Annotated in this window: 50 protein-coding genes and 4 pseudogenes (1 of these 54 running past the window's edge); 30 read left to right on the top strand and 24 right to left on the bottom strand. The window is 64.3% G+C overall.

Annotation, left to right across the window (positions count from 1 at the left end):
- The 4 genes in view from VJV41_RS14755 to VJV41_RS14740 are tightly spaced (each overlapping or abutting the next) and all read left to right on the top strand, a layout consistent with a single transcriptional unit that may run on beyond the window.
- Positions 1–741 carry the 3' portion of an acetyl-CoA C-acetyltransferase gene (locus VJV41_RS14755; protein WP_325334902.1) on the top strand. 480 nt of this gene lie to the left of the window's left edge, so the window shows 741 of its 1,221 coding nt (coding positions 481–1,221); the start codon falls outside the window, past its left edge; its stop codon occupies positions 739–741.
- Positions 741–1,511 (top strand): 3-oxoadipate enol-lactonase, encoded by a 771-nt coding sequence (pcaD, locus tag VJV41_RS14750; RefSeq protein ID WP_325334900.1) that lies wholly within the window; start codon positions 741–743, stop codon positions 1,509–1,511. The genes VJV41_RS14755 and pcaD overlap by 1 nt, the downstream gene beginning before the upstream one ends.
- Positions 1,508–2,290 (top strand): CoA transferase subunit A, encoded by a 783-nt coding sequence (locus tag VJV41_RS14745; RefSeq protein ID WP_325334898.1) that lies wholly within the window; start codon positions 1,508–1,510, stop codon positions 2,288–2,290. Before pcaD ends, VJV41_RS14745 begins: the two co-directional genes overlap by 4 nt.
- A complete protein-coding gene (locus VJV41_RS14740) occupies positions 2,287–2,964 on the top strand; it encodes a CoA transferase subunit B (RefSeq protein ID WP_325334896.1) in 678 nt (225 codons plus the stop codon). Before VJV41_RS14745 ends, VJV41_RS14740 begins: the two co-directional genes overlap by 4 nt.
- Here the strand turns inward: VJV41_RS14740 and VJV41_RS14735 are convergent.
- Genes VJV41_RS14735 through benA form a run of 4 tightly spaced genes read right to left on the bottom strand, consistent with a single transcriptional unit; the run spans position 2,910 to position 10,157 of the window.
- Entirely contained in the window at positions 2,910–5,540 is a 2,631-nt protein-coding gene (locus VJV41_RS14735; RefSeq protein ID WP_414684961.1) for a helix-turn-helix transcriptional regulator, read from the bottom strand. The two genes, VJV41_RS14740 and VJV41_RS14735, sit on opposite strands and share 55 nt — an antisense overlap.
- 27 nt (positions 5,541–5,567) lie before the next feature.
- Positions 5,568–8,243, bottom strand: coding sequence for a benzoate 1,2-dioxygenase electron transfer component BenC (gene benC / locus VJV41_RS14730; RefSeq protein WP_325334895.1), 2,676 nt, complete (start codon positions 8,241–8,243; stop codon positions 5,568–5,570).
- 8 nt (positions 8,244–8,251) lie between these two features.
- The gene (gene benB / locus VJV41_RS14725; protein WP_325334894.1) at positions 8,252–8,770 is read right to left on the bottom strand and encodes a benzoate 1,2-dioxygenase small subunit; all 519 of its coding nucleotides are present in this window, start codon (positions 8,768–8,770) and stop codon (positions 8,252–8,254) included.
- Position 8,771: 1 nt separating this feature from the next.
- The gene (gene benA / locus VJV41_RS14720; protein ID WP_325334892.1) at positions 8,772–10,157 is read right to left on the bottom strand and encodes a benzoate 1,2-dioxygenase large subunit; all 1,386 of its coding nucleotides are present in this window, start codon (positions 10,155–10,157) and stop codon (positions 8,772–8,774) included.
- Positions 10,158–10,380: 223 nt separating this feature from the next.
- Between benA and VJV41_RS14715 the strand changes: the two genes are divergently transcribed.
- The 4 genes from VJV41_RS14715 to catC are packed head-to-tail and all read left to right on the top strand — an operon-like array spanning position 10,381 to position 13,585.
- Positions 10,381–11,301, top strand: a complete 921-nt coding sequence (locus VJV41_RS14715; protein ID WP_325334994.1) for a LysR substrate-binding domain-containing protein — start codon at positions 10,381–10,383, stop codon at positions 11,299–11,301.
- Positions 11,298–12,401 (top strand): mandelate racemase/muconate lactonizing enzyme family protein, encoded by a 1,104-nt coding sequence (locus VJV41_RS14710; protein WP_325334890.1) that lies wholly within the window; start codon positions 11,298–11,300, stop codon positions 12,399–12,401. Before VJV41_RS14715 ends, VJV41_RS14710 begins: the two co-directional genes overlap by 4 nt.
- 30 nt (positions 12,402–12,431) lie before the next feature.
- On the top strand, positions 12,432–13,298 hold the full coding sequence (gene catA, locus VJV41_RS14705; protein WP_325334888.1) for a catechol 1,2-dioxygenase: 867 nt from the start codon (positions 12,432–12,434) through the stop codon (positions 13,296–13,298).
- Positions 13,299–13,303: 5 nt separating this feature from the next.
- A complete protein-coding gene (gene catC, locus VJV41_RS14700) occupies positions 13,304–13,585 on the top strand; it encodes a muconolactone Delta-isomerase (RefSeq protein ID WP_325334886.1) in 282 nt (93 codons plus the stop codon).
- A 399-nt stretch (positions 13,586–13,984) separates the two neighbouring features.
- Here catC and VJV41_RS14695 read toward each other — a convergent pair whose 3' ends face one another.
- From VJV41_RS14695 to VJV41_RS14685, 3 genes are all read right to left on the bottom strand, one after another.
- Positions 13,985–14,920: an alpha/beta hydrolase gene (locus tag VJV41_RS14695; RefSeq protein WP_325334885.1), complete on the bottom strand. Its 936-nt coding sequence runs from the start codon at positions 14,918–14,920 to the stop codon at positions 13,985–13,987.
- Between the two features lie 181 nt (positions 14,921–15,101).
- Entirely contained in the window at positions 15,102–15,542 is a 441-nt protein-coding gene (locus VJV41_RS14690) for a hypothetical protein (protein ID WP_325334884.1), read from the bottom strand.
- A 162-nt stretch (positions 15,543–15,704) separates the two neighbouring features.
- Positions 15,705–16,295 carry a TetR/AcrR family transcriptional regulator gene (locus tag VJV41_RS14685; protein ID WP_325334883.1) on the bottom strand — a complete coding sequence of 197 codons (591 nt, stop codon included), beginning with the start codon at positions 16,293–16,295 and terminating at the stop codon, positions 15,705–15,707.
- Between the two features lie 139 nt (positions 16,296–16,434).
- Between VJV41_RS14685 and VJV41_RS14680 the strand changes: the two genes are divergently transcribed.
- The 3 genes from VJV41_RS14680 to VJV41_RS14670 all read left to right on the top strand — a co-directional run bounded on the left by VJV41_RS14680 (position 16,435) and on the right by VJV41_RS14670 (position 20,477).
- Positions 16,435–17,439: a helix-turn-helix domain-containing protein gene (locus VJV41_RS14680; protein ID WP_325334882.1), complete on the top strand. Its 1,005-nt coding sequence runs from the start codon at positions 16,435–16,437 to the stop codon at positions 17,437–17,439.
- Positions 17,440–17,545: 106 nt separating this feature from the next.
- Complete coding sequence (locus VJV41_RS14675; protein ID WP_325334880.1) at positions 17,546–18,832, top strand: NAD(P)/FAD-dependent oxidoreductase; 1,287 nt, start codon at positions 17,546–17,548, stop codon at positions 18,830–18,832.
- 37 nt (positions 18,833–18,869) lie between these two features.
- Positions 18,870–20,477, top strand: a complete 1,608-nt coding sequence (locus tag VJV41_RS14670; RefSeq protein ID WP_325334878.1) for an amidohydrolase — start codon at positions 18,870–18,872, stop codon at positions 20,475–20,477.
- Between the two features lie 262 nt (positions 20,478–20,739).
- Here the strand turns inward: VJV41_RS14670 and VJV41_RS28980 are convergent.
- Both VJV41_RS28980 and VJV41_RS14665 read right to left on the bottom strand, forming a co-directional pair.
- Positions 20,740–20,957, bottom strand: a pseudogene (locus VJV41_RS28980) (phenylacetic acid degradation bifunctional protein PaaZ); the annotation flags it as partial.
- Between the two features lie 155 nt (positions 20,958–21,112).
- On the bottom strand, positions 21,113–21,775 hold the full coding sequence (locus VJV41_RS14665; protein ID WP_325334876.1) for a TetR/AcrR family transcriptional regulator: 663 nt from the start codon (positions 21,773–21,775) through the stop codon (positions 21,113–21,115).
- 109 nt (positions 21,776–21,884) lie between these two features.
- Between VJV41_RS14665 and VJV41_RS14660 the strand changes: the two genes are divergently transcribed.
- The gene (locus VJV41_RS14660) at positions 21,885–23,042 is read left to right on the top strand and encodes an FAD-dependent monooxygenase (protein ID WP_325334875.1); all 1,158 of its coding nucleotides are present in this window, start codon (positions 21,885–21,887) and stop codon (positions 23,040–23,042) included.
- Between the two features lie 171 nt (positions 23,043–23,213).
- On the top strand, positions 23,214–23,705 hold the full coding sequence (locus tag VJV41_RS14655; RefSeq protein WP_325334873.1) for a VOC family protein: 492 nt from the start codon (positions 23,214–23,216) through the stop codon (positions 23,703–23,705).
- A gap of 13 nt (positions 23,706–23,718) precedes the next feature.
- Here VJV41_RS14655 and VJV41_RS28975 read toward each other — a convergent pair whose 3' ends face one another.
- Positions 23,719–24,003 carry a hypothetical protein gene (locus tag VJV41_RS28975; RefSeq protein WP_414684959.1) on the bottom strand — a complete coding sequence of 95 codons (285 nt, stop codon included), beginning with the start codon at positions 24,001–24,003 and terminating at the stop codon, positions 23,719–23,721.
- A gap of 489 nt (positions 24,004–24,492) precedes the next feature.
- Between VJV41_RS28975 and VJV41_RS14645 the strand changes: the two genes are divergently transcribed.
- Together VJV41_RS14645 and VJV41_RS14640 are read left to right on the top strand one after the other, a co-directional pair.
- A complete protein-coding gene (locus tag VJV41_RS14645) occupies positions 24,493–24,873 on the top strand; it encodes a nuclear transport factor 2 family protein (RefSeq protein ID WP_325334871.1) in 381 nt (126 codons plus the stop codon).
- Positions 24,874–25,149: 276 nt separating this feature from the next.
- A complete protein-coding gene (locus VJV41_RS14640) occupies positions 25,150–25,572 on the top strand; it encodes an enoyl-CoA hydratase-related protein (RefSeq protein ID WP_325334870.1) in 423 nt (140 codons plus the stop codon).
- Here the strand turns inward: VJV41_RS14640 and VJV41_RS14635 are convergent.
- Positions 25,541–25,666, bottom strand: coding sequence for a hypothetical protein (locus VJV41_RS14635; protein ID WP_325335006.1), 126 nt, complete (start codon positions 25,664–25,666; stop codon positions 25,541–25,543). The two genes, VJV41_RS14640 and VJV41_RS14635, sit on opposite strands and share 32 nt — an antisense overlap.
- Before the next feature lie 330 nt (positions 25,667–25,996).
- Here VJV41_RS14635 and VJV41_RS14630 point away from each other — a divergent pair, with 330 nt between their 5' ends.
- From VJV41_RS14630 to VJV41_RS14585, 10 genes and pseudogenes are all read left to right on the top strand, one after another.
- The gene (locus tag VJV41_RS14630) at positions 25,997–26,707 is read left to right on the top strand and encodes an ABC transporter permease (protein ID WP_325334992.1); all 711 of its coding nucleotides are present in this window, start codon (positions 25,997–25,999) and stop codon (positions 26,705–26,707) included.
- Positions 26,704–27,558 carry an ABC transporter permease gene (locus VJV41_RS14625; protein WP_325334868.1) on the top strand — a complete coding sequence of 285 codons (855 nt, stop codon included), beginning with the start codon at positions 26,704–26,706 and terminating at the stop codon, positions 27,556–27,558. Before VJV41_RS14630 ends, VJV41_RS14625 begins: the two co-directional genes overlap by 4 nt.
- Before the next feature lie 4 nt (positions 27,559–27,562).
- Complete coding sequence (locus VJV41_RS14620; protein WP_325334867.1) at positions 27,563–28,927, top strand: MCE family protein; 1,365 nt, start codon at positions 27,563–27,565, stop codon at positions 28,925–28,927.
- A 27-nt stretch (positions 28,928–28,954) separates the two neighbouring features.
- Entirely contained in the window at positions 28,955–29,983 is a 1,029-nt protein-coding gene (locus tag VJV41_RS14615; protein WP_325334865.1) for an MCE family protein, read from the top strand.
- Positions 29,980–31,239, top strand: a complete 1,260-nt coding sequence (locus tag VJV41_RS14610) for an MCE family protein (protein WP_325334863.1) — start codon at positions 29,980–29,982, stop codon at positions 31,237–31,239. Before VJV41_RS14615 ends, VJV41_RS14610 begins: the two co-directional genes overlap by 4 nt.
- Complete coding sequence (locus tag VJV41_RS14605) at positions 31,236–32,552, top strand: MCE family protein (protein ID WP_325334861.1); 1,317 nt, start codon at positions 31,236–31,238, stop codon at positions 32,550–32,552. Before VJV41_RS14610 ends, VJV41_RS14605 begins: the two co-directional genes overlap by 4 nt.
- Before the next feature lie 41 nt (positions 32,553–32,593).
- Positions 32,594–33,679, top strand: a complete 1,086-nt coding sequence (locus VJV41_RS14600; protein WP_325334990.1) for an MCE family protein — start codon at positions 32,594–32,596, stop codon at positions 33,677–33,679.
- A gap of 1 nt (position 33,680) precedes the next feature.
- A complete protein-coding gene (locus VJV41_RS14595; protein WP_325334859.1) occupies positions 33,681–35,180 on the top strand; it encodes an MlaD family protein in 1,500 nt (499 codons plus the stop codon).
- 94 nt (positions 35,181–35,274) lie between these two features.
- Positions 35,275–35,514: pseudogene (locus VJV41_RS14590) on the top strand (DUF732 domain-containing protein); the annotation flags it as partial.
- Between the two features lie 60 nt (positions 35,515–35,574).
- Positions 35,575–35,769, top strand: a pseudogene (locus VJV41_RS14585) (hypothetical protein); the annotation flags it as partial.
- Between the two features lie 43 nt (positions 35,770–35,812).
- Here the strand turns inward: VJV41_RS14585 and VJV41_RS14580 are convergent.
- Together VJV41_RS14580 and VJV41_RS14575 are read right to left on the bottom strand one after the other, a co-directional pair.
- A complete protein-coding gene (locus VJV41_RS14580; protein WP_325334857.1) occupies positions 35,813–37,309 on the bottom strand; it encodes an amidase in 1,497 nt (498 codons plus the stop codon).
- 361 nt (positions 37,310–37,670) lie between these two features.
- Positions 37,671–37,934, bottom strand: coding sequence for a hypothetical protein (locus tag VJV41_RS14575; RefSeq protein WP_325334855.1), 264 nt, complete (start codon positions 37,932–37,934; stop codon positions 37,671–37,673).
- Positions 37,935–38,406: 472 nt separating this feature from the next.
- Between VJV41_RS14575 and VJV41_RS14570 the strand changes: the two genes are divergently transcribed.
- The 3 genes from VJV41_RS14570 (at position 38,407) to VJV41_RS14560 (ending at position 41,947) form a co-directional block, all read left to right on the top strand.
- Positions 38,407–39,051 (top strand): helix-turn-helix domain-containing protein, encoded by a 645-nt coding sequence (locus tag VJV41_RS14570; protein ID WP_325334853.1) that lies wholly within the window; start codon positions 38,407–38,409, stop codon positions 39,049–39,051.
- A 234-nt stretch (positions 39,052–39,285) separates the two neighbouring features.
- The gene (locus tag VJV41_RS14565; protein WP_325334851.1) at positions 39,286–40,056 is read left to right on the top strand and encodes an SDR family oxidoreductase; all 771 of its coding nucleotides are present in this window, start codon (positions 39,286–39,288) and stop codon (positions 40,054–40,056) included.
- 148 nt (positions 40,057–40,204) lie between these two features.
- Positions 40,205–41,947, top strand: coding sequence for an amidohydrolase (locus tag VJV41_RS14560; RefSeq protein ID WP_325334849.1), 1,743 nt, complete (start codon positions 40,205–40,207; stop codon positions 41,945–41,947).
- A 394-nt stretch (positions 41,948–42,341) separates the two neighbouring features.
- On the opposite strand, the gene VJV41_RS14555 is transcribed toward VJV41_RS14560, so the two are convergent.
- Both VJV41_RS14555 and VJV41_RS14550 read right to left on the bottom strand, forming a co-directional pair.
- Positions 42,342–43,640, bottom strand: a complete 1,299-nt coding sequence (locus VJV41_RS14555) for an aspartate aminotransferase family protein (protein ID WP_325334847.1) — start codon at positions 43,638–43,640, stop codon at positions 42,342–42,344.
- A gap of 159 nt (positions 43,641–43,799) precedes the next feature.
- Positions 43,800–45,281 carry an APC family permease gene (locus VJV41_RS14550; protein ID WP_325334846.1) on the bottom strand — a complete coding sequence of 494 codons (1,482 nt, stop codon included), beginning with the start codon at positions 45,279–45,281 and terminating at the stop codon, positions 43,800–43,802.
- 435 nt (positions 45,282–45,716) lie between these two features.
- Here VJV41_RS14550 and VJV41_RS14545 point away from each other — a divergent pair, with 435 nt between their 5' ends.
- Entirely contained in the window at positions 45,717–46,331 is a 615-nt protein-coding gene (locus tag VJV41_RS14545; RefSeq protein WP_325334844.1) for a TetR/AcrR family transcriptional regulator, read from the top strand.
- 19 nt (positions 46,332–46,350) lie between these two features.
- Here VJV41_RS14545 and VJV41_RS14540 read toward each other — a convergent pair whose 3' ends face one another.
- The 3 genes and pseudogenes from VJV41_RS14540 to VJV41_RS14530 form a co-directional block, all read right to left on the bottom strand.
- Entirely contained in the window at positions 46,351–46,521 is a 171-nt protein-coding gene (locus VJV41_RS14540) for a hypothetical protein (protein WP_325334842.1), read from the bottom strand.
- Between the two features lie 160 nt (positions 46,522–46,681).
- The gene (locus VJV41_RS14535; protein ID WP_325334840.1) at positions 46,682–48,181 is read right to left on the bottom strand and encodes an amidohydrolase family protein; all 1,500 of its coding nucleotides are present in this window, start codon (positions 48,179–48,181) and stop codon (positions 46,682–46,684) included.
- 54 nt (positions 48,182–48,235) lie between these two features.
- Positions 48,236–49,753 (bottom strand): annotated as a pseudogene (locus VJV41_RS14530) (CocE/NonD family hydrolase).
- Positions 49,754–50,176: 423 nt separating this feature from the next.
- Here VJV41_RS14530 and VJV41_RS14525 point away from each other — a divergent pair.
- Positions 50,177–51,220 (top strand): phosphotransferase enzyme family protein, encoded by a 1,044-nt coding sequence (locus tag VJV41_RS14525; protein ID WP_325334838.1) that lies wholly within the window; start codon positions 50,177–50,179, stop codon positions 51,218–51,220.
- Here VJV41_RS14525 and VJV41_RS14520 read toward each other — a convergent pair.
- The 6 genes from VJV41_RS14520 to VJV41_RS14495 all read right to left on the bottom strand — a co-directional run.
- Positions 51,210–54,200: a protein kinase domain-containing protein gene (locus tag VJV41_RS14520; RefSeq protein WP_325334836.1), complete on the bottom strand. Its 2,991-nt coding sequence runs from the start codon at positions 54,198–54,200 to the stop codon at positions 51,210–51,212. The two genes, VJV41_RS14525 and VJV41_RS14520, sit on opposite strands and share 11 nt — an antisense overlap.
- Positions 54,201–54,497: 297 nt before the next feature.
- Entirely contained in the window at positions 54,498–54,659 is a 162-nt protein-coding gene (locus tag VJV41_RS14515; RefSeq protein ID WP_325334834.1) for a hypothetical protein, read from the bottom strand.
- Between the two features lie 81 nt (positions 54,660–54,740).
- Positions 54,741–55,589, bottom strand: a complete 849-nt coding sequence (gene folD, locus VJV41_RS14510) for a bifunctional methylenetetrahydrofolate dehydrogenase/methenyltetrahydrofolate cyclohydrolase FolD (protein WP_325334832.1) — start codon at positions 55,587–55,589, stop codon at positions 54,741–54,743.
- Entirely contained in the window at positions 55,586–56,590 is a 1,005-nt protein-coding gene (locus tag VJV41_RS14505; RefSeq protein ID WP_325334830.1) for a carbohydrate kinase family protein, read from the bottom strand. Before VJV41_RS14505 ends, folD begins: the two co-directional genes overlap by 4 nt.
- Before the next feature lie 14 nt (positions 56,591–56,604).
- Complete coding sequence (purU, locus tag VJV41_RS14500; protein ID WP_325334828.1) at positions 56,605–57,513, bottom strand: formyltetrahydrofolate deformylase; 909 nt, start codon at positions 57,511–57,513, stop codon at positions 56,605–56,607.
- A 10-nt stretch (positions 57,514–57,523) separates the two neighbouring features.
- Positions 57,524–57,671 (bottom strand): adenosylhomocysteinase (locus tag VJV41_RS14495; protein WP_325334988.1); only part of this gene is annotated, 148 nt, incomplete at its 5' end.

Raw genomic sequence — 57,671 nt, 5'->3', positions numbered from 1 at the left:
GCCGGCGGCATGATCGAAACCGCCGAAAACCTGCGCAAGGCCTATGACATCTCCCGCGAGGAGCAGGACCGCCTTGCCGAACGCTCACATCATCGCGCCGCGGCGGCTCACGACTCCGGAAAGTTCAGCACCGAACTGGTCCCGATCACGGTGCCCGGCAAGCGCGGCAAGCCCAACACTGTCGTCGACCGAGACGAGCATCCGCGAGCCGACGTCACCGTCGAGGACCTCGCTGCGCTTCGTCCGATCCGCACCAACGCTGATCCCGCGGCCACTGTCACGGCCGGAAACGCGTCCGGGCAGAACGACGGCGCCGCGATGTGCGTCGTCACCACCCGGGACGAGGCCGAAAACCGGGGATTGACACCATTTTTGGCGCTGCGCTCATGGGCGATCACGGGATGCCCGCCGGACCGTATGGGTATTGGCCCGGTAAGCGCCACCGCGGCCGCCCTCGACCGTGCCGGGCTGACGCTGGGCGACATCGATCTCATCGAGCTCAATGAGGCCTTCGCCGCGCAGGTCCTCGCCGTGCTATCCGAGTGGAAGGTCGATCCGCTCGACGAGCGGCTCAATCCCAACGGCTCGGGTATTTCGCTGGGGCATCCGATAGGTGCAACTGGCGCGCGGATCCTTGCCACCGCCGCGTACGAGGCCAAGCGTCGTCAGGCGCGGTTTGTTCTCGAAACCATGTGCATCGGCGGCGGCCAGGGCCTGGCCGCGGTTTTCGAGGCCGTCTGATGAGCGCGGTGCCGGTGCACGCCGTGGTTACCGGGCGCGGCGATCGCCCGGTGGTGGTGTTATCCAACTCGCTCGGCTCCACCCACCGGATGTGGGATGCGCAGCTGGCCGCGTTCGAGGAGCGGTTCCGGGTGGTGCGCTACGACACCCGCGGCCACGGTTCGTCTCCGGTTCCGTTGGGACCCTATGGAATTGACGATCTGGCTGACGACGTCATCGCGTTGTTGGATCGGCTCGACGTCGGACGGGCCCACCTTGTCGGGCTGTCGCTCGGTGGCATGACGGGTATGCGGGTCGCGGCCCGTAACCCCGACCGCGTGGACCGGCTGGCTCTGCTGTGCACCGGCGCGCTGCTGCCTCCCGCATCCAACTGGACCCAACGCGCCGCGACAGTGCGAGCCCACGGCTGCAGCGCGGTGGCCGCCGCGGTCGTCGAGCGCTGGTTCACTCCGGACTTCCTGGCGGCCCACCCCGATATCCGGGACGTCCACCAGGCGATGGTGGGCGCCACTCCGGCCGAGGGCTACGCCGGCTGCTGCGAGGCGATTGCCGCCCTCGACCTACGCGACGACCTGGCCTCCATTACCGCGCCGACTTTGGCGATCGCGGGGGCCGACGACCCGGCGACTCCGCCGGCCATGCTGGCCGAGATCGCCGCCGGTGTGAAGGACGCCCGACTGCTGATCGTGCCCCACGCCGCGCATCTGGCCAACGCCGAGCAGCCCGACATCATCACCGGAGCCCTCATCGAGCACCTGGAGCAGTCATGACGCTGAACAAAGTCGTCGGCTCGGCCGCCGAGGCGGTCGCCGACATCCCGTCCGGCGCCAGCCTGGCGGTTGGTGGTTTCGGCCTGGCCGGCATCCCGTGGTTCCTCATTGAGGCCCTTCTCGAGCAGGGCGCAAGCGATCTCACCATCGTGTCGAACAACTGCGGCGTCGACGGCGCCGGCCTGGGCCTGCTGCTGGAGGCTCGCCGCATCAGCCGGGTCATCGCCTCCTTCGTCGGCGAGAACAAGGAATTCGCCCGCCAGTACCTGGCTGGTGAGCTGACCGTGGAGCTCACCCCCCAGGGCACCCTGGCGGAGCGGATGCGCGCGGGCGGAAGCGGTATCGGCGCCTTCTTCACGCCCACCGGCGTTGGCACCCTGGTCGCCGAGGGTGGTCTGCCGTGGCGCTACCACGCCGACGGCAGCGTCGCGCTCGCGTCGCCGCCCAAGGAGATTCGCAGCTTCCGCGGTCAGGAGATGGTCCTTGAAGAGGGCATCGTCACAGATTTCGCGTTGATCCGCGCCGCTGTGGTCGACACTGCGGGCAACTGCAAATTCCACGCGGCCGCACGGAATTTCAACCCGCCGGCGGCCATGGCGGGTCGAATCAGCGTGGTCGAGGCCGAGGAGATCGTCGAGGTCGGCGCTCTGCATCCTGACGAGATCCACCTGCCCGGCGTCTTTGTCAAGCGGATCGTCGCGCTCACCTCGGAGCAGGCTGCGCGCAAGGACATTGAGAAGCGCACCACCCGAAGCCGGGCGAAGGAGACCGCGAAATGAGTTGGACTCGTGAGCAAATGGCGGCCCGTGCCGCCAAGGAGCTGCATGACGGCGATTACGTCAACCTCGGCATCGGCCTGCCCACCCTGATTCCCGACTACCTCGCGGAGGGTTCGGATGTCACGCTTCACGCTGAAAACGGGATCCTCGGGGTCGGCCCGTTCCCGTACGAGGACGAAGTAGACCCCGATTTGATCAACGCCGGCAAGCAAACCGTCTCGGTGGTTGCAGGCGCATCGTATTTCGATTCGGCGACCAGCTTCGCGATGATCCGCGGCGGCCACATCGACGTCGCCGTGCTGGGGGGTATGCAGGTCGCAATGAACGGCGACCTCGCCAACTGGATGGTGCCGGGCGCGATGGTCAAGGGTATGGGCGGCGCGATGGACCTGGTGAACGGTGCCGGTCGGGTGATCGTGCTGATGGACCACGTGACGAAGGCCGGCGACGCCAAATTGGTCGCCGCATGCGACTTGCCGCTGACCGGCCGCGGGGTGGTCAGCCGGGTCATCACCGATCTGGCCGTGCTGGACGTCGCAGGTGATGGCTTCGAGCTGGTCGAGGCGGCGCCCGGCGTGACGGTCAACGAGGTGGTGGCCAAGACAGGCGCACCGGTTACTCAGCGGCGCAGCGCCGTCAGTTCCGAACGCGAACGGACGCCGAGCTTGGCGTAGATCCGGGTCAAGTGGTACTGCACGGTCTTCGGCGAGACGTAGAGTTCGGCAGCCACCTCTCGATTGGACAATCCCTGCGCCACAAGCGAAGCCACCGCCTCCTCCTGTGGCGTGAGTTCCGCGTGGCCGCGCCCCGCGCGTTGGATGTGCAGCCCGCCGGCCTTGAGTTCACGCTCGCAGCGCGCCACATAGGTATGCGCGCCGAGCGACAGGTAGAGCTCACGCGCGGTGCCGATCACCGCGTCGGCCGCGCGGCGTTTGCCGGCCCGGCGAAGCGTTTGGCCGTAGGCGAAGTTGACCCGAGCCAGGTCATAGCGCAACGGCAGCCCGTCGAGCAGCTCCAGTGATTCGTCGAAAGCCCTTCGCGCGGCCGCCAATTCGCCCGTCGCGCCCAATAGCCGTCCACGCGCGTAGCCAAGGCGGGCGAGGGTGGAGCGATGACCAAGGGCGCGGGCGCGCTCTTCGTGTGGACGCAGAAACGCGTCGGCAGCGTCGAGTTGGCCGTCGATGACCATCGCGTTGGCGAGCACGTCGGTCCACGGCCAAAGCCCGGGATCGAGCGCGGTACCGGACGGCATTTTGGTCAGCGGACCCAGCACACGACGCACCTTGGAATAGTCGGCGCCGGCTTCGGCGATCTGCGCGCGTGCAAGCAGAGTGGGGATTCGCATCATCTCGTATTCGCCGGTGACCGCGTCCGCAGCCCGCACGGCGGCGGCGGCCTTGTCCCAGTCGCCGCGCAGCGCATGCACCTGCGCCTGGGTCCACTCCAGCAGCGGCGTCGCCAGGACGATGCCACTCGACGCGGCCAGCCCTCGGCCCTGCTCGACGGTCTGTAGCGCCCGGTCCCACTCGCCGGTCAGGAACTGCACCCGCGCCAGCCAGCCCAGCGCCCACAGCGCGATCCGCGACGAACCGCCGAACTCGGTCGTGGAGACGGCGCCTTCCAGGTTGCTGCGAGCGCTGTCCAGGTCGTCCTGACTCAGCTGCAGCCAGCCGCGGCCCATGGTGATTCGTTGCGCCTGGGGGCCATGGCGGACGCGGGCGGCCAGGCTGTCGTAGGCCGCGGACGCTTCGTCTGGAAGACCGGCCGCCGCAAGTCCCAAACCGCGGATGGCGGCGGCCTCGATCCCGGCTGGCGAGTCCTCGCCCGCCAGCTCGAGCGCACGGTCCGCCCAGGTGACCAGCTCGCGGCCACGGCAGCGCACCAGCGAGTGCAGGACGTGACGCTGGGCTATCAGGGCGGCCGATTCCGGGTCGCGTTCGACGTTGACGATGTCCCACGCGCGGCCAAGCCGCACCTCGGCTTCGGGCGCCCGCCCTCGGACGATCGCCAGGTAGGCCAGGACGGCGTTGCGCAGCGGCGTCTCGCGCAGGCTCTCGACGGCTGGGACTAGGGCGGCCGCGCCGTCGCAGTCGCCGGCCGCGACGAGCGCGTCCACTGAGCGGGTGAGCCTATCGTCGCGCAACAGCGGATCGGAACTGAGCCGGCTGGCCTCGCGAAAGAGGCTGGCGGCCTCGGCCCATGCGCCCTCGGTGCCCCGCGCGCGGGCCAGTCGGTCGACCTCGTCGGCGAGGGCGGCGTCCGGGGTTGGCGTCGCGGCGACGAGGTGGCCAAGCCGACGAACCGGGTCCGCCACCACGTCCGCCGCGCGGCGATGCGCCTCGCCGGCGGCGCGTGCCCCCATGAGACCGACGATGGCTGCGCGCGTCAGCGGATCGCGTAGCCGGGGCTCGAACTCCGACACACCGCCCAGGAGCCCCGCCGCGGTAGCCTGGTCGATCGCTTCCAGCGGGTCGTTGAGTCCGGCCAGCCGAGCTGCCTCGCCCAGGGAGCCGTTGACCAGGATCGCAAGCGCGTCGACCAGAGCGCGTCCGTCCGGCCCGCACCGCTTCAGCTGGGCGGCAACGTCGGCTATGACATGTGAGGGGGCCGGAAGCTGCGCGTCGGGCCGCGACCACACCGACGCCGGCAGTTCATCGAGAAGGGCCAGCGCGTCGCGCGGATTGCCGCCGGTGTGCCGGGTGAGCACCTCGACCATCGCCGGGTGCATCACCCGGCCGCGCTGGGCAGCCAGGTCGGCCATCGCCGTCGCGTCGAGCCCGTCGAGTCGGATCTCACCGGAGATGAGGTCCGCGGTGGTATTCGTCAGATTTGTCATCCCGAGCACCACCAGCAGCGGGAGGGCACGGTGGTGTCTCACGGCGGTGGTGAGTACGCGCATCGACGCCTCGTCGGCGTGCTCAGCATCGTCCACCACCACCTGCACGGGCGCATCGACGGTTTGGATCCGATCCACGAAAACCGTTGCTGCTTCGACAGGTTCGGCGGGCGGCTGGTCCTGCAGCAGCTGGTTCAGCACTGCACCAGCGATGTCGGCTTCCCACGGTGTCGCTCTGGCGTAGAGCACGGTACCGGCGTGCTGGTCGGCTAGCGCCCGCAGTAGTGCGCTCTTGCCGATGCCCGGTGCGCCGACAACCGCGATGACCTCGGCCCCGCCAGCCGATGTCGCGGCGGCGCGGCGGCCGAGTTCGGCCAGTTCAGGATCGCGCCCGACGCAGGTCGTGGCCACGATGATCACCTATCACAGCGTAGGCGACTGCTAGCCAAGATCGCCGCCGGCGACGGGCAGCACCGTGCCGGTGATGTAGGACGCTTCGTCGGAGGCGAGAAAGCAGATGGCCGCGGCCTGCTCGTCGAGGGTGCCGTAGCGCTTCATCAGTGACGAATCGATCGTCTGGTCGATGTGGGCCTGGAACCATCTGCGCTCGGTGTCGTTGGCGGGTTTGGGTGTGCCGCGGGAGATCCTCCGCGGCGGCGCCTGCGTGCCGCCGGGAGCCGTTGCGACGACTCGGATTCCGCTGTCGGCGTATTCCAGTGCGAGGGAGGCGGTGATCGCATTGATGCCGCCCTTGGCCGCCGAGTACGGGATGCGGTGAATGCCCCGCGTTGCCGCTGACGACACGTTCACGATCACACCCTGACCACGTTGCATCATCGACGGTAGCGCGGCGCGACACGTGTAGAGCGTCGTCATCAACGACCGGTCGATCTCGGCGCGGATCTCGGCGTCGGAGAACTCGGTGAACGGCTTGAAGTTGATCGCGCCGCCAACATTGTTGACCAGCACGTCGATCCGGCCGAACGTCGAAAGGGCTTGGCGGGTCAGAGCTTCGGCGTCATCCCAGTGTTCCAGATCGACGGTGACGGCCAGCGCCTCGGGTCCGGCGGTGGCCAGCTCGTCGGCGAGTTCCTTTACCAACTCCGACCGGTCGGCCAGGACGAGTGTGCCGCCTTCTGCGCTGATCCGCCGGGCGGTCTGCTCGCCGATGCCTTGTGCCGCCCCGGTGATCAGCACGACCTTGCCATCGAAGCGGCCGGGCGTGATGAACTTCGGCCGTCGAGCGGCGAGCGCGTCGGACATCGCCCGGCGCATGGTCTGCTTCGAGCGATCGGCGTGGGCGGCGATCAGCGCTCGTCCGGTCTGCCGGTCGCCGGCCTCGAACGCGTCGACGATGTCGACGTGATCCTGCGCGCACAACGGATGACACCACGTCGCATTGCGCAGCGTTTCGGCCATCCGGCCCTTCACGCCGAGCGCCGTGTAGGCCTGCAGCAGATGTTCGTTGCCGGTCAGGGTGAACAGATAATCATGAAACGCGGCGTTGGTTTCGGTGTACTGCGCCGCGTCGACGAACCGGTCGCCATCGACATAGGGGACGGTCGATTCGGCGAGCAGGCGATAACCGGCCAGCTGCTGGCTGCTGAGCCGCCCAATGGTCAGCTCCAGCGCACCAAGCTCCAGGGCCGCGCGGGCCTCGAAGATCGCATCGGACTCGCGCACTGCGGGATGTTCCTCACCGATCTGGTAGCCGTCGGCGGCGACCACGGGCGCCGCTTGCGTCATTGGGGTCAGCAGCGGCGCGGGCGCGGCGCCCGCCGCGAACACCTCCAGACCGGCGATGGCGCGGGCACCTGAGGTGATGAGCTCGTCGTCGTCGTCCAGCGGGACGACGGTGCCGGAACCCGGGCCGGCGGGTGCCACCAACTGGCCAGCGACCCGGCGGATCACATCGCCGTGATCGCCGGCGCAGACCGTATGGGGCCAGGGGCTGATCGCGGCGCCGGGGAACAGGCGTTGACCGGCCACTGCACGCGCGTCCGGTGCAGTCAGAAGGTCCTCCCGGGGGGTGACTGGCTGCCGTTGCGCTGCTACGGGTTCGGCGGGCGTTTCCGGCCGACCGTTGGGCGCGGCCAGTGCGAACTTCTCGTAGTAGAAGCCGGTCGGCTCGATGCCCATCTCGACGACGTGTTTGCGCACCGACTCGACCATCGACGGGGGCCCGCACAAATAGATCGCGACATCGCCGTCGTAGAGGTGTTCGGGGCGGATCAGGCTCATCACGTAGCCCTGGTTGGCCGCCGTGGTGCCGGGATCGGAAACGCAGTGGTCCCAGGTGAATTCGGGCAGGCCGGCGGCGATCTGCGCCAGCGCGTCGAGCTCAACGAGATCTTCGTCGGTGCTCACGCCGTACACCAGGTGCGTCTTGCGGTGGCTGCCGTCGAAGCGCAGCTTGCGCAGCATCGACAGGATCGGGGCCAGCCCGGTGCCGCCGGCCAACAGCAGCACCGGCCGTTCGGTGTCGCGCAGGAAGAACGACCCGTGTGGGCCCGTGAAGCTGATGTCGTCGCCGACCGCCGCTCGGTCGGTCAGGTACGTCGACATCGCACCACCCGGCGTCAGCTTCACCAGGAAAGTCAGCCGCTTTTCATGCGGGGCGTTGGCGAAGGAGTACGACCGCGTGACGGAATCGGTGCCGGGCACGGTGAAGTTGACGTACTGGCCGGGCAGGAAGACCAAGTCGGAGCGGTTGCGGATCTCCACGGCGATCTGAACGGTGGTCGACGAGAGTTGTTGCAGTTCAACAAGTTCGCCGGTGAAGGTGACGGCCTGGGTCTTGGCGACCTCAGAGCTGCTGGGGATCTGCAGGACCAGATCCGTGCGCGGCTTCATACTGCACGGCAGCACGTAGCCGGCGGCGGCCTCGTCATCGGACAATGCGTCGGAGATGTAGGTGCCCGGGTCGTACTCACCCGATTCGCAGAACGCCTTGCACGTCCCGCAGGCACCGTCGCGGCAGTCCAGCGGGATGTTGATGCGCTGGCGGTAGGACGCGTCGGCGACCGTTTGATCATCCCGGCAGGTGATGAAGCGGGTGACACCGTCCTCGAAGGCGAGCGCCACCTGGTGGGTGTTTCGTTCTGGTGTGACGGTCACGAGTCGCCTCAGAAGTGATAGATGTCGACCACGTGGTGGATGTAGTCGTTCTTCAGCACCACGGTCTTGCGCCGGATCAGCGGTTGTTCCCCGGAGAAGTCGATGGTGTAGAAGGACGTCCCGTAATACGGATCGACCGTCTTGTATCGGAAATACATTGTGTGCCAGTTGAATCGGACGTCGACGGTGTCGCCCCTGCGTTCGATGACCTCGACGTTGCTGATGTTGTGGCTGGTGCGCGGCTCGGGAAGCGATGTGGCCGAGGAGCGTTCGGTGCGAATCCTGAAGACTCGGTCCTCCAGTCCGCCCTTGTTCGGGTAGTAGATCAGCGAGATATCGCGCTGCGGGTCCTCGACCAACCGGTCGTTGTCGTCCCACGACGGCATCCAGTAGACGACGTCATCGGCGTAGCACTCCAGCCATTTTTCGAACTCCCGGTCGTCGAGGTAACGCGCCTCCCGGTAGAGGAACTGCTCAATTGTGTTTTGCGTGATCAGCTTTGTGCCGGCTTTCTCGGTGGTGGTCATGTCAGTTCTCTGTCCCACCCTGTGCCGCTTTCTCTTTCGCCACGGCGCCGCGCATCGTCTGCAGCCAGTAGCCGTGCTGGACCGGGTACAGACCCTCGTCCTCGTTGCGCACCCCGGCCGAGATGATGTCGTGCATGCCCAGGGACTTCGCGACCTCGTCCGGGCCGGACAACCAGTGCTCGGCGCCGCGGCTCATGTCGTTCCACGGTGCGGCCTGCGCCCGGAATGTCAGCTGGCAGGATCGGAATTCCTCCAGATCGTCAGGAGTGGCCATGCCGGAGGCGTTGAAGAAGTCCTCGTACTGGCGGATCCGATGAGCCCGGGCGGCCGCACTTTCCCCCTTGGGGGCAATGCAGTAGATGGTGACCTCGGTCTTGTCCGGCGCGATCGGCCGGAAGTGCCGGATCTGCGTCGAGAACTGGTCCATCAGATAGACATTCGGATACAGGCAGAGGTTGCGGGACCCCTTGACCATGAATTCGCCCTTGGCGTCCCCGAACTGCGCCTTCAGCTCGTCGATCTTGTCCCATAGTGGGCGGTCTTGCGGGTTGGCCGCCCAGGTCCACAGGCACAGGTGGCCGTTCGGGTAGGACCAGTAGCCCCCGCCGGACTTGCCCCAGCTGCCGGCGTCGAGCACCTTCGCGTCGTTCTTGGACTCGCCGGTGGTGCGGCGCGACGTGGTGGCCGCGTAGTTCCAGTGGGTGGCGGTGACGTGATAGCCGTCGGCGCCGTTTTCCGCCTGCACTTTCCAGTTGCCGTCGTAGGTGTATGTCGAGCTGCCGCGCAGCACCTCCAGCCCGTCGGGTGACTGGTCGACGAGCATGTCGATCACTTTGGTGGTGTCGCCGAGGTGATCGGCCAGTGGCAGTACGTCGGGGTTGAGGCTGCCGAACAGGAAACCCCGGTAGTTGTCGAACCGCGCCACCTTGGTCAGGTTGTGCGATCCGTTGACGTCGAACGTCGCGGGGTAACCGGCGCCGTCCGGATCCTTCACCTTGAGCAGCTCGCCGTCGTTGCGGAATGTCCAGCCGTGGAACGGACAGGTCAACGTCATCCGGTTGTCGGTCTTGCGGCGGCAGAGCATCGCGCCGCGGTGCGCGCACGCGTTGATCAGACAGTGCAGCTCGCCGTCCTTGTCCCGGGTGATCACGACGGGCTGCCGCCCGATGTAGGTAGTGAAGTAGTCGCCCGTATTGGGCAGCTGGCTTTCGTGAGCGAGATAGATCCAATTGCCCTCGAAGATGTGCTTGATCTCGAGCTCGAAGATCTCCTCGTCGGTGAAGATCCGCCGGTTGGCCCGGAACACGCCGGACTCCCGGTCGTCGATCACTGCGTCGGCGAGGACGGCCCCCACGTGGTCGAGATTCTCGCTGATCGATGCGGTCACGGTGCCTCCAGCAGTGCGGTTTTTTAGACGATCGCACTGAGTGGCTGCCGTCACACCAGGCAAATTCCTAGTCCTGACCCAGGCCAACATTGATCGCGATTATTGATTAATAGAACGAAATTAGGTCCTTGTTCTGTATGGATCGTGGACTTACTCTGCCATTGTGTCGCCCGTCACAGCTCGGCGGCGGCACCCGATCTCGGGGACGAAACGCGAGGTTTTCATGGAGCTACGTCATCTGCGGTATTTCGCTGCAGTGGCCGAGTGCTGCCACTTCGGGCAGGCCGCGGAGCAGCTGCACATCGCGCAGCCGGCGCTCTCGTACGCGATTCGGCAGCTGGAAGCCGAACTGGACGTCACGCTGTTCAACCGGACCACGCGGCAGGTGTCGCTGACCGCCGCAGGGGAGTTCCTGCAGGCTGAGGCGGCCCGTATCCTCTCCGGCGTCGACGACGCGGTGCGCGGCGCGCGCCGGATCGCTGCCGGCCGCAGCGGTCTGGTGCGGCTTGGGCTGACTGGCACCGCCGCGTTCTCGCACCTGCCGCGCATCGCGCGCGTCGTCAAACGGGAACTTCCGCGGGTGGCGCTGGAAATCCAGGCCGACATGCTGACCCCAGTCCAGTGCGATGCCCTGCGCAGCGGTGCGCTGGACCTGGGTGTGCTGCGCCCACCAGCGGTCGGCGACGGCATCGAGCTGCGGCACATCGAAACCGAGCAGCTGGTGTTGGCGGTGTCCGTCGATCACCGACTGGCCGTCGAACCCGTCGTGTCGATGACCGACCTGCGCAACGAGCCCTTCGTGACGTACTGCGCCCGCGACTCCGTCGTCAACGAGGCCGTACTGCGCAGCTGCCGGCAGGCCGGGTTCGTGCCGCAGCGCGAACACGAGGCGCCGGGCACCGCAGTGCTGCTGGCCCTGATCGCCGCTGGACTGGGAGTAGCCGTCGTTCCCCAGTCGGTGCGCGAACTTCCGTTGCGGGGACTGGTGTTTCGGGATCTGCTCGACGCGGGATCCATCGACCTCGCGCTCGCCTGGCACGCCGGCGCCGACAACCCCGTCGTTGACGCGGTGGTTGGGGTGCTCGACGGAGCGTTCGCGGCCGAGTCGCTGTCCGGATCGACCACTCGGGAAGGGCAGCTGTGAAAATCACTGCGATCGAGGCGATTCCGTTCGCCATCCCGTACGTAAAACCGCTCAAGTTCGCCTCCGGTGAGGTGCACACCGCCGACCACGTGCTGGTCCGGGTACACACCGACGAAGGCGTTGTCGGTGCCGCCGAGGCTCCGCCGCGCCCGTTCACCTATGGCGAGACGCAAGCCGGAATCATTGCGGTGATCGAGCAGATCTTCGCGCCACAGGTCGTCGGGCTCACCCTGCTGGAACGTGAGGTTGCCGGCGCCCGGCTGGCACGGACCGTCGGAAACCCGGCCGCCAAGGCCGCCATCGACATGGCGATGTGGGACGCGCTTGGCCGCACGGTTGGGCTGCCCGTTGGCGACCTGCTCGGCGGATATACCGACCGGATGCGCGTCAGCCACATGCTCGGCTTCGACGAGCCGGCCAAGATGGTCGCCGAAGCCGAGCGGATGCGTGACGTCTACGGCATCAACACCTTTAAGATCAAGGTCGGCCGCCGCCCGGTGTCGCTGGACACCGCCGTGGTGCGTGCGCTGCGCGAGCGCTTCGGCGACACCGTCGAGTTGTATGTCGACGGCAACCGCGGCTGGACCGCGTCGGAGTCGTTGCGCGCCATGCAGGAGATGGCCGACCTCGGCCTGCTGTTCGCCGAGGAGCTGTGCCCGGCTGACGACGTGCTCGGGCGGCGCTGGTTGGTTGAACACCTCGACGTGCCTTTCATCGCCGACGAATCGGTGCCGACACCGGCCGATGTGACCCGTGAGGTGCTCGGCAAGTCGGCGACCGCGATCAGCATCAAAGTCGCCCGCACAGGCTTCACCGGATCGCAACGGGTGCACCACCTGGCCGAAGGTCTCGGGCTGGAGGTCGTGATGGGAAACCAGATCGACGGTCAGCTCGGCACCGTGTGCTCAGTTGCGTTCGGCGCTGCCTATCCGCTGACCTCGCGGCGAGCGGGGGAGTTGTCGAACTTCCTCGACATGAGCGACGACCTGCTGACCGAACCCCTGCAGATCCGCGACGGCGTGCTGCACGTACAGCCCGGCGCAGGCATCGGGGTCGACATCGACCCCGACAAACTGGCCCGCTACCGCACCGACAACTAACCAGCCCAACACCGAAGTAGGAGAACGACAATGACCACTTTCGACGCGCCAACCCAACAGGCCTCCGCTGCCGCGTCGGGTGCTTCGGCGACCGAACGCTTCCACGCTGACAAGTCTCCATTCGAGGCGGTCAAGGACACCCCGCCGGAACGGGTCGACTTGCTGACCCGCGCGGTGCTCGACGCTGTCCACGAGACGATCCGCAAGCACAAGGTCACCTACGACGAGTACAACGCGCTCAAGGCCTGGCTGATCCAGGTCGGCCAGGACGGCGAATGGCCGTTGTTCCTCGACGTGTGGGTCGAGCACGTCGTCGAAGATGTGGCGACGTCGCATCGACACGGCAACAAGGGCTCGATCGAGGGCCCGTACTACGTGCCCAACTCCCCGGAGCTGGGCCCGCACGGCGAGATGCCCATGCGCGACGGCGAGAGTGGCACGCCGCTGGTGTGGCAGGGCACGATTACCTCCACCGACGGCCGCCCACTTGGCGGCAAGGTGGAGCTGTGGCACGCGGATGCCGACGGCTTCTATTCCCAATTCGCCCTAGGCATTCCGCAGTGGAATCTGCGGGGTTCGTTCTCCACCGGTCCCGACGGAAAGTTCACGATCACTACAGTGCGGCCGGCGCCCTACCAGATCCCTACCGATGGGTCATGCGGGAAACTGATCGCCGCCGCGGGCTGGCACGCGTGGCGTCCTGCCCACCTGCATGTGAAGGTGTCCGCACCGGGCCATGAGCTGCTCACCGCGCAGTTGTACTTTCCCGGCGACCCGCACAACGAGGACGACATCGCGACAGCGGTCAAGCCGGAACTCATTCTTGACCCGGTGGAACAGTCCGACGGTACCACGACGCTGACCTACGACTTCGTTCTCGATCCCGAAAAAAGCTGAGCACCATGATATTTCACGTACGTATGGATGTGCGCCTCCCTCACGATCTGGACCCCGACACCCGGGCGCAGATCGTGGCCAGGGAGAAGGACTATTCGCAGAAGCTGCAGCGGGCGGGGAAGTGGCCCCATATCTGGCGAATCGTCGGGGAATACTCGAACTACTCGATCTTTGATGTCGAGTCGAACGACGAACTGCACACCCTGCTGTCCGGGTTGCCGCTGTTCTCTTACATGGATATTCATGTGACGCCTTTGGCAACACACCCGTCGGACGTGAAAATCTGAAGACGTGTTGTGGCCCAGCGACATTCAGTAGTCGATGTCCCATCGCGCTTCGCATGTCCAGAAGTTGGAACATTGTGTCGCCTGGCCTCCGTGTGAGGCAAAAGTTCGAATTCCGGCGGGATTTGGGCTTGTGTCACCGACTCGCCCAATCTCCTCGACCACTTCACGGAGAAAGAGTGAAAACCATGTTCAGTGCCGTCGCCCTAATGCTGTCACCGCTGTACCCGCTTCTTGTTCCGACCGTCGTCACCACAGTGGACGCGATCAACAAGCGACGGATCGAGCCTCGCAGCCGATGGCGACGGTAGACGCACGACGGCATATGCCAACTCTCGACGTTCACCGAGCAACGGTGCACTACCGGACGGCTCGCAACGGGTGTGACGCGTCGTTAAGTCATCAATCGCTGAACCAAGCCTTGTGCAGCACGGCGACCAGGTCGTCGACGATGCTTACGGTGCTGGGTATCGCGGCCATGCTCCAGAAGAATCCGTGTAGCATGCCGTCGAACTGTCTGAGCGTCACCGCGACGCCGGCTTCGTGAAGCCTGTTCGCGTACGCCTGGCCTTCGTCATGAAGTGGGTCGTACTCAGCGACTGCGACGTAGGCGGGGGGCAGGCCCGCCAGACTATCGGCGTGAGCCGGACAGGCGTACGGATTCTTGGTCAGGTCCTGCGCCCCGAGGTAGTGAGCCCAGAACCACTGGGCCGCCCCCTTGGTCAGTACGTAACCCTCGCCGTTCCTTTGGTACGAATCGGTCTTGAAGTTGAAGTCGACCACTGGGTAGATAAGCAACTGTGCCGAAAGCCTTGGGCCGCAGCGGTCTCGGGCCGCAAGCGCCACGGCAGCAGCCAGGTTGCCTCCTGAGCTATCGCCGGCGACGGCAACGCGGGAGGGGTCCGCGCCGAGCTCCTCGGCGTGCGCCGTGGTCCACTCGGTGGCGGCGTAGCAGTCGTCGAACGCGGCGGGGAAGCGGTGTTCTGGAGCCAGTCTGTAGTCCACGGAGACCACGATGGCGCCGGCCGCGGCGGCAAGTTGTCGGCATGGCTTGTCCACCACTTCCAGGTCGCCGAGCACGAAACCACCGCCGTGGAAATACACGACGACCGGCAGCGGACCCTGACCTTCAGGGGTGTAAATGCGAATCGGGAGTGCGCCCCCTGGGCCGGGAATGGTGCGGTCGACGACCGACGGAAGCTGGACGGGATCGCCCTGCAATTCCTGAAAGCCGAGGATGGATTCCCGCGCAGCGGGCACGGTCATCTCCTCGAACGGGGACATCCCTGCCGCTCCAAGGACGTCTAGGAGTTGCTGTGCCTCACGGTGAATCGGCATTATCGACCTCCAACCACGCCTACGCGTGTGCACTGTTTCGGAAAACGCGACCATGTCTGTTCGGCGCGCGGCGCCCGCCACCGCACCTTGGCGCGCAGGGATTTTGATTGCTGGACGACGCTCTGACTGCGGTTGGTTGCACAGGCTTGCGTCCGCCTCAATTCTGTTGCGTCGCTGATGGTCACGCGAGAGGATTGGCGGCAGATGGCGGGAAGTCGGTGATCTCGATGGCGACATTCTCCAGCACCGCAAAGAATTTCAGGAACTCTGGAAGCTCGGCCGTATCGTCGTTGGCGGCCTGCGCCGCTGCCAGAGTTTCGTAGATCCAAACGTCGAACCAGGATCCGTCTTCGCGCTTGCTGGCAAACGGCACCGAGATCAAGCCCGGATGCCGTCGTTTGACGTCCAGAATGGCTGCTTCGCGAAGCCGAAAGTACTCTTCTTCATCGGTCGTGATTCGGTAGGTAACAATCTCTGCCGCATACCCCATGCGTTTAGTCCCTTCCTCGGCCTGTTGTCGAACATCCGGAACGGCATGCTCGCCATCGCCACAGTTCTGGTCAGTGCCGGCTTCCCGGTGGAAGCTCCGCTGGATGGCATCGTCGCCCTTGAGATTCGACATGTGTTGTCCGAATCTGCACACGCTCTATGCAGAACGCGCCCTCTTGATGGGGGAGCGTGGTCCTGTCGCCGACGCCGAGCCCCGGGACAGTTCCACGCCGCCCGCCGGGCGCTACCTGACTGCGCGGTCGCCGCGTCGCATGATGGCGTGGTTCCGCCACGATCAGCGGATTTGTCGGCGATGGAGGTCGAGAAGTTTCCGCAGGTGCTCGAGTGCGCCACGCGTCGCTTGGCTGTCTCCGGCGAAGACCTGTTGAAATACGAGACCGTCCAGCGCGGCGAACACCAGATACACGAATCCGTCGCTGGTGTCGAAGCCACCGTGCCGAAGCTCGTCGCGTAACGCGTTCCGGTAGTCCGTGTACAGCTGCTCGATATGGACTTGTAGTTTCGGACGTCGGCGACCCTCGAGGATGAGCTCGTACTGGAAGGCTTGCATTGCAGGGTCCTGTTCCACCATGTCGGCCAGCCCGTCGAAGAGGCCCTCTAGCCGGCCTGTTCCTGGCGCCGAGCTGATCGCCACGAGGCTGTTCTCGAGCGCGTACCGCAATGCGTCGATCAACAAGGCGTCGCGCGAACCGAAATGGTGCGTTACCAGCCCGTGGGTTACGCCGGCTTCACGGGCCACGCCGCGGTAGGTGAGATTGCGCAGGCCGCGGTCGGCCACCACGCGAATGGCCGCGGCAAGCAATGCCTGCCGCCCGTGTCCATAGCCGGTAGCCCGTTGTTTCTCATCGAGCAATCGTCCGGTCACCCATGCCCTGCTTCCGGGTAGGCCCTTATCGCGCCATCGTTTCCACCGTAACAGGGACTGACCAGCGGAACTATCCACTTGACTAGTTTGGATCGGCGAGGGACAGTTGTGTCTCGAGTCACAGTTGCTGGGAGATGAGGTGGGTGTCGCAGTGTCGGTGACGGTCAGTTCGCGCGAGGTGGCGCCGCAGGAGCGGCTTGCCTGGTGGCGTGCCGTGCTTGCAGACACTTTCGTCCCGTTCGAGGTGAGCGCCGACGCCGATGCTTTCCGCGCCGAACTTCGCGCTGGCTGCATCGGCGGCGTTGAGGTTTCCGACATCAACGCCGGTCCACAGGTCGCCCGGTGCACCACCCGGACGATCAACCGTGGTGATCCGGACTATTACAAGGTCGCCCTTCAACTTCGCGGATCGTGTGTCGTCAGCCAGGACGGCCGGCAAGCGACGGTAGCCCCCGGCGACCTTGCGGTATACGACTGCACCCGGCCACTGGAGCTGTCGTTCGGAGAATCCTTCCGGATGCTGGCGTTCATGTTCCCCAGGAACCGGCTGAGATTGCAGCCTCGTGTCGTAGACGCCGTGATCGCACGGCGAATCTCGGGTGCTACTGGCACGGCGGGCGTGGTGATCCCGTTCCTGATCTCGCTGGCGGAGCAGCAAGATCAGGTCGCACCACAAACGGCGCACCACCTCGCCGATACCGCACTGGACCTGCTAGCCACTCTTGTCGATGAGCTGTCCGGGAACGGCCCTGCCGACATGGATCCGGCTACCAGTGCGCTGATGATCCGCATACGGCACTACATCGACCAAAACCTTCGGAACCCCGATCTGAGCCCCGAACAAATCGCGGCGGCCCACCACATCTCGGTGCGCTATCTCTACAAACTGTTTCACGCCGAGCACACCGGCGTGGCGCGCTACATCCGCGAGCGCAGACTTGAGCAGTGTCGGCGGGACCTGGCCGATCATCGGTTACATGCCAAGCCGGTCGGTGTCGTCGCGGCGCGCTGGGGCTTTCTGAACGCGGCCCACTTCAGTCGTCTGTTCAAGGCGACTTACGACGCCTCCCCCCGCGAATATCGGCTGCGCTGCGGCACCGCACCGCATCATCGTCTGTCACTGAGTGCGGCGGCCGCGGGCTGAGGCGACCGGTGCCGAGGCCTGCAAGGAGGCGTGCAGCCAGCGACAACTGGTCTTGCCTCCCGTGCAGGATGGTGGAGCCCTCAACGACTTCTTCAGGAGGGCGGCTATGACCGAGCAGATCGACGTGATCGTCGTCGGTGCTGGCTTCGCAGGACTGACCGCGGCACGGGAGCTGAACCACCGCGGCCGCTCGGTGCTGGTACTCGAGGCGCGTGACCGGATTGGCGGGCGGACCTGGGTCGATCACCGGATGGGCCTGGATCTCGAAATGGGCGGCACCTGGGTGCACTGGGTCCAACCCCACGTGTGGGCCGAAATCACGCGCTACGACATCGAAATCAGCCAGAGCCCGGTGGCCGACACGGCTTATTGGCATGTCGGCGGCCAACGCCGGCAGGGAACTGCCGACGAGCTGTTCGGCCTCCTCGACCCCGGCATGGTGGCGATGCTCGCCGACACCCGGGAGTACTTCGACCGGCCTTACGAGCCATTTCTGACCGACGACCTCGATGCCTTGGATCAGCAGACGGTAGTGGACCGGATCGCAAGCCTGAAGCTCCCGGCGGAGCAGGACGAACTGGTGCGTGGCATGTGGGCGTTGAACTTCAACGCGCCGCCCGAATTGGGCGGGCTCACCCAGGCGCTTCGATGGTGTTCGGCGGCATCCGGTAGCTGGCAACTACTTTTCGAAGCCTGCGCGGCGTACAAGTTCAAGCACGGCACCCGATCCCTGATCAACGCCATCGCCACCGACAGCGAGGCCGATATCCGGTTGGGATCGGAGGTGACGAAGGTGAGCCAGTCCGATACTGGGGTGTCTGTGCATACAGTGTCCGGCGAGCAATACACCGCATCCGACGTGATCGTGACACTGCCGCTAAACGCGTTGTCCACCATCGAATTCGAGCCCAAGCTGTCCGCGCTGAAACAAGCGGCCGCCGCCACGGGCCAGGCTTCATGTGGGGTCAAGACCTGGATCCGTGTCCGGGGTGAGCTCGAACCGTGCTATCTGTTCGGTGGGCCCGACCTACCGCTCACATTCGCCCAGACCGAGTACTTCGTAGGCGGCGACACAGTTTTCGTTGCATTCGGACCGGAGGAAGCGCGGCTGCGACCCGACGACGTCGACGCGGTGGCCAAAGCCGTCGCGCTGTGGCGGCCCGAACTCGAGGTGGTGGACGCGACCGGCCACAGCTGGGTCGCCGACCGCTACTCCCAGGAGACTTGGCCGATGTTGCGCCCCGGACAGCTCGAGCAGCTTAGAGACCTTCAGCAGCCCGACGGCCACGTACACATCGCAGGGTCCGACTACGGGACCGGATGGGCCGGCTTCATGGATGGCGCCATCGAAAGCGGACTGCGCACCGCCCGCAGGCTGATTGCGAGGTCCTGATGTCGGCGACCCGATCATTCTTCTTCCAGGAGTAGCCATGCCAACGCCACTGGGCACTATCCCTGAGACCTCGCCCATCGCCTTCGTGAACGGCAAGGTGTTTACCGTCGACGCGGACCTGCCGTGGGCTTCCGCCTTGCTGATCACGGATAAAACGATCGCCGCCGTCGGCACAGACCAGGAGGTCCTCGACGAAGCGCCTCCTGGCGCCGACGTGATCGACTTGGGCGGCCGAATGGTGATGCCCGGCATCCACGATGCGCACACGCATCTCATGTTCAGTGGACTGAAGTTCCGCCACGAGGGACGGCTGACACCGATGACAGGGCCGGATCAGATCGTCTTGGACCTTGAGAACTGTTGCAAGCAGCATGATTTCGACAACCTGACCGGGTGGGTCATAGCTGGGGAGTTCGTCCCGATGGCCTTCCCCGAAGAACGACCCGATCGGGCGTTCCTCGACGCCGCGTTCCCGGATCGGCCTGTCTTTCTGTATGACTACTCGATCCATCACGGATTGGCCAACAGCAAGGCACTCGAACTTGCCGGTGTCACGCCCGAGACTCCCGATCCTGACGGTGGGCGTTTCGTGCGGCGACCGGGCTCGAATGAGGTCACCGGCGAACTCGTGGAACACGCGACGTGGCCGGTACGACGCGTGATCCCCGACTATCCCCACGAGGCCTATCGAGACGCGCTGGCCTGGGCGGTCCAGGTGTGCAATTCGGTGGGCATCACTTCGGTGCAGGAAGCATCTGCCGGATGGCAGGTATTGCGCGCGCTCGCCGACCTCGATGCATCCGACGAACTCACATTGCAGGTCGCCGCCCACATCGTCTGGCGAGAAGAGGCCGCAGGCATGGCGTCGCTCGCAGACCTGGAACGACTGATCGAAGAACGGGCATGCCACGCATCACCCCACGTCAGCACCGACTTCGTGAAGCTGTGGCTGGATGGTGCACCGCTGCCACCGCACTTCACCCAGTCCGAGTTGACCAGCGAGGGCGAAGCCGACCTGGACAGCATCTTGGTGCCGCTCGACGAACTGCGGGAAGCGCTGCAGCGCTTTGATTCTCAAGGAATCCAAGTCAAGATCCATTGCGCAGGTCCGGGCTCGATCCGGGTAGCCCTCGACGCTTTCGAAGAAGTTCGACGGATCAACGGACCAGGACCGACCCACGAGATAGCGCATTGCACGTATATCGACGAGTCCGATTACCCGCGATTCAACGAACTCAACGTGGTCGCGGAGATGTCGCCTGCCATCTGGCACGTCCCGGAGTACAACGCCGTGCTGTCGGAGGGATATCGGTTCGCGAGCCTGCGCAAGGCCGGAGCGCGATTGACCGTCGGTTCGGACTGGGTCCTCACCCCGGACCCAAACCTCTTCCCCGCACTGCAAGGCATGCTTCAGCGCGGTGACCAATCTGTCGACCTCGACTACGCGCTGCGCGCGATGACGATTGAAGGGGCCAAAGCGGTTGGACGCGCCGACCGACAGGGTTCGCTCACCGTGGGGAAGTCGGCGGACCTGATCATCCTCGACCGCAACCTCTTCGAGGTTGAGGTGGACGAGATCGGCGGTGCCAAAGTCCTGGCTACCGTGTTCGAAGGTCGGCCCGTTTACCGCGCTCCAGCCGATTGACCGGTCGTCTGGGACGACGATTCTGCCGGCGCTGGCCGCATGTATGCCGGAAGGCCGCGTCGCGGTGATTGCTGGGCGGAGATGTGCTGCGACACAAGATCGCTGCAGTTCCCGATCACTCATCTCCGGTGCGGGGCCCTGCGTACTGAGGAAACGGCGTTGCGGCGAAGGTGTTGAAATACACGTTGGCCGAGCAAAATTCGTCGTTCAGTTCGGCGGTGAGACAACGGCGCCCAGCGGATGGCGTTGCCCATGGGCTTTCCCCGGCGTCACGAAGCACCGGCCCGGGGTTGGGTTCGACGAACAGGCCGGCGGCAGCGACACCACGAGATGCCAGCGTGCGATTATGCCGCCGATTAGGGGATTGGCCGCGGCCGCCTCCGGAACGGTGTGAGCGTAGACGGTGTCGCCAATACGCTGTTCTTCCAGATGCTTCCGGAAACGGGTGCACCTCGGTGCGCTTGCGGTGGAGCCTGTCGTCGTGGACGAGGGTGGGTAGTAGTGGAGTCGAACTTGACCAGCGTCCTTACCAGCCATCCATTCGCTCGGTAATTCCCGTCGCAGCACGACTGTGTCGCCGATTCCAGGAGTAGCCATGCCAACGCCACTGGCCGCTATCCCTGCCAATCCTCCGGTCACCGGCTTCCAGCGAGCGTTCCCGCGGTGATGAAGGCGATCAACCGTTCTGCATCAACGCTTGTGGTGCCTGGCGTGACGTGCTGACCCGCGCCTCGGTTCAGCTGGTCGAGCGCACCGGACTGCCAGACGCCGAGTAAAGCGACCATGCTGGCGTAGGCGAGCCTGATGCCGTTTTCGTCTCGATCGGGCAGCGCGCGGCTGAGCGCGGCCCGATAGCGGGCATCGACAGCTTGGGCCTGATCGGCGACAGTCTCCCAGGTCCGCGGGTTCGGTTCGCTGAGTACGCGCCCGATGAAGCGTGCAATTGCGGCGCCGTCTTCGCCATGCACGGTGGACCGGGCGAGTCCCGGTTCGACGAAGGCGCGGACAATATCGGCCACCGATGGCGGCTCCGGCGACGCCTCTAGTTCGTCGAGCCGGTGGTGGCGCTCGTCGTTGACGCCACGCATAGCGTGGTCGACGACCGCGCGCAGCAGGCCTTCCTTGGATCGGAAGTGGTAGTTGACCGAGGCGATGTTTGCCCCAGCCCCGTCGGTCAGGGCCCGCATCGACGTGGCTTCGATCCCGCGCTCACCGAACAGCTTGATTGCCGTCGCGATCAGCCGGTCTGGCGTCGACGCCTCCTGGTTCACCGGCGTGGCCGGATCCAGTCCTGGCATCGGTCCTCCTCCTCATACATCTCAGCGGGATGGTATATGATTTAATTCAAACGTTCGTTTCACACGTTCGTTTGAATGTTACGCCAGGACGAGTTTCATGGGAGGACAAATGAGCGGAAAAGCGATCATCGTCGGCGCCGGCATCGGGGGCCTGACGGCCGCCCGAGCACTGCAGCGCAAGGGCTGGCAGGTCGATATCTACGAGCAAGCACCGACCATCCGACCGGTGGGCGCAGCCGTTGGGATGGCCCCCAACGCCGTGAAGGCCCTGCGCTACCTCGGCGTGGGCGAGGACCTTCGCGAGCGGGGCCGGCGCCAGGAGGGGATCGAAGTCCGCACACCGTCAGGCCGTTCCCTCCTGATGGTCTCGGCTGTCGGCATCGAGCGCCGCTACGGCGCCCCGATCTACGCCATCCACCGCGCCGATCTGCACGACCTCCTGCTGCACCGGGTGGACGGGGCCGTTCTACGAACTGACCACCGAGCCACCGCAATCACCACGGACGCAGAATCGGGCACAGTGACCTTCGAGACCCCAGAGGGCACGACGTCGGCAACCGCGGAACTGGTCGTGGTCGCTGACGGCATCAAAAGCCGCCTACGCTCCCAACTGTTCCCGAGCCACCCTGGACCGGTGAGCGCCGGATACACCGCGTTCCGCGGCATCGTCCCGGCCGCGGACGCTCCGGACATTCCCCCGGTCATCACGACCACCTGGGGACGCGGCGCCCGCTTCGGGATAGACCCGATCAACGACGGCCAGGTGTACTGGTTTGCGTGCGAGAACCTGGCCGATGCCGACAAGCACGAGCTCGGCCTCGCCCCGCTCGCCGCGCGGTTCGGGCGCTGGCACGACCCCATCCCGCAGCTGCTCGCCTCTACACCCCCGGAGGTGCTTGGCCGCCATGATGTCTATTACCTGCGCACGCCGATGCCGTCGTTCGTTCGTGATCGCGTGGCGCTGATCGGCGACGCTGCGCACGCGGTCACGCCCGATATCGGACAGGGTGCCTGCCAGGCCATCGAGGATGCGATCGTGCTTGCGGACGCTATCGACGCAGACGGGATTGACCGCGGCCTCCAGACCTACAACACCATCCGCCGTCCGCGCACCGAACAGATGTCCCGGCTCTCGGGCACGGTCGGCAAGTTCATGCAGAACCCGGCCCTCGGCCCGATACGCGATGCGCTGGCCTATCTCACACCCGTGTCGGTGTTGACCAGCGCGATGAGCGCGGCCTACTCGTGGTCCCCTCCAGCACGCTGATGCCCGCGCACTGCCTAGGAGACGGTACCGACGGAAAGTCCCTCTGGCTGGGGCATTTTCGCCGTGATGCGACTGTGCCGCCCTCCTCAGTCCTGCTTGTCGCACCTCACATTTGTTCGGCACAGAGATTCTGAAAGAGCTCATCAACCTACAACTCGAAGGATGGACGCCATGACACAACAGCTCGGCCCCACCCCCGATGGCTTCACCACCGTCACGCCGTGGATTGTCACGAGGAACACCGCGGCGCTTATTGACTTCATGAAGGAGGTGTTCGACGCCGAGGAACTAGGCCGTGTCGAGGTCGAGGGCGTGCTGGGTCACGCCGAGGCTCGGATCGGTGATTCCATCGTGCTGATGTGCGATTCACCCTTTCCGATGGAGACGCCGAGCCTGCTGCATGTGTACGTCGCCGACGCGGACGCCGTCGTGCAGCGCGCAGTGCAGGCAGGCGCCGTGATGGTGACCGAACCGACCGAGTTCCTGTCGGGTAACAATGTCGACAAGGTCGGCCGCGTGCGCGACCCCCTGGGCAACCTCTGGTGGATCCAATCGCGCGTCGCCGAACTCACCCCGGAACAGGTCGCAGAACGGGCAGGGGACGCGAAGAACGCCGAGGCGATCGCATACCTCGTGACAACCCTCGCCTCCGCGCTGAAATGACCTGATCGCAATCTCACCGCTGGTGAAACGAATTCGTATGCTTGCCGTTCTCTCGGGTGTCTCGTGAGATGACTGGTTGCTCGCCCTCCAGTGTGTGACAGCGACGCGGCTGGGGCTCGATCGCGCCCGAAAGTTGCTCGAGGAGGAGCGAATTGGCGAGCTTGGCCGACAAATGTTCCATCGACGTGCGGTCGTAGCCGCGCTGGTTGAATAAGCTGACCGCGACGGTAAGTAACGAGTCCACGTCGTGACCCGGGCGGCCGACTCGGCGTTTGGGGCGCGTTCGCGGTGCGGCCATGGCGCCAATCATCGCACCGAGATTCGCGCACTCTGCGAACCTGGCCTCCAGTCCGCCGCGGGTAAGAACGCTGGCAGCCATCGCATGGCGACATCACGCTGCTTGAGCATCGGTGGACGCGACGCAGATCCAAGCGATCTGTCGAGAGCCGCTGCCGCGTAAACAATTGACAGTGTGCCGAATTCGAACACTCTCAGTCGCCAAGCGGTTGCGAGACTGCAACCGTACGCGATCAGAAAGATCCGCGACGCCGACGCGACGGCTATGGCGGCGCCGGTGCCCCGATTGCGAAAGATCGCGAGTGCGCCCCTGAGTTTGAGACTTGGGACCGAATTCGAGGTGATCGTCGGCTGTGACGCAAAATTGGTACCGGCAGCTATCAGCCATTCGAATCTCGGTGAAAGGAAGCACGATTCATGTCGGTCATAATCAGGCCCGATCGGTGGCGCCGACGCCCGTCCGACACCCGCGAATCTTCAAGGAGTGAACATGAGCAATGACATCAGCGTGGTTCTCGACCTCGACCGGGGCCGCCGGGCGGCGATGACGAAGGCGGATGTCGACACCCTGTCGGAGATGTTCGCCGACGACATGGTCTGGATTCACGCCTCGGCGCGTGTCGACACCAAGACCGGGCTCCTCGAGGCGATTGCGAACGGATCGACCAAGTATCTGCGGATCGAGGTCAAGGACGAGACGATCCGTTCTATCGGCGATGTCGTCCTCATCGGCGGCGTCGCGACCATGAAGGCGGAGATCAAGGGAGCTGTCCGCGAGGTGAACAACCGCTTCACCGTCATCTGGGCGGTCCAGCCCGACGGCGCGTGGCGGGTAGTGAATTGGCAGTCGACGTCCGTCCGGGAGGCCTGACAAGTACTGATCGGGATCCCACTGAGTCATCGCAAACCCGCCCAGCAATGCCGACCGGGCCCGGCCTGACCCCCCCGATTAGCGACCGAAAGGTCGGTTATATATGTGGCGTCAGTCGCGGATCGCGCACGCTTGAGGAGGCAAGTGATGGCTGGTTTCGACGACCTCGGTTACATATCCGGTCGACGGCGGTGTCGCGGCGATCAGGCACAACCGTCCTGAATCCTCCAACGCCCTGAACCCGGCTGCCAAGGAGATGCTCTTGTCGACGGATCGGTGCGGGCGGCATTTCTAAGCGCCTGGGGCCGCAGCTTCTGTGTCGGAAAAGACCTTGCCGAGCACGTCGACGGTTTGCGTGGCGATCCCCGCCCTGCCATCCACACGGTGCGTGAGCACTACAACCCCGTCGCCCAAGCCCTGCACGACATCGAAGTGCCGATCATCGCGGTCATCAACGGTGCGTGCTTGGGCGCCGGCCTCGGGTTGGCATTGGCGTCCGACATTTGTATTGCTAGGCGGAAACGCCGAGGTCAGCACCGCTTTTGCCAGGTATCGGGGTGGCCGCTGATTCTGCGTTGTCGGCATCCTTGGCGACGCTGGTCGGCCCCGGCCGGGCCACCGTCCGGCTCATGCTCGGCGACACCATCGACGCGGCCACAGCTGAAAGCTAGAGCTGCTCAATCGTGTCGTCACCGATGAGGAGCTCTCCGAGGCGGCGGCCGATGTGGCCGCCCAGGTTGTCGCGGGACCCACCCGCCGCAACCCGGTAAAGGCCTATGCCGGAAGTCAACACGAGCGCCTCGATGCAACACGTCCTCGAAAGGGAAGCCGAGGCGCAACAGCACCTTGGAGTCTCGACCGACCACACGGCAGGCGTCGAGGCGTTTCTGGCCAGGACCCGTCCGGTATGCGTCGGGTCACTGATCGGTAGGTCTTGTGTCCTGTGTCTCGATACTGCACAATTCGGTGACCGATCGTTCGGTATCTAATTAGGAGAGCTTCTGATGACCGCGAGTAACACTCCCATCCAGCACACTGTCGCGGCTTAGGGAGCAGGGAACCAACAGTGATTTCGTTGAGCACCGTCGCTAAGCCGTTTGACGCCATCGGCGGGTTTCTTGCGATGGCGATGGACACCCTGCTGTCCATCCCCCGGCGGCCGTTCGCGTGGCGAGAGTTCTTGCTGCAATCGTGGTTCGTCGCGCGTGTGTCACTGCTGCCGACCGTCATGCTGGCGATCCCGTTCACCGTATTGCTGGTGTTCACCTTCAACGTGCTGCTCATGGAGTTCGGCGCTGCCGACCTGTCCGGCACCGGTGCGGCGTTCGGCACGGTGACCCAGATCGGGCCGATCGTGACTGTGCTCGTCGTGGCTGGCGCCGGCGCCACCGCGATGTGTGCCGACCTTGGTGCGCGGACCATTCGTGAGGAACTCGACGCCCTGCGGGTAATGGGCGTCAACCCGATCCAAGCGCTCGTGGTGCCCAGGGTGCTTGCGGCCACATTCGTCGCCGTGATGCTGTCTTCTGTGGTCGTACTTGTAGGCCTGGCCGGCGCTTTCACGTTTTCGGTGTTCACCCAGCACGTCACCCCAGGCGCCTTCGTGTCGGGTTTGACACTGGTTACCGGCCTCGCCGACGTGATTATCGGGTTGTTGAAATCGACCTTGTTCGGTTTGGCCGCGGGACTGATCGCCTGCTACAAGGGCACATCGGTAGGTGGTGGGCCGGCTGGTGTGGGCATCGCTGTCAACGAGACCGTCGTGTATTCGTTTCTCGCGTTGTTCTTGATCAACCTGGTGGCCAGCGCGGTGGGAATGAAGGCCACGCTATGACACAGCCCCTTCCGAGCAAGCGATACCAGAGGCTGCAAAGCGCTATAGCTGACCGGGTTGTCGGGTGGAATCGCGTTGGCGCCCAAACGCAGTTCTATTTCACGACTCTGCGCTCCGCCGGTGACGCCTTCGTTCGCTACAAGGCGGAAACGGTGCGGCTGATCGCGCAAATGAGCCTGGGCACAGGCGCTTTGGCCATCATCGGCGGCACGATTGTCATCGTCGGATTCCTGACGATGTCCACAGGCGCTCTGATCGCCGTCCGCGGGTACAACCAGTTCGCCGACATCGGCGTGGAAGCACTCACCGGATTCGCCTCGGCCTACTTCAACGTGCGCCTCATCGCCCCGTTGACAGCGGGAATCGGCCTGGCCGCCACCATTGGCGCGGGAGCCACCGCCCAGCTCGGCGCGATGCGGATCAACGAAGAAATCGACGCGCTGGAGGTCATGGGCATCCGCTCGATCGCCTACCTCGCATCGACACGGGTCGTCGCCGGAGTGGTCGTCGTCATACCCCTGTATTGCGTTGCAGTGCTGATGTCCTTTTTCGCAGCGCGATTCGGCACCACCGCCGTCTATGGCCAATCCACCGGCGTCTACGACCACTACTTCAATACGTTCCTCAACCCGGTCGACATCATCTGGTCCTTCTTCTTGGCGATGATGATGGCTACCGTCATCATGCTGGTGCATACCTACTACGGCTTCACCGCGTCTGGCGGGCCGGCAGGGGTAGGCGAAGCAGTCGGACGTGCCGTGCGCACATCGCTGATCAGCGCGTCGTTTGTGGTCGTGTTCATGTCTCTGGCCATCTACGGCCAGACCGGCAACTTCCACCTCGCCGGATAGCGCCGTGGACGCCAGGACGGAAGACCGCCGTATCCACCCGGCGTGGTGGACGTTGATTTTGATTCTCACAGTCACGGCCTTCGCCGCGGTGTGTACCGGCTTCTACACCGGGTCGTTCAAGTCCTATGTTTCGGCGACGTTGACCTCTGACCGGTCTGGATTGGTGATGGAGACGGGGGCGCGAATCAAGATGCGCGGCGTTGAAGTCGGCCACGTCGGGTCGATCACCGGAGGAAACGGGCCGGTAAGTCTGCAGCTGGAGTTCTCGCCAGATCAGATCGAGTACATTCCGGCCAACGTGCAGGCCGAAATCAGATCGACGACGGTCTTCGGTGCGAAGTATGTCGAGCTGATCCCACCGCCGGACCCGAGTTCCGAGCGCCTCGCGCCGGGCGCGGTGCTGCGGTCTCGCAACGTCAGCACCGAGGTCAACACCCTCTTCCAAGACCTCGTCGGTGTCCTCAACCAGATCGACGTCGCCAAGCTGAACGCGACGCTGACAGCGCTGGCAGACGGGGTACGCGGTCAAGGCCAACGCATGGGCCAGGCCATCACCGACGCCAACGAGGTCCTATTGGCGCTGAATCCGCGGGCCGATACCGCCGCCCAAGACTGGCGATCCCTAAAAGGATTCAGCGACGCATACGGTGCGGCCGCCAAGGACATCATCAACGTCCTCGACACCGCCAGCACAACCAGTGCAACAATCACCCGCCATGCGTCAGACCTAGATGCTTTGCTGCTGAACACGATTGGATTCTCGCAGAGCGGCATCAACCTGTTGGCGCCGAACAAGGACAACCTTGTGCGCGCCATCAACACCGCGCAGCCGACGACAGATCTGCTGATGAAGTACAACCCCGAATACACGTGCGTGCTCATGGGAGCCAAGTGGTTTCTCGACAAGGGTGGCTATGACGCCATGGGGGGCAATGGCCACAGCCTTGTGATCGACGCCAGCGTCCTGATGGGCGACGATCCCTACCGGTACCCGGACAATCTGCCCGCCGTCGCCGCGAAGGGTGGTCCGGGCGGCAAGCCCAGCTGCGGCTCGCTACCGGATGCCAGCAAGAACTTTCCCGTCCGCCAGCTGGTCACCAACACCGGGTGGGGAACCGGTCTGGACTGGCGTCCCAATTCAGGTATCGGACACCCGTGGTGGGTGGACTTCTTTCCGGTAACGCGCGCGGTGCCCGAGCCGCCGAGTGTCCGCGGCGAGGGACCGCCCGCGATTGGGCCGGTTCCCTATCCGGGGGCACCACCCTACGGCGCACCGCAATACGGCCCCGACGGCGCGCCGTTGTACCCGGGCGTGCCGCCGTCCCCGCAACCAGTGCCACTGCCGGTCGAGCCCCCACCGGCACCCTGACAAGCTGATACGACGAGGAAAGTAGCCGTGAAAGACAATCTGGCTGGCGCCGTCTGGCGGCTGACCGTCTTCAGCGTGGTGTGTGCGCTGGGCACCGTCGCGTTGCTGATGGTGTTCGCGCAGTTGCGGTTTCAGGACGAGAAGGTGTACCAAGCCGAATTCACCGACGTGACCGGTCTGGCCGAGGGCAATTTCGTTCGCATCGCCGGTGTCGAGGTAGGCAAGGTGAAAAGGATTGCCGTCGAAGCCAATTCCTTGGTGTCAGTGGAGTTCTCGGCCGACGACTCAGTGGTCTTGACCGAGGGTACCCGCGCGGCGATCCGATGGGCTGACCTGATCGGCGGTCGGTATCTGGCGCTGGAGGAGGGTACCGGCGACGTCAAGCCGCTCAAGCCCGGCCAATCCATCCCCACCGCACGCACGCGGCCGGCGCTGGACCTCGATGCGCTCATCGGCGGGTTTCGCCCGCTTTTCCGGGCGCTGGATCCAGACCAGGTCAACGCCCTCTCCGGTCAGCTGATTGCGGCGTTCCAAGGTCAGGGCACGACCATCAGTTCGTTCCTCGCGCAGACCGCAGCGGTGACGAACACGCTGGCCGACCGCGATGAACTCATCGGCCAGGTCATCACCAATCTCAGCACGGTACTGGGCTCATTGAGCGACCGGAGCCGCCAATTCGACAAAGCAGTCGACTCATTGTCAGAACTGGTCAAGGGCCTCGCCGAGCGCAAATCAGACATCGCGGGCGCGGTAGCCAATACCAATGCCGCCGCGGCGACGGTGGCCGACTTTTTCGCCCAGGCCCGCCCAGCACTGCAGAAGGTGGTTCACGAAACCGACCGCGCCGCAGGGATTGTGGTCGCCGACCACGACTACGTCGACAACTTGCTCAACACGTTGCCCGACGCCTACCAGGCTTTGGCCCGGCAGGGCATCTACGGCGATTTCTTCAGCTTCTATCTGTGCGACGCGGTGCTGAAGCTCAACGGCAAGGGCGGTCAGCCAGTGTATGTCAAGGTAGCCGGCCAGAGTTCAGGGCGGTGTGCACCCAAATGAAACCCTTCACCGAACGCAACCGCGTCGTCATCGGGGCGGTCGGACTGGCCCTCGGTGCTGCCATTGTGGCCGGTTCACTGCAGTACGACAAGCTGCCGTTTGTCGACTCCGCGAAAAACTACTCGGCGTACTTCGCCGAGGCCGGAGGTTTGCGTACGGGCGCCCCAGTGCAGGTGGCCGGCCTACGTGTGGGCGAGGTCTCCGGCATCGACCTGGAGGGTGCCCGTGTGCTGGTCACGTTCAAGGTGGACAAGAAGATCCGACTGGGTGATCGATCCGAGGCCGCGATCAAAACGAAGTCGCTACTTGGTGCCAAGCTGCTGAACGTCACGCCGCTCGGCGACGGCCAGCTGACACAGGCGATACCGCTGGAGCGAACCAAGTCACCGTACCAATTACTGGATGCGCTCGGCGATCTGTCGTCCACCATCAGCGGCCTGGATACCGACCAGGTATCCGAATCGCTTGCCACACTGGCGAAGACATTCTCCGAGACTCCACCCGACATCAAGATCGCCGTGGATGGGGTCGCCCGCTTCTCAGAGAGCCTCGACAAGCGAGACGCCCAGCTGCGCGCTCTGCTGACCGACGCCAACAATGCGACCGCAGTGCTCGCCCAGCGCAGCGATCAGGTGGTCGGCCTGATCGCCAACACCAACGCGCTGCTGGCCGAGCTGCGAACCCAAAGCGCGGCTCTGGATCAGATCTCAGACCACCTTTCGTCGGTGGCCAAACAGCTCTCTGGATTCATCGCCGAAAACCGCGCGACCCTGCGGCCCGCGCTGGACAAGCTCAACGGCGTGCTGACGATGGTCGACGCACGCAAGGAGCGCGTTCAGAAGTCTCTGGAGCTAGCCAAGGGGTACGTGATGCGGCTGGGCGAATCGGTGTCGTCGGGGCCGTTCTTCAAGGCCTACGTCGCGAACCTGCTACCCGGGCAGTACCTGCAGCCGTTCATCGACGTCGCCTTCTCCGACCTCGGCCTCGACCCGAACGTGCTGGCGCCGTCGCAACTGCACGACCCGCAGACGGGCCAAGCGGCCACCCCGGCGCTGCCCGTGCCCTACCCGCGCACCGGTCAAGGAGGCGACCCCAATCTGACGCTGCCGGATGCGATTACGGGCAAGCCCGGCGATCCGCGCTATCCCTACCGGGAACCGGCGCCGGCTCCACCTCCAGGCGGGCCGCCTCCCGGGCCGCCCGCCCTGTCGCCCTCTGCCCCCGCCACGCCTACCACTTCGGAGGGAGGTCAATGATCGCCACGCGTCGTGTCAAGGTGGGACTGGCCGTCGCACTGGTTGTGACCTCGCTGGCGGGCATCGCAGTGGTCACCCGTTCGACCTGGCACACGGTGACCAGGACTCACATCGTCGCCTACTTCGACAACAGCAACGGCATTTTCGTCGGCGACGAGGTCCGCATTCTCGGCGTCCCCGTCGGGGCCATCGACAAGATCGAACCTCAGCCGGAGCGCGCGAAGATCACCTTCTGGGTGGACAAGCGCTACTCGGTGCCCGCCGACGCCAAGGCGGTGATCCTGTCACCGCAGCTGGTGACGGCGCGCGCCATCGCGCTCACACCTGCCTACACCGGCGGTGCCGCAATGATTGACGGCGCCGTGATCCCCCAGAGACGCACGGCGGTTCCGGTGGAATGGGACGACTTGCGACACCAGTTGCAAAAGCTGACCGAAACCCTGCAGCCCACGCAGCCGGGAGGCGTCAGCACACTGGGTGCCTTTATCGACACGGCCGCGAACAACCTTCGCGGGGAGGGGCCAAATATCCGCGAGACCCTGATCAAGCTCGCGCAGGCATTCTCAGCGCTGGGCGACCGCAGCGCCGACATCTTCTCGACGGTCAAGAACCTCTCCGTCCTCGTCTCGGCACTGCAATCCAGTAGCGACCTGATGGCCGAGCTCAACCGCAACTTCGCCGCGGTGACCGCGCCGCTGGCCGACGACCCCACGGAGGTGGGCCGGGCGGTAGATGACCTCAACACCGCCGTGGGCGACGTACAGGCTTTCATCGCCGACAACCGCGAGACACTTGGCACCACGTCGGACAAACTCGGTGCAGTATCAACGACAATTGTCGACAGCCTCGACGACATCAAACAGCTACTCCACTTGGCGCCCACTGCCCTTCAGAACCTGTCCAACGTCTACCAGCCCGCGCAGGCCGCTCTCACCGGCGCCCTGTCGATGAACAACTTCGCCAACCCGATCGAATTCCTCTGCGGTGCGATTCAGGCGGCATCGCGGCTGGGGGCAGACCAGTCGGCCAAGCTGTGTGTGCAATACCTTGCGCCGATCATCAAGAACCGGCAGTACAACTTCTTGCCATTCGGCGAGAACCTATTCGTCGGAGCGGCAGCGCGTCCCAACGAGATCACCTACAGCGAAGACTGGATGCGGCCCGACCACGTGCCGCCGCCGGCAGCCGCGCCTCCGCCCGACGCGCCGCCCCCACCCGCAAGGCCGGCGCCGCTGGCGGCCGAGTCGCCAGTGCAGACCAATCCGGCCGACGGCCTGCCCGGTCTGATGATGCCGACGGGGGTCGGGCGGTGAACCGAATTCGACTGCGGCTGGGCGTGTCAGCGTTGCTGGTGATGCTGACGATCTCCGGGTGCGGCTGGAAAGGGCTGAACTCCCTGCCGATGCCCGGCACCGAAGGGGATGGACCGGGGGCGTTCACAGTGCAGGTCCAACTGCCGGACGTCACTACGGTGCAACAGAACTCACGTGTTCGAGTTGGTGACGTCACCGTGGGTACCGTCACCAAGATCGAACGCCAAGACTGGCATGCGCTGGTCACGATCAAGCTCGACGGGTCGGTCAACCTGCCCGCCAACGCGATTGCCACAGTGGGTCAGACCAGCGTCTTCGGCTCGACACACGTCGAACTCGCCCCGCCGAGCCACATCGCTCCTGAGGGGCGGCTACACAACGGTTCACTGATACCACTGTCCTCGGGTGCGGCGTACCCGACCACAGAACAGACACTCTCGGCGCTCTCGCTGCTACTCAACGGCGGAGGTGTCGGCCAGATCCAAGAGATCACAAGAGAATTCAGTGCCGCCTTTGCTGGCCGCGAGCAAGACCTCCGCAGCCTGATCCACCAGCTCGATGAGTTCATCGCCCACGTCAACGACCAAACCGGCGACATCATCGCGGCCACCGATAGTCTCAACAATCTTGTTGGCCAATTCGCCGAGCGCAAGCCAGTGCTGGACACCGCTCTGCAAACGATCCCAGATGCGCTTGCGGTCCTCAAGGACCAGCGTGCCAACCTCGCTGAGGCGCTCGATCGCTTCGGCAAATTCAGTGCGCTGACCGCCGATTCGGTCAACCAGACCAAAGCTAGCCTCGTCCAAGAGCTCAAAGACCTTGGGCCAGTTCTGGAGTCGCTGGCCAACGCCGGCCCCGCCCTGACTCGGTCTCTGAGCTTCTTGTCCACTCTTCCATGGACGAAAGAAACGGTCACCAACGCGTTCCGCGGCGACTACGCGAACATGACGTTGGTCGTGGACATGACCCTGAGCCGTATCGACTCCTCACTGTTCACCGGAACACGTTGGGAGGGAAACCTCACCGAACTGGAATTGCAGTGGGGCCGCACCGTCGGACAAATGCCGAGCCCCTACACGGCCGGGAATCCCCTGACCATTCCGTACCGCGTCGACCAAGGGCCATGACATGTATCTCGACAGGCGAACCAAGATTCAGCTGGCCATCTGTTCGGTTGTGGCGCTCGTCGCAGGCGCCGTGATGACCTTCGGCTATATCCGGCTGCCGGCGCTGCTGTTTGGCCTGGGGCAGTACACCGTAACCGTGCAGCTGCCCGCCACGGGCGGCTTGTACGAAGGTGGCAACGTGACCTATCGGGGTACCGAAGTCGGCCGGGTCTCACAGATCCATCTTTCCGATACCGGTGTGGTCGCTGTGTTGTCGCTGCGCTCAGACATCCCGATCCCATCCGACCTTGAGGCACGGGTAGACAGCGTCAGTTCGATTGGCGAGCAGTTTGTGGCGTTGACACCGCGTGGCACCACCTCGGCGCCGCTCAAGAATGGCGACGTCATACCACTGAACCGTACGTCGATCCCACCCGATATCAATTCGCTTGTCGCAGCGACCAATCGAGGCCTGCAGGCGATCCCGCACGACAACCTCAAGACAGTAGTCGACGAAGGCTATGTCGCCGTCGGTGGCCTGGGCCCCGAGATTTCCCGCGTGGTGCGGGGGTCAACGACACTGGCCATCGACGCCCGAGACAACCTCGACTCGCTGACCGCGCTGATCGACCGATCACAACCCGTCCTGGATTCTCAGGCCGAAAGCGCCGACGCCATCCACGCGTGGGCCGCGCACCTGGCCACCGTCACACGGCAACTGCAGGCCCACGACAGCTCTGTCAGCGGGCTGATTGAGCATGGTGCGCCGGCCGTTGCCGAGGCGCGACAGTTGATCGAACGGTTACAGCCCACGCTGCCGATCCTGTTGGCGAATCTCGTCAGCGTAGGGGAGGTCGCTGTGGCCTATCAGCCCAATATCGAGCAGCTGTTGGTGCTTGTGCCGCAGGTCGTTCAGGAATATCAGGGTGCCATGATGGCCAACCTCGACACCAAACAGGACTACAAGGGCGCTTACCTGGATTTCAACCTGAACGTGAACCTGCCGCCGCCGTGCACCACCGGTTATCTGCCCGTCCAGCAACGGCGGCCGGCATCATTGGTGGATTACCCCGATCTTCCGGCTGGGGACCTTTACTGCCGGGTGCCACAAGACTCTCGGCTGGTCGCGGTCCGCGGCGCGCGCAACACTCCATGTGCGACCGTGCCCGGCAAGCGGGCCCCCACAGCCAAGATGTGTGAAAGCGACGAGCAGTACGTCCCGCTCAACGACGGCACCAACTGGAAAGGCGATCCCAACGCCACGTTGTCCGGTCAGGACATTCCGCAACTGCCGCCGGGATCGCAACCCTCCCAGGGCGCGCCGCCTCTTTCCGCGACCCTCCCCGCGTCGGGTCCGCCGAGCGGTCCAGCGCCGCCGTTGGCGGTCACTGGGTACGACCCTGCCACTGGCACCTATGTCGGGCCGGACGGACATATCTACACCCAGTCCAACCTGGCCCAAGACGCGCCAAAGGAGCACACATGGCAGACCATGATGATGCCGCCCGGTCCGGGCAACTGACGGCCCTCGACGACAGCCGCGGGGCGGAGAGGGGTTTCGCGGGTGTCGAAGGCGCTGATAGTCATGTCGACAGTGCTATTGGTGCTCACGTTGGCAGCCGGGCTGCAACTTCGCCAGCGCCGATGACGCTTTGTCCTACGGGAAACAACTGTGCGACAACGTATCTCAGTGCCGGAGCTACTCCGATCCTATCGGTGACGTGAATTCGGACTTCAACACCGCCGACGAGTATCAGGCCTCCTACCTGATCGACAAGGCTGTCAGCGAATTGTGTCCCGCCCAGATCTGGCAGCTGCGCAACTCTGCTGCGCACTGCCGTCTGCCTCCGGGATAACAACGAGGCAAGGAGAATTGGTATGCCTCATCGGTCAGCCGTACTGGCGAGCCTCATCGCCGGTTCCGCTACGCGGGCTTGATGTTGTCAGGTTTCTTGACTCCGTCGAGCACGACCTTCAGCGGGGCGATCACGGCGGGCATGGCGCAGTATGGCGGTGTCGACATCCGCAACATGTGCGGCTTGCCTCAGCTGGGCCGGCGGAAGTGGTACGACCCGGACGTGGATGTCTTGTATGTCTCCACGAACAAGTCGCTCATCGGATTTCCCTCCTGAATCTGCCCAACCGGATGTTTCACTACAAGCACGTGGGCGGCACTGGGGCACCGCCGAGTTCACGCTCGACCAGCTGGGCGAAGCGCAGTAGTGTGCGGTCTTCGAGGTATGGCCCGATCAATTGGACACCCGCCGGTAGGCCGTCGACGAACTTTCCGGTGGGTACGGTGGTTGCGGGCAGATCGGCGACAAGGGCGAGCGACGGCCACTGCAACCCATCGAAGTAGGGGCGCCCCTCGCCACTGACAATCGTGGTTCGCGCTTGTCCGGCGCTGATGGGGTCGGGCCTCTCTATACCTCGGTGATCGTGTTCAAACGCCACTGTTGGTGAGACGGGCGCGAGTACTAGGTCGTACCGGGTGAAGAACTCGCGCCACGACTGTCGCAGCAGCGCGCGCTGTTGGTCGACCGCGAAGTATTCAACGTGACGCTTCTTCAGGACTCGAGCCAACCGGGCCGCGTAGTCGTCGCTGTCCGCGGGCAACGCAGCGGCCGCCGTGTAGATCGACTGTTCGGCCGGTTCGGACAGGTTCGCACCAGCCAGCGCCAACAAGACGTCGAGGTAGATCTCATAGGACTGCGCCGGATCAATCTCTGGTCGCGCCACGTCGGCGCTCACGCCCACCTTGCGAAGATCCTCGACGAAGCTGTCGATGGCCGCCAGGTACCCCGAATCGACCGCGTACGTGTCGTCAACCCACAGGGCGACACGGAAGTCGGCTAGTCGTTCATGTCGGCTCGGTGGAATCGTGACGGTCCACGCCGGAAGGTCGCGCTCTCCAGGACCCACAAGGACGTCCAGCGCGAGTTCGAGGTCATACGCGCTGCGGGCGAGCGGTCCGCTCACTGCGAGTTCATAACTGATCAGTTGACCGGGCAGCGGGGGGATGTGACCTCGGCTCGGAACCACCCCGTAACTGGGTTTGTGGCCGTAAACCCCGCAGTAATGTGCGGGAACCCGAATCGAACCGCCGACGTCGCTGCCTAGTTCCAGCGGGCTGAAGCCGGCCGCGACAGCTCCAGCCGAGCCCCCTGAGGATCCACCAGGCGTGCGTTGTGGGTTCCACGGGTTGTTGGACACTCCGTAGATGTCGTTGAACGACTGCCAGTCAAAGGCACCGGGGGGCACGTTCGTCTTGCCGAAGATCACGGCTCCCGCCGCCTTAAGCTGTGCGACGGCTTCTGCGTCATGCTGCGGTCGATGGTCGGCGAGGAAAGGAAGGCCGGCAGTCGCTGGCATCCCGATGGCCTCGTAGGTGTCCTTGACCGTCATGGGCAGGCCGTGAAGCGGCGAATCCTCAGATGGCTCGCTGTTGTCCGCAGCACGCGCAGCCTGCAGTGCTCCCTCGAGATCGCGGGCCACCACAAGGTTAAGCGTCTCGTTGTGCTTGTCGATCTGCGACAGGTGTAGCTCGAGCAGCTCGACGGCGCCGATCTTGCGCGCGCGCAACATCTGCAGCCAGCAGCTAGCAGAGTTGAAGAGTTCGGAACTGTCCGCGGAGGGTTTGGCTGCCTTCATCCGACCGTCCTTCAGGACTGGTGACGAATCGGTACAAAGATGTACGAAACGTTCACATTCTATATGAATAGTGTGCAATGTATCATCAGCGTAAGGTGTCTCACAAGCTTGCCTCGAACTGCGAAATCGCCACGATTCGCGGCGAAGGCTCGCTTGGCGCCGGGTGACGGCCCTGCATCACCAAGAACGTGGCGTGTCGGCCATGGGCGTCGCGAATCGCTTTGGCGGGAGGGGTGAACCGGTAGCGCGGAGGGGGGATCTCACCCGGAATGTGAAGTGGGTTCACGTACCGCTCAGCGGCCGTCGAGCATTCTCGGCCGCAACTGCCGGGCATGGCCCCCGGTGCTGTCGGAACTTGGCTCTAGGCGGCTTCGGCATCGCTGTTGGTCAGCACAGGGTCGAGATGGTGCCGGGGTGGTACTGCCGAGCGATCTCCGCTGCCCGGCGGAGGCGTCCGTTTTTCAGCGGTGGCTATCCGATGTGAGCGAGGGACGGTGGCCCGCCATCGCCTACGGATGGCATTGCGCCGGTCGCCGATCGCCGCGACGACCGTGACTGCGACCGGAATGTACAGCGGCGAGAGAACAAGTAGAAAGATCAAGAGGCACTGGGCGGTACCCGGCATGGCTTACCCGCCTTCCTTCGCCGCGGTGGCCCGGGCGATGTTGTGATGGTGTGATTCAGTTCACGAGACGGCCCGCGCAATATTTGTACGAAACGTTCACTTTGTTGTCAACAAGTATTTTTTCTGCTCTTTGATTCAGGTAACTGTTCCCGCCGCCGCGGGAAGAGGGGAGAGGGCGCCCGGCAGAGGCGATCGACCCGCCGCGTGGACGAGCCCCACCGAGTTCTCCGCGCCGACTTCACCCTGAAACGCACCGTTGGAACGCACTCGGTGTCCCACGGCGCGCGCGTAAGTGCGCGCCGATCGGCGGACTATTGGGAACGGGGCGCGATGTGAGCACCGCACGTCGACTTTACGGATAGTATGTATTCTGATCGAGTAATCAGGGATACCGCCTCTGCATAAGCAATCCTTCCGTGGGCCGGCGGGAGGGTGGGGCACGGTTAGCAGCAGATCTAGCACGAAAGGTGTTGTGGCAGCCACGTCCCGGGTGCGAAAGGACTTCATGGTCGACAAAGTAGCGGGCGGCACGACTACGTTGACGTTGCGCGAGCGCAACCGCCGCCGCACCCGACGTGAATTCCTGGACGCCGCGCTCGCGGTGTTCGCCGAGATGGGGTATGGCTCAGCGAGCGTGGAGAACATCGCCGCTCGTGCGGGCGCGTCCAAGGTGACGTTGTACAGCTACTTTCCGCAAGGCCGCGAGCAGTTGTTCCGGGAACTCTACGAAGAGATCAACACCGAGCTGATCGATCGGGTCGCTGAGATCTACGCCGTCGACGGCGACTTCGCCGCGCATGTCATCGCCGCGACCGCTGCCCTGATGGAAGTCGCTCAGAAGCCCCTCGTCGGTCGCTTCTACTCGATCGATGACCCCGCGCTCGACGAGGCACTCGCGCCTGTGCGTGGGCATGCGTCCCACGTCATCGCCAAACTGATCGCCGAAGACCTTTCCGCTGCGAAGGAAGCCGACCGCCTGCAGTCCGAGGCGTCGCCCGGCGCGATGGCCGAACTGCTTGTCGGCGCAATGCGGGCCGCTCTGAACGAAGTTGCGCGCGAAAACACTGCTGGTGCCGATGTTCTCGAAGCGATGAATGCCCTAATCACAGACCTCTGACTGCCCATCGCGGCGCCATCGTCGGATCGCGATCGTTCAAGGGCGGCCCAGGGACTGCCATCAGCCCTGGGCGTCTGTGCAACGTCGCGCTGCCTGTTTGCGTAAGAAGCCTGGTCAGTGAGCATTATTTACGAGACGTAAACTTTGTAAACAAATCGCCCAATTTACTTCCGTAAAGTCCGCACTTCTCCTATAGTCGATCCAACAGCCGGTCTCGACCTGAGGAGCTCCAAAGTGATCGATCTCAAGTTGAGCGACCGAAGTGTCTTGATCACCGGGGGTACGTCGGGAATCGGGTTGGCTGTCGCCGACCTGTTTGCCGATCAGGGCGCGCGGGTTGGGATTGTCGGCCGTTCCGCCGGGCGGATGGAAGCAGCTCTGAAGACACTTCGCGCTGCCCGTCCGCACGCGAAGATCGTCGGTGTCACCGCTGATGTGGCCGACGAGGACTCTACGGGTGCTGCGGTCACCGCGATTGCCGCCGAACTCGGAGGGATCGACCATGTGGTGGCCAGTGCCGGCATAGCGGGTCCGCTCGGGGAAGCGGTCGAAGACGTACAGGCATTCGACTTCATCGAGCTTCAGCGGATCAACGTCCTGGGCACCTTTCTGGCCGCCAAACTCACACTTCCATATCTGAAGAAGGGCACCGACCCGACGTACACGCTGATCGGCAGCGACTCGGGCTTCGTCGCCGCGCCGGGAATGCTGGCCTACAACGCGTCAAAGGGTGCGCTGGTGCAGTTGACCCGCGCGCTGTCGGTCGAACTACATGAGCCGCATGGAATCCGGGTCAACAGTGTGTGTCCGTCCATCGTCGATACGCCGATGGCGCGCGAGGCCATGGGGATGGAGTCCTTCGCCGGTGTCGACTACCCGGTGAGCACACCGGAGAACATCGCGTGGCTTGTGCTTCTCATCGCCTCACCGAATTCGCTTGCAGTCAACGGTGTCTCGCTCCTCGCCGATTACGGCTATCACGCTCGCTCGTCCTTTCCGGCATGAATCAAATCGTGGGGGACAGACCTCTTCGGAGGGCAGTGAGGCGGAGGCCTCATCGTCAGCGTCCAAACGTAGGTCCGTGGCGCAAGGTCTGCGGACCCGCAGTCCGGCCCCGACCATCCCTGAAAACCAACATGATTGGAGATCGTCAATGACGACAAACGCAGAACAGCCCAACATCGTCTACACCGACGGTCAGGTCATCGTCGATTCCCGTGGGCCGGCCGCCGAGGCCATTTGGATTCGTGACGGCCGGATCGGCGCCGTGGGAACTGCCGAGGACGTGACTGCCGCTGCCGGGGCCGATGCCCAACGCCAGAGCCTCGACGGTGCCGTGGTGATACCAGGACTGATCGACACGCATCCCCACCTGCTGCACTTCGCCGGCTTCCGCGCCGGCCTAGTGGACCTGGCTGAAGTTCGCAATCACGACGAGATCGTCACGGCGCTGCGCGAAAAGGCCCAGCAGACCCCGAAGGGCAAGTGGGTGGCCGCCACCCCTGTGGGTGAGCCGCACTACTTCAAGCGTCGCGGCTATCGCGACCTGGCTGAGGGAGAATTGCCCGACCGCCACGTTCTAGACCGTGCCACCACACAGCACCCGGTCATCATTGAGGCGTGGGCGCCGACCCAGCCCAACGTCATCGCGCTGAACTCCGCTGCGCTGGCCGTGCTCGGCATCGATTCTTCGACCCCTGACCGCGTTTCGGACGTGTGGATCGATAAGGATGCCGACGGCGAACCCACCGGCATACTGCGCGGAAGTGTGAACAGTTACTACAACCAGGACCCGTTTTTTGCCGAGCTGCACACGAAGATGCCCCCGATCGTGGACTTGGAACTGGCTCCCGCCGCCCTGATCGCCGGCATGACCGAGTACAACAGCATGGGCATCACAACCGCGTACGAGGGTCACGCGATGACATTCGATTTGCTCGCGGCATATCAGGCCATGCGCGCGAATGGCCTGCTTACGGTCAGAGTCAAAGCCGCACCGGAGTTGCAGGCCGGCGCGATGATTGGCGATCCGGAGCTTCCGCCGGAGGCAATTCGCCAGACCCTCGAACAAGCGCTGGCATTGACCGATCTCGAAGACGAATGGCTGCGGTTCGATGGGATCACCATCTGTACATACGGCCCCTGCAATGCCGGACATCTGTACTGGCCTGCAGGCTACAAAGATGGATACGGCCGTACAGTGAGCGGGCATCGCCAGGTGTCGGTGGAGACCACGCGGATAGCGTTCGAGTTCTGCGCTGAGCACGGTCTGCGGCTGAACTTGTGTGCGGTCAGCCCCGCCGAGATCGACGACCATTTGGCCATGACCGACGAGGTGATGGACAAATATCGCCTGGATCGCACGGGCTGGCTGGTTCAGCATGGATTCTTGATCCGAGGTGATCAGGCCAGGGCACTGGCCGAGCGGGGTTTTGACATCACGGTCTCGATGAGTTTCACGTTCGGCAAGGGCGACATAATCGCAGAGCGGTTCCCGGCGGACGCACTGCCGTTGCTCAATCCGCTACGGGACATCATCGATGGCGGCCTGCAACCCGCGGGCGGTATGGACTGGGGTCCGAAGAATCCCTGGGAGCAAATGCAATTGGCGCTGACCCACAAACGCTACCCGAGTCGTTTGGACAACGCCGGACCGGCGCAGGTGATCACCCGTGAAGAGGCCTTCGACATGTGGACGGTCAACGGCGCGAAAGTCTTACGATGGGACGGTCTGGGTGCGCTGGCGCCCGGCAACCACGCCGACATCGCCATCGTTGACCGCAACCCCATCACCTGCGATCTCGATGACCTGCCGCAGACGCAGGTGCTGCGCACCCACCTCGACGGGCGAATTGTGTACGACAACAACACGCTGAAAACCGCTGCGGAGGTGTGACGCTGCGCCCGGCCAGACGACTCCAATCCGTCGTGACGCTCTAGCTTTCACGGACTTCGAGGAGTGGAATCAGTGCGTCAGCCGCACATTTGTGCCGATGCATGCCCGCTGTTGTGATGAAATCCCGCATTTCAGTGGTGGACTGGCGTCGGTGAGACTGGGATCGTTTGTGCCGGCCGAGGTATCGATTTGCGCCGGCACGCCGCCCAGTGCGCTACGTTGTCGAGCGCGCCCGGTGACCTCCCCGTTCAAGATGCGTCTCGGCCGTACCGGATCTCCTACAGTTGGTAGCGACGGTGACCGGCTACATCGACGACAATCTGGATCGTCCCGATCTCACGACCACACTGGTGGTCAACGCCCACTTCGTCTCGGTGCGGGTGTTCGACGACGATTAGCTGCGGTTGGCGAGTTCTTCGACACTTGCGGTGAGTCGGTCAATCAGAGTGCCGAGGTTTTGACTGTCGAACACTAGCGGTGGGCGGATCTTGAGGACGTTGGCGTGTGGCCCAATGGTGCTTATCAGTACGCCTTTTCGACGCATGTCTTCAACCACCCACTTGGCATGCTCAGGCAAGGGTGTTCCCTCGGTATCACTGAATTCGAGCCCGAAGAACAGTCCGGTGCCTTTGACGCACTTGATCTGTGGTGAGTCGTGTGCGATGACTGACAGGACTTCTCTGGCACGGGCGCCCACCTCGAGTGCGCTGCGCTGCAGTTGCCGATCAGCCATTTCAGTCAGGACTGCGCTGCCCGCCGCGGCCGAAACGGGGTTGCCTGCGAACGTGTTGAAATACAGGTTGGCGGAGCCGAATTCGTGGAGCAGGTCGGTGGTGGTGACGGCGGCGCCCAGTGGATGGCCGTTGCCCATCGGCTTTCCCAGTGTCACGATGTCGGGGGAGATGTCGACCAGTTGGTGACCCCAAAAGTGGCTGCCACTGCGTCCGAATCCGGACTGCACCTCGTCGGCGATCACCAAGCCTCCGGCCGTGCGGACCATGTCGGCCAGCGCTGCGACATATCCGGTCGGGATACGGAGCAGACCTTCGGTGGAGAACATGGGGTCAAAGAGCAGCGCGCAGACGCCGTGGCCGTCGGCCTGCAATGAAGCGATCGCCGCGCTGGCTAGATCTAGAGCATCGGCCAGCACTGTGGCTTCGGGTCGCGGGTCGTTGTCGAGGTCGGGAATGGCCAGCGCGCGCACGTGTGCACCGAGTGGTTCTTTGACGGGAATACCGGTGGTGGCCTGCGCCAGACTGATCGTGTTGCCGTGGTAGCTGAAGTCCGAGACGATGATTCCGCTGTGTCCGGAGTGCTGTCGGGCGATGCGCAGTGCGAGTTCGTTGGATTCCGAACCGCTATTGGTGAACAGCACCTTGTCGAGATGGTCGGCGAAGGTGGCCAGCAGCCGCTCTGCGTATTCGACGATCGGCTCGAACAGGTAGCGGGTGTTGACGTTCAGGCGCGCCGCCTGCTCGGCGATCGCGCGGACGACCGCGGGATTGCAATGTCCGACGTGAGGCACATTGTTATAGGCGTCCAGGTAGTCAACTCCATCGGCGCCCCGAAGCCACACCCCCTGGCCGGAGAGTAAGTGGAGTGGCTCGTTGTAGAACGTCAGCGAGTGCGGGCCCAACGTCGCGTGACGCCGGGCCATCAACGCCCTAGACGTCACCGTATCGGCGGTCGTCATCGACCCTCCTGACTCCTGGCCGGACGCAATTCACAAGATGAACGAATCGTATAGTGAACATACTATCAGTAAGAGAACATGGTTGTCTGTGGACCATGTCACCGCCGCCGGCTGCGATCGACCTCGGCGATGACCGCTCGTGGTTGATCCCGTGCCTGGCTAGTCGCTTTCCGAGGAGAGTCGAGCGGTGACGGCTCCGTACTGCTGGGGCCGACGCGCCTTGAGCCACACACCGTAACCAGCTCCTGCCACGAATACGACCGCGATGAGTGCAGGCAGCGCGTTGATGACCGGATTGTCTGCGCCGGTAAGCATCTCGAATCGGCTGACGGCCAGCACCGTCGCGGCCGCCATCGCCGCGAAGGCAATGACCGGTGCGACGATTGTCGCCCACATCGATCCACCGCCGTGGCGGCGGAGGTAACCCACCACGGCGAGGCTGGCCAAGCATTGCAGCGTCATGACCCCCACCGTGCCCAAGCCGGCCGCGACAGTACCGAGCCCGACGAATGGGTCTGCCCCCACGATCGCGCCGATGAGAACCACCGACGTGGTCACCACTGACACCACCAGGCTGGCTCGGTGCGGACCGCCGAGGCGGGGATGGGCACTGCCCAGCGGGGCGGGTAGGCAGCGTTGGCGGCCCAGCGCGAACACATAGCGACTGGCGACATTGTGCAGCGCCAGCGCGGTGGCGAACATACTGGTCGCCATCGCCACCGTGATCACCTCGCCCACCCAGGGCGCCAGGTAGCCGGCTGCCAGATCGGAATACAGGCTGCCGGTCGATGTGGTCGCGACGTCGACGATGTGAGCGCCGCCGACCGCGCCGACCGTTACCCACGCGACCAGCAGGTAAAAGACGCCCATCACCGCCACCACTCCGTAGGTGGCGCGTGCGACGGTGCGGCGTGGATTATGAGCCTCCTCGGAATACAACGCCGCGGATTCGAAACCGACGAACAAGAGGAATACCAGCATCACCGCGACGCCCGGGGCGCCCGAGCTCAACTGGTGAACTGAAAATGACTCGGCGGGTAGGGCTTTCAGGCCGAGCCGCCCGACGATAGCCACGACCAGGCTTATGATCACCGCGAACTCGATGCAGACCAGGACGGCCACGACGCGAAAGCTCAGATCGATGCCGCGGTAGCCGAGCACTCCGACGGCGATCGCAGCGCCGATGGAGAACCAAATCCACGACGGCGCGCCACCGGCGACCGACGTCACCGCCGCTTGGGTGAAGTACCCGAAGTACGCAAGCGCCGTGCAAGTGATCGCGGGGTAAGCCACCAAGGCGATTGCGGCGGCACCAAGCCCCGCGACACCGCCCAGGCCTCTGCTCACGTAGGCATAGAAGGCGCCGGTCGAGACAACCTGGCGGCTCATCGCTGAGTAACCGACCGAGAACAGGGCCAGCACAACCATCACGAGTGCCACGGTGAACGGCAGGCCAGCTCCGTTGCCGAACGCGAACGCGACCGGCAGGATGCCCACGACCGCGCCTAGCGGGGCGGCTGCCGCCACCACCAACAAGATCAAGCGCCACGCAGTGAGGTTTGACCGCAGCCCGACGACGGGTGCGACGGCCGGCTGCTTAAGCGGGTCGGCGCAGACCGAAGGCGTCAATTCGTCGCGCATAGAAGGCACTCCTTGCCTGCTCAATCGGGTGGTGATCAAGACGACATTATCTTTCCGATGTGATCGGCGTCAATACGTATCGGAAGAAAAATGAACGATGAGTATATTTAAACTGATACATCGTTCCTGCTGGAATTGACCGTCCCGCGGCATGGACCGGTACGGTCCGGCGCAGCGTTGGCTGACGACCCCAAATGCGGAGACACGCGCCGATATGGCGTGCTGATCAGCCGATCGGGGTGCACGGCAATGCGTTGAGGATCCGCCCCAATGGCGTTAGGCGCCAACTCTCGACATCCTTGTGCGCCTCGTCGATAGCCCGATGCATCAGAGGTTGCCCACGGACCAGCGTGTACGTAACCGCGTACGAGACCGTCAGCGGTATCGTCGCAGAATCACAAATGCACTGAGAAGTCGGATGCAAGGAGCTCAGGGGTGGCTGGAAAGGCGAAAGCCGACGGGCAACCGCCGCTGACGTTGCGTCAGCGCAACCGACTACGTACCCGTCGCGAGCTGTTGGACGCGGCCCTGGAAGTGTTCGCCGAGTCCGGCTATGGATCAGCCGGTGTGGAAAACATCGCCGCGCGCGCTGGTGCCTCGAAAGTCACGCTCTACAGCTACTTTCCGCAGGGGCGCGACGAGCTATTCCGCGAACTGTATGAGGAGATCAATACCGAACTGATCGACAAGGTGACGGCTGTCTATGCCGATAAAGGCGATTTCACCACCCATGTTGTCTCCGCAACTGCCGCGCTGATGGAGGTCGCCGAGCGGCCCCTTGTGGGTCGGTTCTATTCCATCGACGACCCGGCGCTCGATGAAGCGCTAACTCCGGTCCGTGGCCATGCCTCGCAGGTCATCGCGAAGCTGATCGCCAAAGACCTCACGGCCGCGAAACGAAGTGGTAAGGCAAAGACCAAGGCCCCCCCTCAAGCAGTTGCCGACCTGCTCGTCGGCGCCATGCGCTCGGGTCTCGGTGAGGTTGCGCGGGGTAAAGCCACCGCGGTCGACATCCTGGCGGCCATGAAGGCCCTTGTCGCCAACCTCTGAGTCGGCGCGCCCAGGCTGATCAGGATCTCTGGGGCTGAAACTCCTCGCGTGCTGCGTGATGGTCCTCCCAGTTACGAGCGAACCGTTGTCCCGCCTCCATCACGAGGAATCCGAGGGTCACGCCGACGGGCGTCGCGAACAACCATGCCTGGCCGAGATTACCTGTGGGTCCGAATAAGTCGGCAAACATCGCTAGCTCCTAACCTGACGGTCGATGCTCGGTAGCAGTGGTGCCGCGCCTGGGCCCAGGGCGTGATATTAGTTTACGACTCGTTCAGACGGCAGTCAAGGCGTTCATTCATATTCCGTTGGTCGGCACTTCACGAAACGAAGCGCTGGGCGGGCGCTCGTCATTTGGTTTGTGGAATCTCTGCTCCCAAGGCGCGGGCGAACTCAATCGAGGCGCTCAAGAGCGCGTCCGCGAGTTCGCGCTCGTCGACGAAGGTGAGCGCATGATCCTCCACGAGGACACGTCCATCCACGATGACCATGTCGATATCCCCACTGCCGCCGGCGGACAGGAACGCTTGAAGTGGGCGTCGCAACCCGACGTAGCGGAAGTCGTGGATGGGCACGGTGATCAGGTCTGCCTTCTTGCCGACGGTGAGCGAACCGATCTCGTCTTGCCACCGCAGCGCTTCGGCGCCACGCAGAGTCGCCATCGAAAGCGCCCGCATCGGGGTGACGTTGGTTGAATCGCCCGCGGCTTCGTTGTAGGCAAGCCAGCCCATCCTCATCGACTCGGGCATGCCGCCCAGCGGCAACGGATCACCATCGGTGCTCAGTGAGACCGGCGCATTCGCGCTCAACAGGCGAAGCACCTGCTTTGTCGCCGTGATCACATTTTCGCCGGTCGCTCCGTATCGCTGAGGTGAGTGTGTGATGTGCACGCCTGCGTCGAGGAGCCAACCGAGCTCATCGTCATCAGCGAATGCGGTGTGCGCGGAGATGATTCGGGGGGACAGCAGTCCCAGCCGGTGCCACCGCTCCACGAAACGACGGCCGAATATGTCTTGGGAGGCGGCATTCTCCGTGGCGGCCGTTGCGATGTGTGTGGCGATAGGAGTGTCGAATCGCTCGGCAAGGTCGCTCGCTCCGATCATCAGCTCGTCGCTTGCCGGCATTCCGAACAGGACCGACGGCATCGCCCGTAGCAATCCGGACTCGTGCTGCTGGTAGCGCTCGAGCACCACTCTGGCTCGCTCGAGAACTTCTGCGGTGTCGTGGGTTCGAACGAATGCATTCTCGCCCGGCCTGCACACGCCGTCGATGCCGTAGCTGGTCACAACAGTCCGGATACCAGTTTGCAATGCCGCGGCGGCCAGTGTGTCCGGCCGGTTGATGGAGCCGAAGTCGGCGACGGTGGTGGTACCCGAACGAAGCTGGGAAACGAGCGAGTGCACTGCGGCCAGGTGCGCGAGTTCAATCGGCATCGCCGTAGCAATACCCTGGAATTCGTCGAAAAGCACCGTGACGGGCCGCATGTCGGCTCCGCCGGCGAAAGGTCCTGGGGCAGTGTCCGAGTCGTCGGGCTGCACAGTCATTCCCGCATAGGCGCGCAGTGCCGATGCTTCGTGCCAGTGGTCATTGACCAAGCCGGGCAACACCATCCGATCGCCCGCATCGATGTGGCGGGTGCGACTCGGGTTGGCGGCGGGAAGATCTCGCTCGATGTCGTCGACTTCGGCGGCGGTTCCCACGGCAAGGATCGTCGCGTCACCGATGAGCACTGAAGCGTCGGCGATTACCGGACGGTCGGGATCGGCGGTGTAGACGAAGGCGGCGTCGATGCGGAGCCGGTCGTAGCGGTGCGGAAGCGGCGCAGTCAATGAGCCTGGGTCGGAGGACATCGGTGTCCGCCCTTTCATTTTCGGGCGAGTTGCCGAGGAGCGGGGTGGCTGCGCTCAGGAGACAACCGGGAGCAGCACATGCGAGCGGGTGAGGTCGATACTTCGTTGCGAGGGAGCCATTTTCGTAGATGTGGCGGGATCTTCGCCGGTGCCGAGATTGCGCTCCCATCGGGGGAATGAGCCGCCGGCGACGATGATCCTGATTCGATGTCCTGGTGCGAACCGGTGTGCCACGGCATCCAGTTCGAGTCGCACGTCGCCACTGCTCGTGGAAGGTTCGAGGCGGACGAAGCCCTCGCTGACGTTGGTTGACCGACCTTTGGGATCGACATCCGACAGTCGAACGAAGACGTCGGCGTGGGGGTTTTCGCTGCGATGTGCAAGGTGCGCTACCGGTGTTCCGGCGATCTCGAGGGGATTCTCCAGCGCCGAACTGGTGAAGGCGAGGGTGTCGCCACGCACAGCCAGTTCCCCGTCATCTTTGTAACCGCCCTGGGCGAACATGAGACGACCGCCGATACTGGGCGTGGGCTCGGTCGGGTCATAGGTGAACGACGCCGACGATGGTGCCGTGCAGGGCTGATCGCCCAGTTTGTCGGCGGGCTGGAGGTGAAACGTTCTCGTGGCAGTCGGCGGGGGCCACACCGCACGGTCCTGCCACTGATCTGCGCCCGTCACGAACACCTTCACCGGCGCGGATCGTTGCAGGGGCGCACCGCTCAAATGTGCCGACAACCAGTCGAAATTCTCGGCGATCAGCATCGGTGCGGCCTTGCCCTCGATGTCGAGGTGCCCCCAGGGGCCGACTGTCATTGCCACATCGACGCCGCGCTCGTGCAGACGGTGGTACTGCTCGATGGCCTGCCCGAAGAAGAGGTCTTGCCAGCCGGTCTGGATCAGCACCGGGACACCGACTCGGTCGAGCGAATCTGCCAGTCGGAACCTCGACCAGTACCCATTGGTCAGATCGCGATTGCAGACCCACTTCTTGAACCACTCGCCGCGTTCTCCCATGACGTCGGCGCCGCATTCGGCCACAGGCAAACTGCGTAGACGCCCCTCGATGCGTTTGGAGAGCGTCGCCATACGCAACACGCCGCGAATGAGCCCGTGCTCCTCCTGGTGCGCAACCGCCTCGCGCTAGCCGAGGAAATCGTTGAGTGTGAAAGCTCCGCCCTGGTATGCGGCGCGCGCGAAGTCGTGCGGGGCGACCTGAACGATTGCGGTCACCAGCTCGGGCGGCGGATCCTGAAGCAAGGCCCACTGGGTGAATCCCAGATATGACCCCCCTAGCGTGGCGAATCGACCACCGAACCATGGCTGCCGGCGCAACCAGGCGACGGTGTCCGCACCGTCGTCGACCTCGTTGACCATGGGCTCCCATTCGCCCCCGGAACCGAAGGTCCCACGGCACCGGGCCAGGACGACGTGATACCCGCGTGCGGCATACGGCCGGGCGTATAACGCGGTCTGCATCTGGTCACGCCCGTATGGAGAACGCACCAGGATCGTCCCGCGCGCGATTCCGGTAGGCGCGTAGTGATCGACGAGCAGCTTGGCGCCGTCTCGCATCTCAACCGGAATATCTTCGGTGACTGTGTAGCTGCCTGTGGCCGATGGCAGCTTCAGAAGCGTTGCGGCGGCGCGGTCGATGCCGCGCTGGACCCTACCGGGGCCTCTCGCAATGGGGGCGGTTGGTGTCGGACATATGGTCCTCCAGGAGGGTGAAGGTCGGCCCGCGGATTCTTGCTCGCGGCTCGTGAAACGACTCGCAGTGTATGTGTACGAGACGTTAACTTAGTTGTCAATCAGTATTGATTCTGTCCTGTGATTCAAGTTACCATCCCCGTCATCACAGTCGGCGGGATTGAGAACCACCATGAATGCGTTCCCGGATCTTCTACGAGGATCCCAAGCTCGCGGGCGTAGCGGCGTTCGAGGACGAAGGTCGCGAAAACCAAAGATGGATCTAGCGCACGGGCTCGAACTCGTTGGATGCTGGTAGAAGATAGGACACGCCACCCGATGATCGCCGATCTGGACACTGCAAGGCGGGTAGCGGCCCGCGCCCTGACGCGGTATGCCGCCGACCACGACGCGGCCTTGACCTTCGTGAAGTACCGGGAGAACTACGTCTTCAGGGTCGACGAGCCGGGCGGCAGTTATGCGCTGCGCCTTCATCGCAATGGTTACCGCACGGACGACGAGATCCTCGAGGAACTCGAACTTGTCACCGCGCTGGAGAGCGCCGGTGTCGCAGTTCCCCACGTACGGCTCACCGTCGCGGGCGAACCGTTCTGCCGGGTCGTCGACGACGACGGGGATGTGCACCAGGTCGACATGTCCGAGTGGGTTTCCGGCACGGTGCCGCTCGGCGATGTCGGAGAAGCGTTCAGCGGCGAAGCATCAGTTGACACCGCAACCTTCCACAAGCTCGGTGCCCTCGTTGCTGACCTGCACAACACGACGTGCTCGCTCGAGCGCGGGCACGCGTCGGTGCGAGCGCCGTGGGATGCGGGTGGGCTCGTCGGCGCTTCCCCAGTGTGGGGCGACCCGCGGCGCGCATTTCACGACGGTGCGCGCGGTCGCGACGTTGTCGATCAGGCGATGTCATTGCTCGAGAGCGAACTGGAGACTTATGGCCGGGCGCCGGATCGGTACGGTGCGATCCACGCCGACTTCACGCCCGAGAACGTCCTTGTCCGCCACGGACAGATGACCATCATCGACTTCGACGACAGCGGCGATGGCTACTACCTGTTTGACCTCGCGACTGCCGCATTCTTCTACCTGCCGCATCCCCGGTTCGATGACGTTGTGTCGGCGCTGCTGGCCGGTTATCAAAGCGCCAGGCCACTTACCGCCGAAGATCTCGCAATTTGGCGTCCCATGCTTCTCGCCCGCGGACTGACCTACCTGGCTTGGGCCGCCGACCGGATCGGCGACGAGACATCGGATTTCGTGTTAGAGCACGTGCGGACTGTGGTCGTGGAGCTTGCGGCGGAGTACGTCGCCTCGGCTGCGTCACCTACACGCTGAGGGCGAAGGTAACGGCCTCGTCGAATTGCATTGAATGTCCCTTTCGGCGGGCAGCGTTGAATTCCTTGTCGCCCAGCGCCTCTCGCGTCCGACGTTCACAATCGTCGTGGAATACCGTCAAGTCGGGAAAGATCATCGGCGACGCGCCCTGGGCGCCGCCCAGTCTGTCCGCTGCCGCCATCAACATAACGGCTCGCTTCGCCTCGCCCTTGGCGCCGTAGACCCACGCCAGCGCCTCTAGACACGCCGCGCCGTGACGCGGGTCATCGACCAGGCGAGCCAGCCGTAGGCCCTGTTTGAGTAGTTCCTCGGCGCGTTGGGGCTTTCCCTCCTGCCACCAACCAATCCCTACCGACCACAGCATCCACGAGTGATACACCGATTCGCCGTGCGATCCGGTCAGCGCAAGGGCCTTTTCATGCCAAACGAGCGCTCGGCCGACATCTCCCTGAAATTCCAGGACCCAGCCCATCAACGACATCGCCGCGCCTTGCACCGTCGGATCTTCACTGGCCGCCAGTGCCTTATCGAACTGTGCAATGGCGCGCTGAAAGTCGCCGCCCAGCATGGCCGAGTAGCCGACTGCGACGGCGGTCAGACCGTGGGCCAACGGATCGGTCATGTGCTCGACGAGGCGCTCCGCTTCGGCGGCCCGAGCCGCACCTGCCTGGATATCGCCCGGCAGACCGTGGAGGTTGGCGGACAAAGCTGACCCGTAGAGCGCTCGTATTCGAGCTGGCGTCGGCTCGGCCTTCGTCGCCGCCAGCGCACGGTTTATCCACCGGCGGGTCTCGGTGAGAGCCCCGCGGGCGAATCCGAACGGGTACAAGGTCCCGACGATTTCGAGCGCAATTTCGGGACAGTCGGCAAGACCGAACTCCAAGGCGTCCCTCAGGTTGGACTCTTCGGAGCCCAGCCGCTGGATCCAAGCGACCTGTCGCACGCTGTACCAATCATTCGCGGCCTGGGTCACCAACCGTCGATACCAGTCCAGGTGGCGGCGGTGAATCTCGTTGTATTCGCCGGTCTGGCGCAGCTTGTTCCGACCGTAATCGCGAAGCGTTTCAAGTAGCCGAAATCGCACTGCCCCGTGGGATTCCGTCCGGATCAGAATCGACTTGTCCACCAACGAGGTCAGGAGATCATCGACACTTAACTCGGCCAGGTCTGCACCGCAAATGTCTTCTGCCGCTTCGAGTTCGAAGCTGCCCGCGAACACTGACAGCCGGGCCCACATCCGTTGCTCGGCCATCGTGCACAGGTCGTAACTCCAGTCGATGCTCCACGCGAGAGTTCGTTGTCGTGTCGGTGCGGTACGGCTGCCCCGGGCAAGCAGGGCGTACCGGTCGGCCAGCCTGTCCAGGATCTGTTCGGGCGACATCGCCCGCAGCCGCGCGGCCGCCAGCTCGATGGCCAACGGCAGCCCCTCAACCCGCGAACAAATCCGGGCAACAGTGGTCTTGTTGTGCTCAGAGACTTCAAATCCGGGCACCGCGGCGGCGGCCCGCTCGGCGAACAACGCGACGGCGTCGTAGTCGGACAGTCCGTCTAACGTCGGATCGCGATCGGCGTCGGGCACTATGAGCGGAGAAAGCTGCAACACCGATTCACCATTGATCCCCAGCCGCTCGCGGCTGGTGGCCAGGATCCGCAGTTGCGGGCACTCCCACAGCAGGGTCTCGGCCAGTTTCGCTGCCCCATCCACCACCTGCTCGCAGTTGTCAAGGACCAGCAGGAGTTCGTGGGAACTGAGGAAGTCGACCAGCACCTCACGCAGCGATCTGGCGGACTCGTCACGCAACCCCAAACCGGCGGCAACAACTTCGATCAACAACGACGCGTCGCGCAGCTCGCCCAGCTCCACCAGCCGTGCGCCGTCGGGGAAACCGGCCTCGGCGGCGGCCCGCAACGCCAGCCGGGTCTTGCCGACCCCTCCGACGCCGGTCAACGTGATCAGACGCGACGTCGACAGCAGCTTTTTCACCTGGGCCAGCTCGGCGCGCCGACCGACGAAGCTGGTCAGTTCCATCGGAAGCGTCCCAGCGGATCGGCGGCCCAGGGCGTGCGACACCGGCCGATCAGGCAGTGATCCGGCGTGCAGAGCCATGTCGTCGATGGGCAAGCCGTGGTCTGCCTGCACCCGCCGCAGTTCGCTGCCCAACAAGTTCGCCGACGGGCGGTCAGCAGGGTCACGCGCCATCGCCTTTTCGACGACGGCGGAGATGTCATCGGGGATGCCGCTTACCCGAAGATCTGGTACGGGCTCGGTGGCGATCCGCAGGAACTGCGCAACCACCCGTTCGCCGCTGCGGCGTTCATATGCCGCGTGCCCGGTAAGTGCGGCGAAAAGGGTAGCGCCGAGCCCATAGACGTCGGAAGCGTGGCTGGGCGGCTCACCGCTGAGGATCTCGGGGGCGGTGAAGGCCGGCGAGCCGGTGAAAATTCCCGTCGCCGTCGTGAATCCTCCGGTAACGCGGGCGATGCCAAAGTCGCTGAGTGCCGGCTCGCCGTAGTCGGTCGTGAGAATATTCGCCGGTTTGACATCGCGGTGCACGATCCCCAGACGATGCGACGACTCCAGCGCGCCGGCAATCTTCACCCCGAGCCGTAGCACCTCCTGCCATGGCAGCACACCCAGGCGACGGATCCGTTCCTGCAGCGAACCCTGTGGGCAATAGGGCATCACCAGATACGGGTAACCGCTTTTGGTTTCACCGACGTGAAACACGCCTACCACGTTGGGATGTCCGGTGAGCCGGGCCATCGCGCGCTGCTCGCGTAGGAATCGCTCCCGGTTCTCGTCAAGTTCTGTGAGCACTTTCACCGCAACTGTGCGGTCCAAGGCGACCTGCACGCAGCGGTAGACGATTCCGAACCCACCCCGGCCGATCTCGTCCGCGTCATCGAACCCGGCCGCACTCAACTCCGTGGCGACGGCGGTGCCGACGTCGCGTTGCGTCGTGAACGGATCGCTATCCATCGCTGTCCGATGCTGTTGCGCGCAAAGCGGCTGATCGCCGGCTTCCCGCGATGAATTCGAGCATAGCTCGCCTGCAAACGACCCGGAAGTTTGCGAAGGGTCAACTAGCCTGGACCGAACCGGATCGCAGTAGCTGGGCCACCACCATCGGCCAACGCCGAGCTCAGACGGCTACGGCGACGCCCCTGGTGCCCATCAATCCTCGATGTGCCCACGGTCTTCTCCGGTGCCGTGATGCCCTTGCCGGTGAGCAGGCAAGAGCTACGTCGGCGACGTCTTGCCACCCGTGGTCGATGGTCAGCGAATGGCCGCGGCCGTCGAATTGGTGAAAGTCGGGATGGCCCACTGCTCCCATGGGGCGTCGGATTCCGCTTGGGGCAGGGTGTTGCCGACTGCGTAGCGGAACTGCGTGCGGGTCAGACCCTTGGCGCGACCACGGTTGAGGGCGTTGCCCAGCACGGGGAACGCCGAGCGCAGTTGGGCTATCGGCAGGGGTTTGACGCCCTTGATGAGGGCCGGGGAGATCGACCTACCCGGTCGTCATCGCCCGCTGGATCCCGAATAAGACGATGCCGCTGCGGCGGTGTTTCGCAGAAGCATCGCGATAGTCATGGGACCGACGCCACCGGGGACCGGTGTGAGTGCGCCAGCGACGTCACGGACGGCGGTGTCGACGTCGCCGCACAATCCGTTGTCCGTTCGGTGGATTCCGACGTCGATCACCGTCGCGCCAGGCTTCACGGCGTCGGTGCCGATGAGCCTTGGAACGCCGGCGGCGGCGACGAGCACGTCCGCGTCCCGGCAGACGGCAGCTAGGTCTCTCGTGCGCGAATGGCAGATGGTGACTGTGGCATGCCGCTGTAGTAGTAACTGCGCCATAGGTTTTCCGACGAGATCCGAGCGGCCGACGACGACGGCGTGCGCGCCAGACAGTTCGATGCCGGATTCGTCGAGAAGCACCAGCACTCCGGCCGGAGTGCAGGGGCGCAGCCCGGGACGGCCGAGCGCGAGCCGCCCCGCGCTGGCCTCGGTGAGCCCGTCCACATCCTTGTTCGGCGGGATGCGGTCGATCAACGCCGCGCCATCCAGATGCGACGGCAAAGGCAATTGCACCAGGATGCCGGTGACATCAGGGTCGGCCGCCAGTTCGTCGATCACTGCGGCCGCGGCGCCCTGGCTGATGTCGCCGGGCAGATGCCTGTGCACATCGCGGATCCCGGCTTCGACGCAACGCTTTCGCTTGTTACGCACATAGATTGCTGAGGCGGGGTCGTCACCGACCAGGACGGTGGCGAGCCCGGGTGGCGTGACGAGTGCGGCGACGTCGGCAGCGACTTGTTTGCGTACCCGCTCTGCGACCGCCGCGCCGTCGATGAGTGTCGCGCTCATACGACTGGCGCCACCTCCGACGCGCGCAGCACGGGCATGATCTCGCCGGCGGCAGCTGCGCCGTAGGTCTCCGCGAGTCGGGTGACGGCGTCATCGACGTCAAGTTGCCATTCCTGTGTGCCGGAGGTTTCGAGCACCAGTGTGGCGATCAGTGAACCGAGCTGGGCGGCGCGCTGCAGTTTCAGTCCGCTGCTCACCCCCGCGAGGAAACCGGCGCGGAAGGCGTCGCCAACGCCGGTAGGGTCGACGATGACTCGGGCGGGGACAGCTTCGACGTGAACCTCCGTGCCCTCGCGGTCGACGATTACGCAGCCCTTACTGGACAGCGTGGTGACGCGTAGCCCCACTCGCTCGGCGATGTCGCGCTCGCTCCACTCGGTTTTGCGGGTCAGCAATTCCCATTCGTACTCGTTGGTGAACAAGTACTTCGCTCCGTCCACGAGTGTCCGGACGCTGTCCCGATCCAGCATCGGCAATTGCTGCGAGGGGTCTGCGGCGAAGGGAATTCCCAGGCGCTTGGCCTCCTCGGTGTGGACGAGCATCGCCTCGGGGTCGTTCGCGCCTACGAGCAGCAAATCAAGACGGCGCGTCTTCGCGACCGGCTCGAGTGAGATCTGGGGGGCCTCGCTCATCGCACCGGGATAGAACGAGGCGAGTTGGCACTGGTCGTCGTCGGTGGTGCAGGTAAAGCGCGCGGTGTGGGCGGTGTCGGAGACAAGCAGGTGGGAGCAGTCGACGCCGTGGCGTTCCAGCCAGGCGCGGTAGTCGCCGAAATCTTGGCCGACTGCGCCGACCAGGATCGACCGGTGGCCAAGGACGCCCAGGGCGAAGGAGATGTTGGCCGCCACCCCGCCGCGGCGGACCACGAGATCCTTCACGAGAAAGCTCAGCGATAACCGGTCGAGGTGGGTGTCAATGAAGTGCTCTGCGAACCGTCCATGAAACCGCATGAGATGGTCAGTGGCGATGGAGCCGGTGACGGCGATGGTTCCAACGGGCATGAGGTCAGACCTTTCTAGAAGACAATGGTGGTTCGGCCGTCGACCAGCACACGGTCCTCGCAGTGCCACCCAACCGCGCGGGCGAGGACGGTGCGCTCGATGTCGGCGCCGCGCCGGCTGAGCTCAGCGATGCTGGCCCGATGAGAGACGCGGACGACGTCCTGTTCGATGATTGGGCCCTCGTCGAGGTCCTCGGTGGCGTAGTGGGCGGTGGCGCCGATCAACTTCACCCCTCGTTCCTTTGCCCGCTCGTACGGCCCTGCGCCAGCGAAGGCAGGGAGAAACGAATGGTGAATATTGATCACCGGCGCCCCGATGAGGTCGAGGAATTCGGCGGAGAGGATCTGCATGTACCGGGCGAGCACGACCAGGTCTACCCGGTCGCGCAGCAATTCCAATTGCCGCTGCTCGGCGTTTTGCTTGGCTTCTCGCGTCACCGGGACATGTTCGAAGGGCACGCCGAAACCGGCCACGTCGGCGGCGAGATCGGAATGGTTCGAGACCACCTGAACGACGTCCATGGGTATCTCACCGCGGCGGGTCCGCCAGAGCAGGTCGAGCAGGCAATGGTCGTAGCGTGACACGAAGATGGCCACGCGGGTGGCGGCTGCCGCGTCGCGGAAATGGAAGGTGCCGCCCAGCTCGGGGTTGATTTCTGCGGCGAAATCGCGTTCGAGTTCGGCCAATTGGTCGGTCAGATCTGGAAGGTGGAACTCCACCCGAAGGAAGAACCGGCCTCCGACGGGCCCGGTGGAGTACTGATCGGACTGAACGATGTTGGCACCGCGGCGATGCAGGAACGTGCTGATCTTCGCCACGATCCCGGGACCGTCCGGACAAGAAACGACGAGCCGGCCGATGTCTCGGTCTTGCTCCTCCCGCCCCGCGCTCAGGGCGCGGGGCATCTCCGTGGTAATCGACATTGGCGGTCTCTCAGTATCGGTAGTGCTCGGGTTTGTACGGGCCGTCGACGTCGACGCCGATGTATTCGGCCTGCTCTTTGGTGAGCCGGGTCAGTGAGCCACCGAGCGCCTCGACGTGGATCTTGGCGACCTTCTCGTCGAGGTGCTTGGCCAGCCGG

Origin of the sequence: Mycobacterium sp. (assembly GCF_035274705.1) — a bacterium.
In the GTDB taxonomy this organism is placed as follows: Bacteria; Actinomycetota; Actinomycetes; order Mycobacteriales; family Mycobacteriaceae; genus Mycobacterium.
The sequence above is the reverse complement of the archived record's forward strand: the minus strand, read 5'-3'. Positions and strand labels throughout refer to the sequence as shown.

Excerpts from the sequence above, each read along its gene's own strand:
- pcaD (WP_325334900.1), top strand. The coding sequence starts at position 741 with ATGAGCGCGGTGCCGGTGCACGCCGTGGTTACCGGGCGCGGCGATCGC.
- VJV41_RS14745 (WP_325334898.1), top strand. The coding sequence starts at position 1,508 with ATGACGCTGAACAAAGTCGTCGGCTCGGCCGCCGAGGCGGTCGCCGAC.
- VJV41_RS14740 (WP_325334896.1), top strand. The coding sequence starts at position 2,287 with ATGAGTTGGACTCGTGAGCAAATGGCGGCCCGTGCCGCCAAGGAGCTG.
- benB (WP_325334894.1), bottom strand. The coding sequence starts at position 8,770 with ATGACCACCACCGAGAAAGCCGGCACAAAGCTGATCACGCAAAACACA.
- VJV41_RS14715 (WP_325334994.1), top strand. The coding sequence starts at position 10,381 with ATGGAGCTACGTCATCTGCGGTATTTCGCTGCAGTGGCCGAGTGCTGC.
- catA (WP_325334888.1), top strand. The coding sequence starts at position 12,432 with ATGACCACTTTCGACGCGCCAACCCAACAGGCCTCCGCTGCCGCGTCG.
- catC (WP_325334886.1), top strand. The coding sequence starts at position 13,304 with ATGATATTTCACGTACGTATGGATGTGCGCCTCCCTCACGATCTGGAC.
- VJV41_RS14695 (WP_325334885.1), bottom strand. The coding sequence starts at position 14,920 with ATGCCGATTCACCGTGAGGCACAGCAACTCCTAGACGTCCTTGGAGCG.
- VJV41_RS14690 (WP_325334884.1), bottom strand. The coding sequence starts at position 15,542 with ATGTCGAATCTCAAGGGCGACGATGCCATCCAGCGGAGCTTCCACCGG.
- VJV41_RS14675 (WP_325334880.1), top strand. The coding sequence starts at position 17,546 with ATGACCGAGCAGATCGACGTGATCGTCGTCGGTGCTGGCTTCGCAGGA.
- VJV41_RS14670 (WP_325334878.1), top strand. The coding sequence starts at position 18,870 with ATGCCAACGCCACTGGGCACTATCCCTGAGACCTCGCCCATCGCCTTC.
- VJV41_RS14665 (WP_325334876.1), bottom strand. The coding sequence starts at position 21,775 with ATGCCAGGACTGGATCCGGCCACGCCGGTGAACCAGGAGGCGTCGACG.
- VJV41_RS14660 (WP_325334875.1), top strand. The coding sequence starts at position 21,885 with ATGAGCGGAAAAGCGATCATCGTCGGCGCCGGCATCGGGGGCCTGACG.
- VJV41_RS14655 (WP_325334873.1), top strand. The coding sequence starts at position 23,214 with ATGACACAACAGCTCGGCCCCACCCCCGATGGCTTCACCACCGTCACG.
- VJV41_RS28975 (WP_414684959.1), bottom strand. The coding sequence starts at position 24,003 with ATGGCCGCACCGCGAACGCGCCCCAAACGCCGAGTCGGCCGCCCGGGT.
- VJV41_RS14645 (WP_325334871.1), top strand. The coding sequence starts at position 24,493 with ATGAGCAATGACATCAGCGTGGTTCTCGACCTCGACCGGGGCCGCCGG.
- VJV41_RS14630 (WP_325334992.1), top strand. The coding sequence starts at position 25,997 with ATGGCGATGGACACCCTGCTGTCCATCCCCCGGCGGCCGTTCGCGTGG.
- VJV41_RS14625 (WP_325334868.1), top strand. The coding sequence starts at position 26,704 with ATGACACAGCCCCTTCCGAGCAAGCGATACCAGAGGCTGCAAAGCGCT.
- VJV41_RS14610 (WP_325334863.1), top strand. The coding sequence starts at position 29,980 with ATGAAACCCTTCACCGAACGCAACCGCGTCGTCATCGGGGCGGTCGGA.
- VJV41_RS14605 (WP_325334861.1), top strand. The coding sequence starts at position 31,236 with ATGATCGCCACGCGTCGTGTCAAGGTGGGACTGGCCGTCGCACTGGTT.
- VJV41_RS14600 (WP_325334990.1), top strand. The coding sequence starts at position 32,594 with ATGCTGACGATCTCCGGGTGCGGCTGGAAAGGGCTGAACTCCCTGCCG.
- VJV41_RS14595 (WP_325334859.1), top strand. The coding sequence starts at position 33,681 with ATGTATCTCGACAGGCGAACCAAGATTCAGCTGGCCATCTGTTCGGTT.
- VJV41_RS14580 (WP_325334857.1), bottom strand. The coding sequence starts at position 37,309 with ATGAAGGCAGCCAAACCCTCCGCGGACAGTTCCGAACTCTTCAACTCT.
- VJV41_RS14575 (WP_325334855.1), bottom strand. The coding sequence starts at position 37,934 with ATGCCGGGTACCGCCCAGTGCCTCTTGATCTTTCTACTTGTTCTCTCG.
- VJV41_RS14560 (WP_325334849.1), top strand. The coding sequence starts at position 40,205 with ATGACGACAAACGCAGAACAGCCCAACATCGTCTACACCGACGGTCAG.
- VJV41_RS14555 (WP_325334847.1), bottom strand. The coding sequence starts at position 43,640 with ATGACGACCGCCGATACGGTGACGTCTAGGGCGTTGATGGCCCGGCGT.
- VJV41_RS14550 (WP_325334846.1), bottom strand. The coding sequence starts at position 45,281 with ATGCGCGACGAATTGACGCCTTCGGTCTGCGCCGACCCGCTTAAGCAG.
- VJV41_RS14540 (WP_325334842.1), bottom strand. The coding sequence starts at position 46,521 with ATGTTTGCCGACTTATTCGGACCCACAGGTAATCTCGGCCAGGCATGG.
- VJV41_RS14535 (WP_325334840.1), bottom strand. The coding sequence starts at position 48,181 with ATGTCCTCCGACCCAGGCTCATTGACTGCGCCGCTTCCGCACCGCTAC.
- VJV41_RS14525 (WP_325334838.1), top strand. The coding sequence starts at position 50,177 with ATGCTGGTAGAAGATAGGACACGCCACCCGATGATCGCCGATCTGGAC.
- VJV41_RS14520 (WP_325334836.1), bottom strand. The coding sequence starts at position 54,200 with ATGGATAGCGATCCGTTCACGACGCAACGCGACGTCGGCACCGCCGTC.
- folD (WP_325334832.1), bottom strand. The coding sequence starts at position 55,589 with ATGAGCGCGACACTCATCGACGGCGCGGCGGTCGCAGAGCGGGTACGC.
- VJV41_RS14505 (WP_325334830.1), bottom strand. The coding sequence starts at position 56,590 with ATGCCCGTTGGAACCATCGCCGTCACCGGCTCCATCGCCACTGACCAT.
- purU (WP_325334828.1), bottom strand. The coding sequence starts at position 57,513 with ATGTCGATTACCACGGAGATGCCCCGCGCCCTGAGCGCGGGGCGGGAG.